At 55.5% G+C, this 57,671-nt stretch carries 52 protein-coding genes and 1 other annotated feature (2 of these 53 cut by a window edge); of the genes, 29 read left to right on the top strand and 23 right to left on the bottom strand.

Annotated features, from left to right (window positions below):
• Positions 1-418, bottom strand: partial view of a GNAT family N-acetyltransferase gene (locus IAE27_RS01070; protein ID WP_004099639.1) — the 5' portion only. The gene continues 281 nt to the left of window position 1, outside the view; only the first 418 of its 699 coding nucleotides appear in the window; its start codon is at positions 416-418; its stop codon lies off the left edge, out of view.
• A 102-nt stretch (positions 419-520) separates the two neighbouring features.
• On the opposite strand from IAE27_RS01070, the gene IAE27_RS01075 reads away from it, so the two are divergent.
• Positions 521-1,975, top strand: a complete 1,455-nt coding sequence (locus IAE27_RS01075) for a PLP-dependent aminotransferase family protein (protein WP_070557208.1) — start codon at positions 521-523, stop codon at positions 1,973-1,975.
• On the opposite strand, the gene IAE27_RS01080 is transcribed toward IAE27_RS01075, so the two are convergent.
• Positions 1,950-2,420, bottom strand: a complete 471-nt coding sequence (locus IAE27_RS01080; RefSeq protein WP_004111038.1) for a YlaC family protein — start codon at positions 2,418-2,420, stop codon at positions 1,950-1,952. The two genes, IAE27_RS01075 and IAE27_RS01080, sit on opposite strands and share 26 nt — an antisense overlap.
• Positions 2,421-2,450: 30 nt before the next feature.
• On the opposite strand from IAE27_RS01080, the gene IAE27_RS29505 reads away from it, so the two are divergent.
• Complete coding sequence (locus tag IAE27_RS29505; protein ID WP_224226720.1) at positions 2,451-2,588, top strand: hypothetical protein; 138 nt, start codon at positions 2,451-2,453, stop codon at positions 2,586-2,588.
• On the opposite strand, the gene maa is transcribed toward IAE27_RS29505, so the two are convergent.
• The 5 genes from maa to acrA form a co-directional block, all read right to left on the bottom strand.
• Positions 2,557-3,123, bottom strand: coding sequence for a maltose O-acetyltransferase (gene maa / locus IAE27_RS01085; RefSeq protein ID WP_004099644.1), 567 nt, complete (start codon positions 3,121-3,123; stop codon positions 2,557-2,559). The genes IAE27_RS29505 and maa overlap by 32 nt on opposite strands.
• Before the next feature lie 160 nt (positions 3,124-3,283).
• Positions 3,284-3,502 (bottom strand): HHA domain-containing protein, encoded by a 219-nt coding sequence (locus IAE27_RS01090; protein WP_004099646.1) that lies wholly within the window; start codon positions 3,500-3,502, stop codon positions 3,284-3,286.
• Between the two features lie 26 nt (positions 3,503-3,528).
• The gene (gene tomB / locus IAE27_RS01095; RefSeq protein ID WP_004099648.1) at positions 3,529-3,903 is read right to left on the bottom strand and encodes an Hha toxicity modulator TomB; all 375 of its coding nucleotides are present in this window, start codon (positions 3,901-3,903) and stop codon (positions 3,529-3,531) included.
• Between the two features lie 481 nt (positions 3,904-4,384).
• Positions 4,385-7,531, bottom strand: a complete 3,147-nt coding sequence (gene acrB / locus IAE27_RS01100) for a multidrug efflux RND transporter permease subunit AcrB (protein WP_004099650.1) — start codon at positions 7,529-7,531, stop codon at positions 4,385-4,387.
• A gap of 22 nt (positions 7,532-7,553) precedes the next feature.
• Entirely contained in the window at positions 7,554-8,747 is a 1,194-nt protein-coding gene (acrA, locus tag IAE27_RS01105) for a multidrug efflux RND transporter periplasmic adaptor subunit AcrA (protein ID WP_004111040.1), read from the bottom strand.
• A 142-nt stretch (positions 8,748-8,889) separates the two neighbouring features.
• Here acrA and acrR point away from each other — a divergent pair, with 142 nt between their 5' ends.
• Together acrR and mscK are read left to right on the top strand one after the other, a co-directional pair.
• Entirely contained in the window at positions 8,890-9,540 is a 651-nt protein-coding gene (gene acrR, locus IAE27_RS01110; protein ID WP_004099655.1) for a multidrug efflux transporter transcriptional repressor AcrR, read from the top strand.
• A gap of 130 nt (positions 9,541-9,670) precedes the next feature.
• Entirely contained in the window at positions 9,671-13,012 is a 3,342-nt protein-coding gene (gene mscK / locus IAE27_RS01115; RefSeq protein ID WP_200091527.1) for a mechanosensitive channel MscK, read from the top strand.
• A 35-nt stretch (positions 13,013-13,047) separates the two neighbouring features.
• Here the strand turns inward: mscK and IAE27_RS01120 are convergent, their stop codons facing one another.
• The 3 genes from IAE27_RS01120 to priC form a co-directional block, all read right to left on the bottom strand.
• Positions 13,048-13,971: an Rpn family recombination-promoting nuclease/putative transposase gene (locus IAE27_RS01120; RefSeq protein ID WP_070557209.1), complete on the bottom strand. Its 924-nt coding sequence runs from the start codon at positions 13,969-13,971 to the stop codon at positions 13,048-13,050.
• Positions 13,972-14,036: 65 nt separating this feature from the next.
• The gene (rsmS, locus tag IAE27_RS01125) at positions 14,037-14,210 is read right to left on the bottom strand and encodes a pleiotropic regulatory protein RsmS (RefSeq protein WP_004099661.1); all 174 of its coding nucleotides are present in this window, start codon (positions 14,208-14,210) and stop codon (positions 14,037-14,039) included.
• Positions 14,211-14,224: 14 nt separating this feature from the next.
• Entirely contained in the window at positions 14,225-14,752 is a 528-nt protein-coding gene (gene priC / locus IAE27_RS01130; protein ID WP_004099666.1) for a primosomal replication protein N'', read from the bottom strand.
• A 69-nt stretch (positions 14,753-14,821) separates the two neighbouring features.
• On the opposite strand from priC, the gene IAE27_RS01135 reads away from it, so the two are divergent.
• The 9 genes from IAE27_RS01135 (at position 14,822) to IAE27_RS01175 (ending at position 24,290) form a co-directional block, all read left to right on the top strand.
• Complete coding sequence (locus IAE27_RS01135) at positions 14,822-15,199, top strand: DUF454 family protein (RefSeq protein WP_004099668.1); 378 nt, start codon at positions 14,822-14,824, stop codon at positions 15,197-15,199.
• A gap of 150 nt (positions 15,200-15,349) precedes the next feature.
• Positions 15,350-15,901 (top strand): adenine phosphoribosyltransferase, encoded by a 552-nt coding sequence (gene apt, locus IAE27_RS01140; protein WP_004099669.1) that lies wholly within the window; start codon positions 15,350-15,352, stop codon positions 15,899-15,901.
• 92 nt (positions 15,902-15,993) lie between these two features.
• Positions 15,994-17,904: a DNA polymerase III subunit gamma/tau gene (gene dnaX, locus IAE27_RS01145; protein ID WP_004099671.1), complete on the top strand. Its 1,911-nt coding sequence runs from the start codon at positions 15,994-15,996 to the stop codon at positions 17,902-17,904.
• Positions 17,237-17,301, top strand: a sequence feature (DnaX frameshifting element). (Overlaps the previous gene by 65 nt.)
• Positions 17,905-17,961: 57 nt before the next feature.
• Positions 17,962-18,294, top strand: coding sequence for a YbaB/EbfC family nucleoid-associated protein (locus IAE27_RS01150; RefSeq protein WP_004099673.1), 333 nt, complete (start codon positions 17,962-17,964; stop codon positions 18,292-18,294).
• A complete protein-coding gene (gene recR, locus IAE27_RS01155) occupies positions 18,294-18,899 on the top strand; it encodes a recombination mediator RecR (RefSeq protein WP_004099675.1) in 606 nt (201 codons plus the stop codon). The genes IAE27_RS01150 and recR overlap by 1 nt, the downstream gene beginning before the upstream one ends.
• Before the next feature lie 111 nt (positions 18,900-19,010).
• Positions 19,011-20,885 (top strand): molecular chaperone HtpG, encoded by a 1,875-nt coding sequence (gene htpG / locus IAE27_RS01160; protein WP_070557211.1) that lies wholly within the window; start codon positions 19,011-19,013, stop codon positions 20,883-20,885.
• Between the two features lie 302 nt (positions 20,886-21,187).
• Positions 21,188-21,832, top strand: coding sequence for an adenylate kinase (gene adk / locus IAE27_RS01165; protein ID WP_004099679.1), 645 nt, complete (start codon positions 21,188-21,190; stop codon positions 21,830-21,832).
• Positions 21,833-21,959: 127 nt separating this feature from the next.
• Positions 21,960-22,922 (top strand): ferrochelatase, encoded by a 963-nt coding sequence (gene hemH, locus IAE27_RS01170; protein ID WP_004099681.1) that lies wholly within the window; start codon positions 21,960-21,962, stop codon positions 22,920-22,922.
• 63 nt (positions 22,923-22,985) lie between these two features.
• A complete protein-coding gene (locus IAE27_RS01175; RefSeq protein WP_004099683.1) occupies positions 22,986-24,290 on the top strand; it encodes an inosine/guanosine kinase in 1,305 nt (434 codons plus the stop codon).
• Between the two features lie 43 nt (positions 24,291-24,333).
• Here the strand turns inward: IAE27_RS01175 and ybaL are convergent, their stop codons facing one another.
• Positions 24,334-26,010 carry a YbaL family putative K(+) efflux transporter gene (ybaL, locus tag IAE27_RS01180; RefSeq protein ID WP_004099684.1) on the bottom strand — a complete coding sequence of 559 codons (1,677 nt, stop codon included), beginning with the start codon at positions 26,008-26,010 and terminating at the stop codon, positions 24,334-24,336.
• 368 nt (positions 26,011-26,378) lie between these two features.
• Positions 26,379-27,599: an MFS transporter gene (locus IAE27_RS01185; RefSeq protein WP_004111050.1), complete on the bottom strand. Its 1,221-nt coding sequence runs from the start codon at positions 27,597-27,599 to the stop codon at positions 26,379-26,381.
• Positions 27,600-27,762: 163 nt separating this feature from the next.
• Here IAE27_RS01185 and ushA point away from each other — a divergent pair, with 163 nt between their 5' ends.
• Positions 27,763-29,415 carry a bifunctional UDP-sugar hydrolase/5'-nucleotidase UshA gene (gene ushA / locus IAE27_RS01190; RefSeq protein ID WP_004099686.1) on the top strand — a complete coding sequence of 551 codons (1,653 nt, stop codon included), beginning with the start codon at positions 27,763-27,765 and terminating at the stop codon, positions 29,413-29,415.
• Positions 29,416-29,540: 125 nt separating this feature from the next.
• Here the strand turns inward: ushA and ybaK are convergent, their stop codons facing one another.
• The 3 genes from ybaK to copA form a co-directional block, all read right to left on the bottom strand.
• Complete coding sequence (gene ybaK / locus IAE27_RS01195; RefSeq protein ID WP_004099690.1) at positions 29,541-30,020, bottom strand: Cys-tRNA(Pro)/Cys-tRNA(Cys) deacylase YbaK; 480 nt, start codon at positions 30,018-30,020, stop codon at positions 29,541-29,543.
• 201 nt (positions 30,021-30,221) lie between these two features.
• Entirely contained in the window at positions 30,222-31,016 is a 795-nt protein-coding gene (locus IAE27_RS01200; RefSeq protein WP_070557214.1) for a TraB/GumN family protein, read from the bottom strand.
• Positions 31,017-31,282: 266 nt separating this feature from the next.
• Positions 31,283-33,784 (bottom strand): copper-exporting P-type ATPase CopA, encoded by a 2,502-nt coding sequence (gene copA, locus IAE27_RS01205; protein ID WP_154022496.1) that lies wholly within the window; start codon positions 33,782-33,784, stop codon positions 31,283-31,285.
• 106 nt (positions 33,785-33,890) lie between these two features.
• On the opposite strand from copA, the gene cueR reads away from it, so the two are divergent.
• Positions 33,891-34,301, top strand: a complete 411-nt coding sequence (gene cueR / locus IAE27_RS01210; protein ID WP_004099697.1) for a Cu(I)-responsive transcriptional regulator — start codon at positions 33,891-33,893, stop codon at positions 34,299-34,301.
• Here cueR and IAE27_RS01215 read toward each other — a convergent pair.
• Both IAE27_RS01215 and IAE27_RS01220 read right to left on the bottom strand, forming a co-directional pair.
• A complete protein-coding gene (locus IAE27_RS01215; RefSeq protein ID WP_108704126.1) occupies positions 34,298-34,762 on the bottom strand; it encodes an NfeD family protein in 465 nt (154 codons plus the stop codon). The two genes, cueR and IAE27_RS01215, sit on opposite strands and share 4 nt — an antisense overlap.
• On the bottom strand, positions 34,759-35,676 hold the full coding sequence (locus IAE27_RS01220; protein WP_004099702.1) for an SPFH domain-containing protein: 918 nt from the start codon (positions 35,674-35,676) through the stop codon (positions 34,759-34,761). The genes IAE27_RS01215 and IAE27_RS01220 overlap by 4 nt, the downstream gene beginning before the upstream one ends.
• 136 nt (positions 35,677-35,812) lie before the next feature.
• Here IAE27_RS01220 and fetA point away from each other — a divergent pair, with 136 nt between their 5' ends.
• Together fetA and fetB are read left to right on the top strand one after the other, a co-directional pair.
• Complete coding sequence (fetA, locus tag IAE27_RS01225; RefSeq protein ID WP_004099706.1) at positions 35,813-36,493, top strand: iron efflux ABC transporter ATP-binding subunit FetA; 681 nt, start codon at positions 35,813-35,815, stop codon at positions 36,491-36,493.
• Positions 36,480-37,262, top strand: coding sequence for an iron efflux ABC transporter permease subunit FetB (gene fetB, locus IAE27_RS01230; RefSeq protein ID WP_004111055.1), 783 nt, complete (start codon positions 36,480-36,482; stop codon positions 37,260-37,262). Before fetA ends, fetB begins: the two co-directional genes overlap by 14 nt.
• Positions 37,263-37,360: 98 nt before the next feature.
• On the opposite strand, the gene IAE27_RS01235 is transcribed toward fetB, so the two are convergent.
• The 3 genes from IAE27_RS01235 to tesA all read right to left on the bottom strand — a co-directional run bounded on the left by IAE27_RS01235 (position 37,361) and on the right by tesA (position 39,699).
• Positions 37,361-38,215: a co-chaperone YbbN gene (locus tag IAE27_RS01235; RefSeq protein WP_135800039.1), complete on the bottom strand. Its 855-nt coding sequence runs from the start codon at positions 38,213-38,215 to the stop codon at positions 37,361-37,363.
• A gap of 61 nt (positions 38,216-38,276) precedes the next feature.
• Positions 38,277-39,086, bottom strand: a complete 810-nt coding sequence (locus IAE27_RS01240; RefSeq protein ID WP_187326126.1) for an SDR family oxidoreductase — start codon at positions 39,084-39,086, stop codon at positions 38,277-38,279.
• A complete protein-coding gene (gene tesA, locus IAE27_RS01245) occupies positions 39,076-39,699 on the bottom strand; it encodes a multifunctional acyl-CoA thioesterase I/protease I/lysophospholipase L1 (protein WP_032692296.1) in 624 nt (207 codons plus the stop codon). The genes IAE27_RS01240 and tesA overlap by 11 nt, the downstream gene beginning before the upstream one ends.
• On the opposite strand from tesA, the gene ybbA reads away from it, so the two are divergent.
• Positions 39,670-40,356: a putative ABC transporter ATP-binding protein YbbA gene (gene ybbA / locus IAE27_RS01250; RefSeq protein ID WP_004099723.1), complete on the top strand. Its 687-nt coding sequence runs from the start codon at positions 39,670-39,672 to the stop codon at positions 40,354-40,356. The two genes, tesA and ybbA, sit on opposite strands and share 30 nt — an antisense overlap.
• A complete protein-coding gene (gene ybbP, locus IAE27_RS01255; RefSeq protein WP_154022498.1) occupies positions 40,353-42,770 on the top strand; it encodes a putative ABC transporter permease subunit YbbP in 2,418 nt (805 codons plus the stop codon). Before ybbA ends, ybbP begins: the two co-directional genes overlap by 4 nt.
• A 113-nt stretch (positions 42,771-42,883) precedes the next feature.
• Here the strand turns inward: ybbP and IAE27_RS01260 are convergent, their stop codons facing one another.
• Entirely contained in the window at positions 42,884-43,189 is a 306-nt protein-coding gene (locus IAE27_RS01260; protein WP_004099728.1) for a monooxygenase, read from the bottom strand.
• Between the two features lie 209 nt (positions 43,190-43,398).
• On the opposite strand from IAE27_RS01260, the gene IAE27_RS01265 reads away from it, so the two are divergent.
• Positions 43,399-44,544 (top strand): porin, encoded by a 1,146-nt coding sequence (locus IAE27_RS01265; RefSeq protein ID WP_004111059.1) that lies wholly within the window; start codon positions 43,399-43,401, stop codon positions 44,542-44,544.
• Positions 44,545-44,661: 117 nt separating this feature from the next.
• Here IAE27_RS01265 and mnmH read toward each other — a convergent pair whose 3' ends face one another.
• Both mnmH and allS read right to left on the bottom strand, forming a co-directional pair.
• Positions 44,662-45,741, bottom strand: a complete 1,080-nt coding sequence (gene mnmH / locus IAE27_RS01270) for a tRNA 2-selenouridine(34) synthase MnmH (protein WP_200091656.1) — start codon at positions 45,739-45,741, stop codon at positions 44,662-44,664.
• An 87-nt stretch (positions 45,742-45,828) separates the two neighbouring features.
• Positions 45,829-46,752 (bottom strand): HTH-type transcriptional activator AllS, encoded by a 924-nt coding sequence (gene allS / locus IAE27_RS01275; RefSeq protein ID WP_049128173.1) that lies wholly within the window; start codon positions 46,750-46,752, stop codon positions 45,829-45,831.
• A 211-nt stretch (positions 46,753-46,963) separates the two neighbouring features.
• Between allS and allA the strand changes: the two genes are divergently transcribed.
• From allA to IAE27_RS01320, 9 genes are all read left to right on the top strand, one after another.
• A complete protein-coding gene (gene allA, locus IAE27_RS01280) occupies positions 46,964-47,446 on the top strand; it encodes an ureidoglycolate lyase (protein ID WP_154022499.1) in 483 nt (160 codons plus the stop codon).
• Between the two features lie 91 nt (positions 47,447-47,537).
• A complete protein-coding gene (gene allR, locus IAE27_RS01285) occupies positions 47,538-48,356 on the top strand; it encodes an HTH-type transcriptional repressor AllR (protein ID WP_004099742.1) in 819 nt (272 codons plus the stop codon).
• Between the two features lie 88 nt (positions 48,357-48,444).
• Positions 48,445-50,226: a glyoxylate carboligase gene (gcl, locus tag IAE27_RS01290; RefSeq protein WP_053064666.1), complete on the top strand. Its 1,782-nt coding sequence runs from the start codon at positions 48,445-48,447 to the stop codon at positions 50,224-50,226.
• A 13-nt stretch (positions 50,227-50,239) separates the two neighbouring features.
• Entirely contained in the window at positions 50,240-51,016 is a 777-nt protein-coding gene (hyi, locus tag IAE27_RS01295) for a hydroxypyruvate isomerase (protein ID WP_108704121.1), read from the top strand.
• Between the two features lie 119 nt (positions 51,017-51,135).
• Positions 51,136-52,014: a 2-hydroxy-3-oxopropionate reductase gene (glxR, locus tag IAE27_RS01300; RefSeq protein WP_016808721.1), complete on the top strand. Its 879-nt coding sequence runs from the start codon at positions 51,136-51,138 to the stop codon at positions 52,012-52,014.
• A gap of 53 nt (positions 52,015-52,067) precedes the next feature.
• Positions 52,068-53,324: an MFS transporter gene (locus IAE27_RS01305; RefSeq protein WP_200091529.1), complete on the top strand. Its 1,257-nt coding sequence runs from the start codon at positions 52,068-52,070 to the stop codon at positions 53,322-53,324.
• 79 nt (positions 53,325-53,403) lie between these two features.
• Positions 53,404-54,858, top strand: a complete 1,455-nt coding sequence (locus tag IAE27_RS01310; RefSeq protein ID WP_004099750.1) for an allantoin transporter — start codon at positions 53,404-53,406, stop codon at positions 54,856-54,858.
• A gap of 131 nt (positions 54,859-54,989) precedes the next feature.
• The gene (allB, locus tag IAE27_RS01315; RefSeq protein WP_154022501.1) at positions 54,990-56,351 is read left to right on the top strand and encodes an allantoinase AllB; all 1,362 of its coding nucleotides are present in this window, start codon (positions 54,990-54,992) and stop codon (positions 56,349-56,351) included.
• A gap of 160 nt (positions 56,352-56,511) precedes the next feature.
• A protein-coding gene (locus tag IAE27_RS01320; protein ID WP_154022502.1) for a uracil/xanthine transporter crosses the window boundary here: on the top strand, positions 56,512-57,671 show its 5' portion. 148 nt of this gene lie beyond the right edge of the window; only the first 1,160 of its 1,308 coding nucleotides appear in the window; it begins with the start codon at positions 56,512-56,514; the stop codon falls past the right edge of the window.

The following is a 57,671-nucleotide window of genomic DNA, read 5'->3' on the forward strand; positions in this document are numbered from 1 at the left end:
GCAGCCAGTGGGCCTCGGTGGCCATTGCGGTCCGGCTCAGTAAAGGCGAGAAGTGAACGTGGCCGACTTCAACAACGCCGTTGTTAGCGTCAATTCTCATCAGCGCCAGTGAGCCCACGGGCTGGTCTGTTTGCTTATCGATCACCGCGAAGTGAATGGGGTCGTTCTGCCCGGAAACGCTCTCAATCCATGCGCGGTACTCCTCTACGCTGCTGTCCGGTTCACGCAGCAGCCATGTCCAGCTTCGGGTATCCGGGGCTAAGCGGTGGGCGTCAAACAGCGCGCCGGCATGCGTGGAGCGCAAAGGCTCTAGCCGACAAAAGCGGCCCTGCAGGTTCACCCTTTCAGGATGTGGACAGGGCTGCCAGTCGGGCAGGGCGGTGCCAACGGGCTGATCGTATTGATTAAGATGGCTCATCAGGATTTCCTTCTATGGACGAATGCTGTGAGATTAAGCGCTTATTGGTTCCATAAAAAAGGGCCATCAGAGTATATTTTCGTAGTACCACGAGGAGCCAAAATGAATATTCCTGATGATGCTTTTTTTACTCTGTTGGAGCAGGCGCTGTGCGACAGAGGGCGTGAAACCCTGCAGCGCACGCTCTATCTCCGTCTGCGAGCGGCCATTTTGCAAGGTACGCTGGCGGGCGGTAGCCGCCTGCCAGGTTCACGGGCTATAGCGCAGCGTCTGAAGCTATCGCGCAATACCGTCAACGGCGCGCTGGAGCAGCTGGCGATGGAGGGGTATCTGCTGCGTAGCCGCCAGGGGACATACGCCGCGCTTTTGAAGTCGCAGGGAGAAGAGGAGGTTGCGGCGCGCGTGATTGTGCTCCCTGAGTACCTTCAGGGATTACCCGCCGCCACGCGTCGTGATTCGCCCACGCTGCTCTTTACGCCGGGAATGCCTGCGGTTAACTACTTTCCTCTTGCTATCTGGCGTCGACTCCTTGACCGGGTATTGCGCGAGGAGGGAAGTGCATTGCTGGGCTACGGCGATGCGCAGGGGGAACTTGCATTGCGCAAAGCGATTGCCCGTCATCTGGCGCTCTCCCGGGGTATTCGTTGCGAAGCCGGGCAAATTGTGATTACGGAAGGAGCGCTGGAAGCCGTTGATTTATGTACGCATCTGCTGAGCGTTGCCGGGGAGACGGCATGGGTGGAAGAACCCGGCTATTTAGGGGCAAAAAGCATGTTTCTTAAAGCCGGGCTTCACATCAAGGGTATACCCGTCGATCGAGAGGGTATGCGGTTCGATACCGATGATGATAGCGCAGCACCGCGATTAATCTTTACTTCACCGTCCCATCAATACCCCTACGGTTCGGTGATGAGCGCCGGGCGGCGACTGGCTTTACTGGAATATGCCCGCCGTCATGACGCCTGGCTTATCGAGGATGATTACGATAGTGAATTTCGTTATAGCGGCGAACCGATTCCCGCCATGCTGGGAATGGTCAGGCAGGCGCCGGTAGTTTATCTGGGGACATTCAGCAAAACGCTTTTTCCCGCGCTGCGTATTGGCTTTATGGTGATGCCGGAGGGGCTGGCGGATGCCGCAAGAGGCGCGATTGGTTCACTGTTACGGGGCGGTCATCGTGCTGAACAGCGGGCGCTGGCGCTGTTTATCGAAGAGGGGCACTACGCGCGTCATCTTGCCGCTATGCGCCGCTTGTATCGCAAACGCCAGCAGCAGCTGCGGGAAACGCTGGCGGCAGAGCTTACTCACCCTTATGAAATATCAGGCGGCGAGGGGGGGTTACACCTGACTGTCGTCGTCGAAGACGTTGATGATGAAGCTATTGTGCAGCAGGCCCGGCGGTTTCAGCTCGCGCCCGGCGCATTAAGCCGTTTTTATCTGAATGAAAAAAAGGCGAGAAGCGGCTTTGTTCTGGGCTACGGTAATACGTCCGCATCACGCTTTCCTTCTGCGATACGGACGCTGGATCGCCTTATTGCGCAGCACCGATGCGGGTAAGGGAAAAGACATCGTAAAATGAGAGTTCGCCTTTGGTGGCGATCATTTTTTGCAACTGAGCTTTCTGCTCGCCATCGACGCGCGGCGACTGCAGGATTCGGTCGATGAGCTGACCGGGAACAAATCGAGTGTTGTACCACTCCCCGTTATAACAAACGCGGAAGTCCAGAACATCAATGTCTTCATAGCGATAGCGCGGGTAAACGTCAAAGAAAAAGAAGCCGTTCAGCAGAACAAATAGTACGATTAATAGCCAGACCGAATCTACCAGCGTTTCAGAACGCAGCATCACGATGAGTGTTGCCAGGAAAGCCGCATACATCGCGACAAAAAGCCATGGATGGTTGCGAATAAAGCTTATGCTAAAGCGCGGACGGTTATCGCGCTTCTCTTGCACATTAAGCTCATCAATGGTGCTTTTCAGCAGCCGCTGTATTTCTGTCATTTTATTCCCCAAATTCTGCCATGAGCCCCTATGCAGACGCGGCGAACAGATGCGCGTTGGGCTCAGCCTGAAGGCTATTTTATGTTGCGTAAATCCGTGGGAAAAGTAACAGATTGGTTGCGGAAAAGCATAACAGTTACCGTTTTTCGCTCTCCACCATTTTTATGATTTGAGCCGGGTTTCCGCCGACGACGGCGTTGGCTGGCACATTTTTCACCACTACGGAACCGGAAGCCACGATGGCATTGTCGCCGATAGTCACGCCAGGATTAATTACGGCCCGGCCGCCAATCCACACATTGTGGCCAATAGTGACGGGTTTTCCGTACTCTTTACCGCTATTTCGTTCAACAGGGTCAAGGGGATGCGTTGCGGTATAAATATGCACACCCGGCGCCAGCATGCAGTTTTCGCCAATATGTATCGGACACACATCCAGCATCACGCAATCAAAATTGGCGTAGAAATTTTTCCCGAGGAAGATATTGTAGCCGTAATCGCAGCGAAAAGTGGGTTCGATATAAGCGTCGCCTGCGTGGCCTAGCAGTTCCGTCAGTAATGCTTTTCTTAATTCACGCTCTTCAGGCGCTGAATGATTGTAACGATGCAACAGTTGTCTGGCCAGTAGACGGTCGGCCTTTAGCTCAGCGTCACCTGACACATACAGTTCACCGGCAATCATTTTTTGTTTTTCTTCACTCATGGAGGCTTCCCTTATTTCCTCATTGTAGGCCGCCACAGTATAAAAAAGAAACCGGTTTCATATAGGTACAGAAACAGCTTCTGTGACCGGTGTCGCATTTATTAGCAGCATGAGGGAAGGGCGTTTTCGGCACAAGAGTACGGGCTTTCATTTGAAATAATTAGCGGATGAATTTCCAGACCGATGGCGGGATCTTGTCATACAGTTTATTCATCGTCAGTTCAGCAAGACGATGATCGGCTGCTGAGTAAAATACCGCCAGTTCATTATCAGAAAGTTCATATTTATTTTTTTCAATTACGCGCTCCAGCGTATCAATTGTCTGACAACGTCGTAAGCGCATCAAATAGTCTATTTTGGTTAATGTTTTATCAGACATAAATTCACCTTTTGATTGTAATAATATTAACAAGAAAGACTGGCCGGGTTTTCCCGACTGGCGTTCACAAAGCAGCGGAATAACCTGTTGCCTGATTTACGCCATTTCTGCAGATCTGCAGTGTTAATGCCGTAGTTGCTGAACAACACGAAAGTGTCATCCAGATATTCGTCAAGCTGAGTCACCAGCTTATTATCCTCAGCATACTTAATTTTATAATTAAGTGCGAACGCGGCAATGTGCTCGATCAATTCATTAAGCTGAAGATTGACAGCAGAGGTTGGGTCATTAACCCAGCCATGGTTGCTCTCTTCCAGGTTTGCAAGACAGTCATGATACAGGGTTTCGCAGAGAAATTTAAGCTGCGCAATATCATGTCTTTTTGGCGAGTATTCGTCCATAACGCATCCCCCTTTTTAGTGGTTTAACGACGACTATCGACACCGTTGTGGGATGAACACGACTAACAGACCTGACACATACATTGTAATCTTGCTCTTTAACTATAATCCACTCTTAAAAAGATTTCATCGTGCTATTACGAAAAATTACAATTAACGCGGTCAATTTATCTTAAATGCCTCGGTCTTTATTATATCGTGCCTTTAACTACAACGGAAAAATCGAAGACTGACCTTATATATCATCGGGTTAGCCCGTGCGTTTAGCTGATACGTTGATACAACCATACATAATGTCAGTGATTGAGAATATTCTTAGTGTGGAGTTGAGGGAGTAAAGTCAGTGAAAAAAGGTCATAGATAAGCAGCGGTAATCATCATTAAATATTATATCTCAGGTTATAAAATAAACAATCACAATCCGTGCGTTTTAAAGTGAGACAAAGTGAAAGGGCCGCGAATGCGGCCCTTAATGGAGAGATTAATGATGCTCAACCGGATGGCTGTGCTCAATATCCTCATTTTTCCTACTGAAGCGGCGACGCACGACCACGAAGAATACCGGCACGAAGAAAATCGCCAGAACCGTCGCGGTAATCATCCCGCCCATTACGCCAGTACCTACGGCATTCTGCGCGCCGGAGCCTGCGCCGGAGCTGATAACCAGCGGCATTACGCCTAGGATAAACGCCAGGGAGGTCATCAGAATCGGACGCAGACGCATACGAACGGCTTCAAGCGTTGCCTCAATCAGGCCTTTGCCTTCTTTATCCATCAGGTCTTTGGCGAATTCAACGATCAGTATCGCGTTCTTCGCCGACAGGCCGATAGTGGTCAACAGACCAACCTGGAAGTAAACGTCGTTAGTCAATCCTCGGAAGGTGGCAGCCAGCAGCGCCCCCACAACACCGAGCGGAACGACCAGCATGACCGAGAATGGAATTGACCAGCTCTCGTACAGCGCCGCCAGACACAGGAAGACGACGATCAGCGAGATAGCGTACAGCGCTGGCGCCTGGTTACCTGACAAACGTTCCTGATATGACATACCCGTCCAGTCATAGCCGATACCGGCAGGCAGTTTACCCGCCAGCTCTTCCATCAGGTTCATCGCTTCACCGGTACTCTTACCCGGTGTCGCCTGGCCGAGGATTTCCATCGATGGCAGACCGTTGTAGCGCTCCAGACGCGGCGAGCCGTATTCCCAGCGCGAGGTTGAGAAGGCGGAGAACGGTACCATCTGTCCATCGCTACCGCGTACGTACCAGTTGCCAATGTCTTCCGGCAGCATGCGGTATTTCGCTTCGGACATGATATACACTTTCTTCACGCGGCCACGGTCAATGAAGTCGTTGACGTAGCTTCCGCCCCATGCCGCGCCAAGCGTCGTGTTGATATCGCTGATAGACACGCCAAGCGCCTGCGCTTTTTCCTGATCGATATCCACTTTGAACTGCGGAGTATCTTCCAGGCCGTTTGGACGAACGCCGCTCAATACGTCAGGGTGCTGCGCAACCATTCCAAAAAGCTGGTTACGTGCCTGGGTCAGTTTTTCATGGCCCAGGCCAGCCTGGTCGATCAGCTGGAAGTCAAAGCCCGTTGCGGTACCGAGTTCAACAATTGCCGGCAGGTTAAAGGCGAAGACCATTGCATCTTTAATCTGCGAGAAATAGCCCATCGCGCGGCCGGTAATCGCCTCAACTTTGTTCTCTTCGCCTGGACGCTGGCTCCAGTCCTTCAGAGAGACGAACGCGATACCGGTGTTTTGTCCACGACCCGCGAAACCAAAACCGTTTACGGCGAATACCGATTCAACGTTATCTTTCTCTTTGGTGAGATAGTAATTGGTCATCTCATCCAGTACTTTCTGGGTACGCTCCTGAGTTGCGCCTGCAGGCAGCTGCGCCATGCTCAGGAATACGCCCTGGTCTTCGTCTGGCAGGAACGAACTTGGCAGACGAACGAACAGCCAGGCCATTCCCACAACGATGATCAGGTACAGCACCAGATAGCGACCGGTACTACGCAGGATGTTGCCTACGCTGTCGGTATAGTGATGCGTGCTCTTATCAAACATGCGGTTAAACCAACCGAAGAAGCCAGTGGTTGCGCCATGGCTGCCTTTTTGGATTGGCTTCAGCATCGTGGCGCAAAGCGCCGGGGTGAGAATCAGAGCGACCAGCACCGACAGCGCCATCGCGGAGACGATGGTGATCGAGAACTGGCGGTAAATCGCACCGGTGGAACCACCAAAGAAGGCCATCGGGATAAACACCGCAGAAAGCACCATCGCGATACCTACCAGCGCGCCCTGAATCTGGCCCATCGATTTACGCGTGGCTTCCTTCGGCGGTAGCCCTTCCTCTGCCATTACACGTTCGACGTTTTCCACCACCACGATGGCGTCATCCACAAGCAAGCCTATGGCGAGCACCATACCAAACATGGTGAGCGTGTTTATCGAGAAACCGAACAGCGCGAGGATGGCGAACGTCCCCAGCAGTACGACCGGCACGGCAATCGTCGGAATCAAGGTGGCGCGGAAGTTCTGCAGGAACAGATACATTACCAGGAACACCAGGATGATGGCTTCAACCAGCGTTTTTACCACTTCGTGAATGGAGATCTGCACGAATGGAGTGGTGTCATACGGATAAACAATCTTCAGGCCAGAAGGGAAGAAAGGCTCCATTTTCTTCAGTTCGGCGCGAATGGCGTTTGCGGTATCCAGCGCGTTCGCGCCGGTCGCCAGTTTAATACCCAGACCAGAAGCTGGCTGACCGTTAAACTTCGCGATAACGTCATAGTTTTCACCACCCAGCTCAATGCGCGCGACATCGCGCAGACGAACCTGGGAGCCATCCTGGTTAACCTTCAGCAGAATGTTGCCAAACTCTTCAGTATTGGTCAGACGAGTCTGCGCCACGATGGAGGCATTCAGCTGCTGGCCTTTCACCGGGGGCGTACCGCCTAACTGTCCTGCTGCAACCTGGGCGTTCTGCGCTTTCAGGGCGCTGATAACGTCAACCGGCGTCAACTGGAAGTTATTAAGTTTGTTTGGGTCCATCCAGATACGCATAGCGTACTGGGAACCAAACAACTGCACGTCACCAACGCCGCTGGTACGGCTAATCGCATCTTTCATGTTGGCGGCAACATAGTCAGAAATGTCATCCTGATTCATGGTGCCGTTAGTATTAATAACGCCGACAACCATCAGGAAGCTGCTGGATGCCTTTTCAACGCTAATACCCTGCTGCTGTACTTCCTGCGGCAGCAGCGGTGTCGCCAGCGCCAGTTTGTTTTGAACCTGTACCTGAGCAATATCCGGATCGGTACCGGATTCAAAGGTCAGAGTGATGGTTGCTGTACCGGTGGAGTCGCCATTTGAAGACATGTACATCAGGTGATCGATACCGTTCATGTTCTGTTCGATAACCTGAGTCACGGTGTTCTGCACGGTTTCTGCGTCGGCACCGGGGTACATGGCCGTGATGGAAATTGCCGGCGGCGCAATCGTCGGATATTGCGCTATTGGCAACTTGAGGATCGAGAGCCCCCCAGCCAGCATAATGATGATGGCGATCACCCAGGCAAAGATGGGGCGATCGATAAAGAAATTAGGCATGTCTTAACGGCTCCTGTTTAAGTTAAGACTTGGTTTGTTCTGACTGAGCGTTGCCTGCGGCTTGCTGTTTTTCATCAGAAACGACTTCCTGCGCTTTTACCTGTACGCCTGGTTTGACTTTCTGCAGACCGCTAATAATGACGCGATCGCCAGTTTTCAGCCCTTCGGTGACCAGCCATTTATCGCCAATCGCCTGAGTGGCGGTAATCTGGCGAACTTCGACTTTATCGCCTTCGCCGACAACCATCGCGCTGGCATCGCCGCGCGGGGTACGGGTTACGCCCTGCTGCGGAACCAGAATCGCATCAGGATTTACGCCTTCTTCCAGGCGCGCGCGAACGAACATGCCGGGCAGCAGAGTGTGATCCGGGTTCGGGAAAATCGCGCGCAGCGTGATAGAACCGGTAGTCTGATCAACGGTAACGTCGGAGAACTCCAGCGTACCGTTCTGCGGGTATTTCAAACCGTCGTTAGTGACCAGTTCAACCTTCGCTTTACCGTTCTCCTGCTGCAGTTTGCCGTTAGCCAGCTCTTGTTTCAGACGCAGAAAATCGTTGCTCGATTGAGTCACATCCACGTAGATAGGATCAAGCTGTTGCACGGTCGCCAGGGCAGTAGTCTGGCCGTTCTGCACCAGCGCGCCTTCCGTGACCGCGGATTTACCAATGCGGCCGCTGATCGGGGAGGTCACCTTAGTGTAGGCCAGATTGATGCGCGCGGTTTCAACCGCGGCTTTAGCGGCGACGACGGCAGCGTTGCTCTGCTGGGCCGTGGCTACGGCAGTATCGTAATCCTGTTGGCTAATGTACTTAGTGCCTAACAGTTTCTGGTAACGTTTAACCGTCAGCTGATCCATATTGGCGGCAGCCTGCGCTTTGGCTAAATCGCCTTTCGCGCTTTCATAGGTGGCTTGATAGGTTGCCGGATCGATTTGATAAAGAGACACGCCAGCCTGGATATCGCTGCCTTCGGTGAAGTTACGTTTCAGAATAATGCCACTGACCTGAGGACGAACTTCCGCAACGCGATAGGCGCTGGTACGGCCCGGCAGTTCAGTAGTAATTTGTAGAGGAGCGGATTTGAGCGTCACAATACCGACTTCCGGCATTTGCTGGGCTCCTTGCTGAGCCGGTTTGTCGTCACATCCTGTTAGCGCTAAGCTGCCTGAGAGCATCAGAACGACCGCCAGAGGCGTTAACCCTCTGTTTTTGTTCATATGTAAACCTCGAGTGTCCAATTTCAAATTGTTCAGTGGCTCAATCGACCACAAACCCACTGCTGTGTTTCTATTATGGTCATGCTATGGTACATACATTCACAAATGTATGTAAACGTAACCTCTGTAAACTCATCGACCTATGGCACGAAAAACCAAACAACAGGCGCTTGAGACCCGGCAACATATTCTGGATGTTGCTCTGCGTTTGTTTTCGCAGCAAGGCGTATCATCCACCTCGCTGGCCGCAATTGCAAAAGCTGCCGGTGTGACGAGGGGGGCTATCTATTGGCATTTCAAAAATAAATCGGACTTATTTAATGAAATATGGGTACTGTCAGAAGCCAATATTAACGATCTCGAAGTTGAGTATCGGGCAAAATTCCCCAACGATCCACTGTCAGTTGTGCGAGAGATCTTAGTGTATATCCTTGAAGCCACTGTGACAGAAAAACGCAGACGGCTGATGATGGAAATCATCTTTCATAAATGTGAATTCGTCGGTGAAATGGTCACGCTGCAAGAAGCGCAGCGCATTCTTTGCCTTGAGAGCTACGACCGTATCGAACAAACATTAAAGGAGTGCATTGTCGCGAAGATGCTACCCGCCAATTTATTAACCCGCCGGGCGGCGATCCTCATGCGCAGCTATCTTTCCGGCCTGATGGAGAACTGGCTTTTGGCGCCGAACGCCTTTGATCTGCAAAAAGAAGCGCGGGATTATGTCGAAGTCCTGCTGGAAATGTATCAATTTTGCCCCTCTCTGCGCAGTTCTGAAGGACTGGACGCTTAACCCGGCTAGCGGACACCAGAGGAATGATTCCTGCTGTCCGCCGCTATTTTAGTGATAACAGAAGTGCTATTCTTCGCGCTGCGACGATCCCCGGTATTCTCCGGCTTTTGCAATCACTCATGTTAACACTATGCTGCATACTATCCGTTGGCGAAATGCCCTCTCTGCTGTAGTTCTTACCCTGATGCTTTTTATCGGCTGTATTAGCGTTAATTCGGCGCTGGCGGCTGATTTACCTGAACGCTCCGAGGTCCAGAGCCAGCTCACGACGCTGAACAAGCAAAAAGATTTGACTCCCCAGGATAAGCTGGTTCAGCAGGACCTGACTCAGACGCTGGAAACGCTCGATAAAATTGAGCGCATAAAGTCGGAAACGACGCAGCTGCGCCAGCAGGTCGCTCAGGCGCCTGCGAAAATGAATCAGGCTATCGATAGCCTGAACGCGCTAAGCGATGTCCCCAACGACGAGGCGACGCGTAAAACGCTGAGCACCTTGTCGCTGCGCCAGCTGGAATCGCGTGTCTCTCAGACTCTGGACGATTTGCAAAACGCGCAAAACGATCTGGCGACTTATAATAGTCAGCTTGTTTCGCTACAGACGCAGCCGGAACGCGTGCAGAATGCGATGTATTCCGCCTCTCAGCAGCTGCAGCAGATCCGTAATCGTCTGAATGGCACGACTACGGGCGAAGAGGCGCTACGTCCTACCCAGCAGAATTTGCTGCTGGCGCAGCAGGCCTTGCTGAATGCACAGATAGATCAACAGCGTAAAAGCCTGGAAGGCAATACGGTGCTGCAGGATACCCTGCAAAAGCAGCGTGACTACATCACCGCTTACAGCAATCGACTGGAGCACCAGCTTCAGCTGTTGCAGGAAGCGGTGAATAGCAAGCGCCTGACGCTGACGGAAAAGACGGCTCAGGAAGCAGTTTCTCCGGACGAAACGGCCCGTATTCAGGCAAACCCGCTGGTCAAGCAGGAGCTGGACATTAATCACCAGCTGAGCGAAAGGCTCATTTCGGCAACGGAAACGGGTAATCAGCTGGTTCAGCGCAACATCAAAGTGAAGACCTGGCTCGATCGTGCTCTGCAATCCGAGCGCGATATTAAAGAGCAGATTTCCGTGCTGAAAGGCAGCCTGCTGCTGTCGCGAATCCTTTATCAGCAACAGCAAACGCTGCCCTCTGCGGAGGAGCTGAGCGACATGACCAACCGCATCGCCGACCTGCGCCTTGAGCAGTTCGAGGTCAACCAGCAGCGCGATGCGCTATTCCAGAGCGATGCGTATGTCGCGAAGCTGGAGGAGGGGCATAGCAGCGAGGTGAATCCCGAAGTGCATGATGCGCTTCTTGAGATTGTTGATATGCGCCGGGAACTGCTCGATCAGTTTAATAAACAGCTCGGCAACCAGCTGATGATGGCGATTAACCTGCAAATCAATCAGCAGCAGCTAATGAGCGTGTCAACCAACCTGAAAGCCATCCTGACGCAGCAGATTTTCTGGGTAAATAGCAACCGCCCGATGGACTGGGAGTGGTTTAAAGCCTTCCCGGAGGCGCTGAAAGGACAGTTTAAGGCGATGAAAATCACTGTAAACTGGGAAAAGGCCTGGCCTGCGGTATTTATCGCTTTTCTGGCCGGCCTGCCGCTGCTGCTGATTGCCGGTCTGATTCGCTGGCGTCTGAACTGGCTGAAAGCGTATCAGGCTAAGTTGGCGTCGCAGGTGGGGCAACTGCGCAACGATACGCAGCTCCACACGCCGAAAGCGATTCTTATCGATCTGATTCGGGCGCTGCCTGTGGTGCTGGTCATACTGGCCGTCGGTCTGATTCTGCTGACGATGCAGCTGAATATTAGCGACCTTCTGTGGGCCTATAGCAAGAAGCTGGCGCTATTCTGGCTGGTGTTTGGCCTGTGCTGGAAAGTGCTGGAAAAAGACGGCGTGGCGGTGAGCCACTTTAATATGCCGTCACAACTGACCAGCCACTGGCGGCGGCAGATTGTTCGCGTGAGCCTTGCGCTGCTGCCGCTCAACTTCTGGTCGGTGATGTCGGAACTGTCGCCGCTGCACCTGATGGATGACGTTCTCGGGCAGTTCGTTATTTTCCTCAACCTGTTGCTGATCGCGGTGCTGGTCTTGCCGATGTGCCGCGAAAGCTGGCGTGATAAAGAATCTCACAGCCTGCGCCTTATCACCGTTACCGTGCTATCGATCGTTCCCATCGCCCTGATGGTGCTGACGGCAACCGGCTATTTCTATACGACGCTGCGTCTGGCCGGCCGCTGGATTGAAACCGTTTATCTGGTGATGCTGTGGAACCTGTTGTATCAGACCGTGCTGCGCGGCCTGAGCGTGGCCGCGCGGCGTATTGCCTGGCGCCGCGCGCTGGCGCGTCGTCAGCATCTGGTTAAAGAGGGGGCTGAAGGGGCCGAGCCGCAGGAAGAACCGACAATTGCTCTGGAGCAGGTTAACCAGCAAACGCTGCGTATTACGATGCTGGTGATGATCGCGCTGTTTGCGGTCCTGTTCTGGGCGATTTGGTCGGATCTCATCACCGTCTTCGCCTATCTCGATAGTATTACGCTGTGGCATTACAACGGTACCGAAGCCGGGGTCAGCGCCGTGAAAAGCGTTACCATGGGGAGTCTGCTGTTCGCGATTGTCGCTTCGATGGTTGCCTGGGCGTTAATTCGCAACCTGCCGGGACTGCTGGAAGTGCTGGTGCTGTCCCGACTAAATATGCGCCAGGGTGCGTCTTATGCCATTACGACAATCCTTAATTACGCCATTATCGTTATTGGCGCGATGACGGTATTTGGCGCTCTGGGCGTCTCGTGGGATAAACTACAGTGGCTGGCAGCGGCGCTGTCGGTTGGTTTAGGCTTCGGCTTACAGGAAATATTCGGTAACTTTGTTTCCGGTCTGATTATTCTCTTTGAGCGCCCGGTGCGCATTGGCGATACGGTGACCATTGGCACCTTCTCCGGCACCGTCAGCAAAATCCGCATTCGCGCCACGACCATCACCGATTTTGATCGTAAAGAGGTGATTATCCCCAATAAGGCCTTCGTGACTGAGCGTCTGATTAACTGGTCGCTCTCCGATACCGTCACCCGCGTTGTCATCCGCCTTGGCGTAGCGTACGGTTCTGACCTGGATAAGGTTAAAGAAGTGCTGCTTAAGGCCGCGCACGAGCATCCGAAAGTGATGCAAGAGCCCGCGCCGTCGGTTTTCTTTACCACTTTCGGCGCCAGTACGCTCGATCATGAACTACGACTATACGTGCGCGAACTTCGCGATCGCAGCTATGCGGTGGATGAGCTTAACCGGGCGATCGATCGTTTGTGTCGTGAGAACAATATTGATATCGCCTTTAACCAGCTGGAGATTCATCTTCGCAATGAGAAGGGCGATGAAGTCACCGAGGTGAAGCGGGATAAAGGCGACGATGCCACTCCGGCGATGAGCTAAGCATGGCGGGGCGGTAAATACCCGCCCCGCAGATTTTAATGGCTGAGCGAGGAGAGTTCTTCCTGGCTCAGACCCGTAAGCTCCATCACCATCTTAGGATCCTGCCCGCTGGCGAGCATTTTCAGCGCAATGCTGTGCGAGATTTCTTTACGGCCTTCCTGTCGACCCTCCAGTCTGCCTTCTCTTCTCCCTTTTTTACGACCTTTCTCTTCCAGCCATTTGGCAATCGTCATCGGTAGCTCCCTGTGCCTGGGCGACTGCTTCGCCAGTTCGCGAATAAGGGGCCCGGGCTTTTCCGTTATACCCGCCTGCAGCATATAGCTGATTAGGGTATTGATTTGGGTTTCCGTGAGATATCCTTGCGCCAGCAGCGCAATCAGCATCGGTTGCAATTCGGCCAGATCGCGCTGGCGGATATGCTTCTGCAACAGTTCCAGCATCGCCATACGCTGGTGGAGGATGAATTGATTAACTGGCATAACGGTCAGGTCCACCAGTGGAAAATCACCGCCGTACAGCGCGCTGGTAAGCTCAGGATGGTCAAAGAGATGATGCCAGTTGAGCGTATGCGGCCAGGGACTGACGGCGCCGTGATAAAACAGAATGGGGACCACAAGGGGCAACGTATCGTGGCCAGCATCAAGGTGACGCTGTATGGCTGCGAGCGTATAGCGCATCAGGCGCAAAGCCATGAGCTTGTCCGGAGAGCTTTGATGTTCAATCAGCGTATAGATATATCCGGCGCCGTGCCGCGTTTGCAGAGAGTAAAGTATATCCGAGTAGCTGGAGTGCAGGTCTTCTTCGATAAAACTGCCTGAAGCCAGCTGCAGCGTACTAAGATCGCAGATACTTAAAAACTGCGCCGGGAGGTAAAGCTGTAAAAAATCGCGGGCGACCTCTTTCTGAGTCAACATTTGACGAAAGATGGCATCGTGCGGCGTACGTGAGAATCTTTCCATGAGCATTTATCCGTTTTGGTAAGGGCAGGCGATGACTCTGCCACTCCCAACGATCCGGCAACAGGCTACTCCGGCGCGTTTTGCGAGGCCTCTTCCGCACTTTTTACTTTGTTTTCATAATCGCGACGGATAATCTCCAGCGCAGCTAGCACGGTTTGCGCAGGGACATTATTTTCCTCAAGCAGCATGATTAAATCGACGGCCAGCTTGACCTCGTCAGGCGCATTTTCCAGCGACATCTTTCTTCCTCCACTTAACGTGTTAATCGGGCCAGCCTGTTTTCAATTTTTTCCAGCGCGTCGCGACAGCGGGCAAGGCGTGCGGCGTAGGCGTCAACTTCTTTTGCCAGCCGCTGCTGTTCATCAAGAGATGTGGCTTGCGCCAGCTGTCTCTGGCGATCGTTGCGCATGGCCAGCAGACGCCGCTCATATTCCTGATGCTGGATACGCCGGCGCTGCCAGCGGCTAAGCGTCGGCGAAGCGCTATCCCAGGCGCGTAACGACCAGGTGGCCGTTTCCCGGCTAATGGCGGCGATTTGGGCCACAAGATGTTCCGCCAGCCAGGCAACCTGGGGGAGCTGCTGGCGTTCGACCGCCAGCTTTAACTCCGTTAAACGATCGCTGGCCTCATTGAGATAAGCCTGCATCTGCGTGCTGCGGGTCCGAAACAGCTGGCGATCGAAACGCGGGCTGAGGGTCGCGTGATTCGCCATTGGTGCTACCCGGACGGCCAGCTCCGCAAGCTGATTTTCCAACGAATGTAAAAGCCGGGTGGTTTTCAAATAACTCCTCCATCCCCTGATAAGCAACTGTGCTACATTAGCGTTATCTTCTTGATAACGATTCGCATTATGCCACGTATTATTTTGATCATCATTGGCTGGCTGGCGGTAGCGCTGGGAACGCTGGGCGTATTTTTACCGCTACTGCCGACGACGCCTTTTATCCTGCTTGCCGCCTGGTGCTTTGCGCGCTCGTCGCCGCGTTTTCACCACTGGCTTTTGTACCGCTCATGGTTTGGCGGTTACCTGCGTCACTGGCAGAAATACCGCGCCATGCCGCCGGGAGCGAAGCCGCGCGCGATAGCGATGATTTTGCTGACCTTTGCTATTTCCCTGTGGCTGGTTAATCTTACCTGGGTGCGCATCTTGCTGCTGATCATTCTGGCCTGTCTGCTGATATTTATGTGGCGCATTCCGGTGGTTGATGCAAAGCAACAAAAGCACTGATGCGCAATAATGATGGTTGCAATTGTCGCTGACAGCCAGTAAATTCTGGCGTTTTCGAGCGCGGGTAAGCCTGGTCAAAGGTTAAACAAATGTTTCTTTGGCCCATTTGGCATGCCCGTGAGTAATACCGTTTTAATCAGGCATACACTTATGACCGCAACAGCACAGCAGCTTGAATATCTGAAGAACAGCATCCAAAGCATCCAGGACTATCCGAAACCTGGCATCCTTTTCCGTGATGTCACCAGCTTGCTGGAAGACCCGAAGGCCTATGCGCTCAGCATTGAACTGCTGGCCGAGCGTTATAAAGACGCGGGTATTACCAAAGTGGTGGGCACCGAAGCGCGTGGCTTCTTGTTTGGCGCACCGGTTGCGCTGGCGCTGGGCGTAGGCTTTGTTCCGGTACGCAAGCCGCGTAAGCTGCCGCGTGAGACCATCGCAGAAAGCTACGAGCTTGAGTACGGCACCGATCAGCTGGAAATCCATGTCGATGCGATCAAAGAAGGCGATAAAGTCCTGGTGGTTGACGATCTGCTGGCAACCGGCGGCACCATCGACGCCACCGTGAAGCTTATCCGTCGCCTGGGCGGTGAAGTGCACGATGCGGCTTTTATTATCAATCTGTTCGATCTGGGCGGCGAGCAGCGCCTGGAAAAACTGGGAATTAACTGCTATAGCCTGGTCCCTTTCCCGGGTCACTAAGCAAATCCCTCCACATAGCCTCGCTGATTGAGCGGGGCTGTGATAGCATGACCCCCTCGTGATTTCACCTTCCAGCGTTTCAGAGCCAGCCCATGAGTTATCAGGTCTTAGCCCGTAAATGGCGCCCACAAACCTTTGCTGACGTCGTCGGCCAGGAACATGTGCTGACCGCACTGGCGAACGGCTTGTCGTTAGGGCGCATTCATCATGCCTATCTCTTTTCCGGCACCCGCGGCGTGGGTAAAACCTCTATCGCACGTCTGCTGGCAAAAGGATTAAACTGTGAAACCGGTATTACCGCCACGCCATGCGGCGTCTGCGATAACTGCCGTGAAATAGAACAGGGGCGCTTTGTCGATCTGATAGAGATCGATGCCGCTTCGCGTACCAAAGTCGAAGATACCCGCGATCTGCTGGATAACGTTCAGTACGCGCCGGCCCGTGGTCGCTTCAAGGTCTATCTGATCGATGAAGTCCATATGCTTTCGCGCCACAGCTTCAACGCGTTGTTAAAAACGCTGGAGGAGCCGCCGGCGCACGTAAAATTTCTGCTGGCGACCACCGATCCGCAGAAGCTGCCGGTGACCATTCTTTCCCGCTGCCTGCAGTTCCATCTTAAGGCGCTGGATGTCGAACAGATTCGCCATCAGCTTGAGCATATCCTCGGCGTCGAGCAGATCGCTTTCGAACCGCGCGCGCTGCAGCTGCTGTCGCGCGCGGCGGATGGCAGCCTGCGCGATGCATTAAGCCTGACCGATCAGGCTATCGCCAGCGGCGACGGCCGTCTGACGGCTGAATCCGTTAGCACCATGCTCGGTACGCTTGACGACGATCAGGCGCTCTCGCTGATTGAAGCGCTGGTGGCCGCCGATGGCGAACGCGTCATGGCCGGCGTCAATGAAGCTGCCGCTCGCGGCGTGGAGTGGGAGGCTTTGCTGGTGGAAATGCAGAGCCTGTTGCATCGCATTGCAATGGTTCAGCTGTCGCCGTCGGCGCTGGGGGCGGATATGGCCGCGATAGAGCTACGCATGCGCGAGCTGGCGCGGACGGTGCCGCCTACCGATGTTCAGCTGTACTATCAAACGTTATTAATTGGCCGTAAAGAGCTTCCATACGCGCCGGATCGCCGGATGGGCGTTGAGATGACGCTTCTGCGTGCGCTGGCGTTCCATCCGCGTATGCCGCTGCCGGAACCGGAGGCGCCGCCGGCACAGGCTATTCAGGCCGCCCCTGCACAGCAGTCCGCCCCGGCATCCGCTCCACCGCCGCCGCCGCCGCAGAATTTGCCGCAGACCACCAGCCAGGTGCTGGCGGCACGCAGCCAACTGCAGCGCAGCCAGGGAGCGCCCACCCCAAAAAAGAGTGAACCGGCAGCCGCTTCCCGCGCGCGGCCGGTGAATAACGCTGCGCTGGAACGACTGAGTTCGATTACTGAACGCGTACAGGCGCGTCCGGCTGCTGCTGCGCTGGAAAAAGCGCCGGCGAAAAAAGAAGCTTATCGCTGGAAATCGACGACGGTTGTTGAAACCGTGAAAGAAGAAGTGGCGACGCCGAAGGCGCTGAAAAAAGCGCTGGAGCATGAAAAAACGCCGGAACTGGCGGCAAAACTGGCTATTGAAGCGGTCGAGCGCGATAGCTGGGCGGCGGAAGTCAGCCGGCTTGCGGTGCCAAAGCTGGTGGAGCAGGTCGCCCTCAATGCCTGGAAAGAGCAGGAGGGTAACCGCGTCTGCCTGCATCTTCGCCCGAGCCAGCGGCACCTGAATTCGGCGGGCGCGCAGCAAAAGCTGGCGGAAGCGCTCGGTATTTTGTACGGTACGCCGGTTGAATTGACCATCGTGGAAGATGATAATCCCGCGATGCGCACGCCGCTTGAGTGGCGGCAGGCAATTTATGAAGAAAAGCTCGCGCAGGCGCGTGAAGCGATTATTGCGGATAATAACATTCAGACGCTGCGTCGCTTTTTCGATGCGGACCTGGATGAAGAGAGTATTCGCCCCATTTGATTGCAAGTCTGACTTGCGGTCAGCATCCTTAACGATGACCTACTGAGAGAGAAGCCTATGTTTGGTGGAAAAGGCGGTCTGGGTAACCTGATGAAGCAGGCCCAGCAGATGCAAGAAAAAATGCAGCAGATGCAGGAAGAAGTCGCTCGACTGGAAGTGACCGGTGAATCCGGCGCAGGCCTGGTCAAAGTCACCATCAACGGTGCGCATAACTGCCGCCGCGTTGAGATCGACCCGAGCCTGCTGGAAGACGACAAAGAGATGCTGGAAGATCTGGTGGCCGCTGCGTTTAACGATGCCGCCCGCCGCATCGAAGAGACGCAGAAAGAAAAAATGGCGTCTGTGTCCGCCGGTATGCAGCTGCCGCCAGGCTTTAAGATGCCGTTCTGATGCAAACCAGTCCGCTGTTAACGCAGCTTATGGAAGCACTGCGCTGCCTGCCGGGCGTCGGCCCGAAGTCGGCGCAGCGCATGGCGTTTACCCTGCTGCAGCGCGATCGCAGCGGCGGGATGCGCCTGGCGCAGGCGCTGACGCGCGCGATGTCGGAAATCGGCCACTGCGCCGATTGCCGCACATTCACCGAGCAGGAGGTATGCAATATTTGCAGCAACCCTCGGCGGAAGGAAAACGGCCAGATCTGCGTGGTAGAGAGCCCAGCGGATATCTACGCTATCGAGCAGACCGGGCAGTTTTCCGGTCGTTATTTTGTGCTGATGGGCCATCTGTCGCCGCTTGACGGCATCGGGCCGGATGACATTGGGCTCGATCGCCTGGAGCAGCGTCTGCGTGACGAATCGATGCAGGAAGTGATCCTCGCAACCAACCCAACGGTTGAAGGGGAGGCGACCGCGAACTATATCGCCGAGCTTTGCGCGCAGTATGGCGTAGAGGCGAGCCGTATCGCTCATGGCGTACCGGTCGGCGGCGAGCTGGAAATGGTTGACGGCACAACGCTGTCACACTCTCTTGCCGGACGGCATAAGATTCGTTTTTAATCAAACGGAGGCGCTTTTCGGGGCCTCCGCTTGAAAACGTCTTCCTCTGTCCCCATCTCACCCTCAACGGTTTTTTTACCATTAACAATGGCATTGTTGAGGTTGATTTAGATGAAAGGACAAGAAACTCGTGGTTTTCAGTCAGAGGTTAAGCAGCTTCTGCACCTGATGATCCATTCTCTTTATTCCAACAAAGAAATTTTCCTGCGTGAGCTGATTTCCAACGCCTCCGATGCGGCCGACAAGCTGCGCTTCCGCGCGCTGTCCCAGCCGGATCTATATGAAGGCGACGGCGAACTGCGCGTGCGTGTTTCATTTGATAAAGACAACCGCACCCTGACCATTGCCGATAACGGCATTGGTATGAACCGCGATGAAGTGATTGACCATCTCGGCACCATCGCCAAGTCCGGTACCAAAGCATTCCTTGAGTCCATGGGCTCTGACCAGGCGAAAGACAGCCAGCTGATTGGCCAGTTCGGCGTGGGCTTCTATTCAGCGTTTATTGTCGCCGATAAAGTCACCGTACGTACCCGCGCGGCGGGAGACAGCGCAGAAAATGGCGTATTCTGGGAGTCCGCCGGCGAAGGCGAATATACCGTTGCCGACATTAACAAAGCCGATCGCGGTACCGAGATCACGCTGCACCTGCGCGAAGGCGAGGATGATTTCCTCAACGACTGGCGCGTGCGTTCGATCATCAGCAAATACTCCGATCACATCGCGCTGCCGGTGGAAATTGAAAAACGCGAAGAAGTGGACGGTGAAACCGTCATTACCTGGGAGAAAATTAACAAAGCCCAGGCGCTGTGGACGCGCAATAAGTCGGAAATCAAAGACGACGAGTACAACGAGTTTTATAAGCATATTGCCCATGACTACAGCGATCCGCTGACCTGGAGCCACAACCGCGTTGAAGGCAAGCAGGAGTACACCAGCCTGCTGTATATCCCGTCGCAGGCGCCATGGGATATGTGGAATCGCGACCATAAACACGGCCTGAAGCTGTACGTACAGCGCGTTTTCATCATGGATGACGCTGAGCAGTTTATGCCGAACTACCTGCGCTTCGTCCGCGGCCTGGTCGACTCCAACGATCTGCCGCTGAACGTGTCGCGTGAAATCCTTCAGGACAGCAGCGTGACCCGCAATCTGCGCACTGCGCTGAGCAAGCGCGCCCTGCAGATGCTGGAAAAACTGGCGAAAGACGACGCGGAAAAATATCAGACCTTCTGGCAGCAGTTTGGCCTGGTGCTGAAAGAAGGCCCGGCGGAAGACCACGCTAACCAGCAGACCATTGCTAAACTGCTGCGTTTCGCCAGTACCCATACCGATTCCGCCGCGCAGACCGTGTCGCTGGAAGAGTACGTCTCCCGCATGAAAGAAGGGCAGGAGAAGATTTACTACATTACCGCCGACAGCTACGCCGCCGCGAAGAGCAGCCCGCATCTGGAACTGCTGCGTAAGAAAGGCATTGAAGTGCTGCTGCTTTCCGATCGCATCGACGAGTGGATGATGAGCTATCTGACCGAGTTCGACGGTAAGCCGTTCCAGTCGGTGGCGAAAGCCGATGAGTCGCTGGATAAGCTGACGGACGAAGTGGATGAAACCACAAAAGAAGCTGAGAAGGCGCTGGAGCCGTTCGTTGAGCGAGCCAAAACGCTGCTCGGCGACCGGGTGAAAGAGGTTCGCCTGACCCATCGTCTGACCGATACGCCGGCCATCGTTACCACCGACGCGGATGAAATGAGCACCCAAATGGCGAAACTGTTTGCCGCTGCGGGCCAGGCCGCGCCGGAAGTGAAGTACATCTTCGAACTGAACCCGCTGCATCCGCTGGTAAAACGCGCGGCGGACACTCAGGATGATGCGCAATTCGGCGAGTGGGTTGAGCTGCTTCTCGATCAGGCGCTGCTGGCCGAGCGCGGTACGCTGGAAGATCCGAACCAGTTTATTCGCCGCATGAACCAGCTGCTGGTGTCGTAATCTTTCCCCTCAGCCTCACCCTCTCCCTGTCAGGGAGAGGGGACTTGCCCGGCATTGACATGCTGGCGCGGAGGCTGTCATCGTTTAGCCTGCTTCTCCCTGTTCCCCTGCTGGCTCCGGCGCGTGTTTTCTTCCTTGCCCTGCGGGAGAGGAGCGGAATGAGGGCAACAAAACGCACTCTGCGTAAAATATCTCACCATTAACCGTTTCAGCCGCCCCGCCTTCCTTGAGCCATCCGCGTTCTGGTGGTATGGTTTAGCGTTTTTTGAAATATTGAATCAACTTTTGAGGGGATTTTCGTAATGCGTATTATTCTGCTTGGCGCTCCGGGCGCGGGTAAAGGAACTCAGGCTCAGTTCATCATGGAGAAATACGGTATTCCGCAAATCTCCACCGGCGACATGCTGCGTGCCGCGGTGAAGTCAGGCTCCGAGCTGGGCAAAAAGGCGAAGGATATTATGGACGCCGGTAAGCTGGTCACCGACGAACTGGTTATCGCCCTGGTGAAAGAGCGTATCACTCAGGAAGATTGCCGCAACGGATTCCTGCTGGACGGCTTCCCGCGCACCATTCCTCAGGCTGACGCCATGAAAGAAGCGGGCATTGCCGTAGATTACGTACTGGAATTCGATGTTCCTGATGAACTGATCGTTGACCGCATCATCGGCCGTCGCGTTCACGCTGCTTCCGGCCGCGTTTATCACATCAAATTTAATCCGCCGAAAGTCGAAGGCAAAGACGATGTGACCGGCGAAGAGCTGACCACCCGTAAAGACGACCAGGAAGAGACCGTGCGTAAGCGTCTGGTTGAGTATCATCAGATGACGGCTCCGCTGATCGGCTATTATCAGAAAGAAGCCGAAGCGGGCAATACCCAATACGCGAAAGTTGATGGCACCAAAGCGGTGGCGGACGTTCGCGCCGAACTGGAAAAAATCCTCGGTTAATTCCGTTAGTTCTCATCCCGCAGCGGCGGGGTGAGAACTCCTCTCATTTTACCTTTTTCTATGATTGGTTCCGTTTAGCGCCATTTCAGCTACAATTGTCAGCGATTCAAATGGTTAAGAGGCGGTAATGCATCAGACGAAAACAGGTATCTTATTAGCCAATTTAGGCACTCCCGATGCGCCCACGCCCGACGCGGTTAAGCGCTATCTACGACAGTTTCTTAGCGATCGGCGCGTGGTGGATACCTCCCGTCTACTGTGGTGGCCGTTGCTGCGCGGCGTGATACTGCCCCTGCGCGCCCCCAGGGTCGCTAAGCTCTATCAGTCCATCTGGATGGAAGACGGCTCGCCGCTGATGGTCTATAGCCAGCAGCAGCGGCAGGCGCTGGCCGCGCGGCTTCCGGATACGCCGGTGGCGCTGGGGATGAGCTACGGCTCGCCGTCGCTGGAGAGCGCGGTGGATGAACTGCTGGCGCAGGGTGTGGACCACATCGTGGTGCTACCGCTCTATCCGCAATACTCCTGCTCTACCGTGGCGGCGGTCTGGGATGAGCTGGGGCGTATCCTCGCCAGAAAGCGCGCGATTCCCGGCATCTCTTTTATTCGCGACTATGCCGATGATGTGGACTACATTCACGCGCTGGCCGCCAGCGTACGCGCTTCGTTTGCGGTGCACGGCGAGCCGGATTTACTGCTGCTCTCCTATCATGGGATTCCACAGCGTTACGCTCAGCAAGGGGATACCTATCCTCAGCGCTGTCGCGATACCACTCGTGAACTGGTTTCAGCCCTTGGCCTGTCGCCTGACCGGGTCATGATGACTTTTCAGTCGCGCTTTGGTCGTGAGCCGTGGCTGACGCCCTATACTGACGAAACGCTGAAAATGCTCGGTGAGAAAGGGGTGAAGCATATTCAGGTTATCTGCCCCGGCTTTGCTGCCGATTGCCTGGAGACGCTGGAAGAGATCGCGGTGCAAAACCGGGAAATCTTCCTTGAAGCCGGCGGCCAGCAATATGAGTACATACCGGCGCTTAATGCGGACACCGCGCATATTGAAATGATGGTCAACCTGACGGCGAAATATCGCTGATCGCGCGTGCGGCGGGGAGTATGCTACTATTCCCCGCTTGTTCACTGTCAATAAATCGCCACTATGAAATTTCCCGGTAAACGCAAATCCAAACACTATTTTCCCGTCAACGCTCGCGATCCGCTGCTGCAACAAATTCAGCCGGACAATGAGTCTAACGTCGCCTGGGTCGTCGGCATCGATCAAACCCTGGTCGATATCGAAGCGAAAGTGGATGAGGCGTTTATCGTACGCTACGGCCTGAGCGCCGGGCATTCGCTGGTGATTGAGGATGATGTCGCCGAAGCGTTGTACCAGGAACTGGTCCGCAACGATCTGATTACCCACCAGTTTGCCGGTGGTACCATCGGAAACACCATGCACAACTACTCGGTGCTGGCGGATGACCGCTCGGTTCTGCTTGGCGTCATGTGCAGCAATATTGAAATCGGCGGCTACGCCTATCGCTACCTGTGCAACACCTCCAGCCGTACCGATCTGAACTACCTGCAAGGCGTGGATGGCGCGATTGGTCGCTGCTTTACCCTTATTAGCGACTCCGGCGAGCGCACCTTTGCGATCAGCCCCGGTCATATGAATAAGCTCCGCCCGGAAAGCATTCCGGAAAGCGTGATCGCCGGCGCTTCCGCACTGGTGCTGACCTCCTACCTCGTCCGCTGCAAGCCGGGTGAGCCGATGCCGGACGCGACGATGCAGGCCATCAAATATGCGAAAAAGCACGATGTACCGGTGGTCCTGACCCTGGGGACTAAATACGTTATCGCTGATAATCCGGCGTGGTGGCAGGCGTTCCTCAAAGAACACGTTTCTATTCTGGCGATGAACGAAGAAGAGGCGGAAGCGCTGACCGGACTATCCGATCCGCTGCTGGCTTCCGACAAAGCGCTGGAGTGGGTTGACCTGGTACTGTGCACCGCCGGGCCCGCCGGGCTGTATATGGCCAGTTTTACCGAGGATGAGGCTAAGCGCAAAACGCAGCATCCGCTGCTGCCTGGCGCGATTGCCGAGTTTAACCAGTATGAATTCAGCCGCGCGATGCGCCACCAGGACTGCGAGAATCCGCTGCGTATTTATTCGCATATCGCACCCTATATGGGCGGGCCGGAGAAGATCATGAACACCAACGGCGCCGGCGACGGCGCGCTGGCGGCACTGCTGCACGACATCACCGCTAATAATTATCATCGCAATAACGTGCCGAACTCCAGCAAGCACAAATGCAAATGGCTGACCTATTCCTCGCTGGCGCAGGTGTGTAAATACGCTAACCGCGTGAGCTATCAGGTGCTGAACCAGCATTCACCGCGTCTGACCCGCGGCCTGCCGGAGCGTGAAGATAGTCTGGAAGAGGCCTACTGGGATCGTTAAGCCGGTAAATAAAGTCGGCCCCGGGGAGTCGGGGCCGGAAGCATTAACCGGTAATAAGCTCGCCGGCTGGCGGCGTTTCAAGCAGCTTAAGCATGGCGCGGGCGATTTCTCGTTCGCCCATCACTACCTGGTTGGCGCCGCGTTCAACAATATATTCCACCTCATCGTCGTAATGCGCCCGCGCGATGATCTCGATATTCGGGCACTTCTCGCGCGCTGAGGCCACGATCTCTCCGGCCTCGTAACCGTTAGGGATGGTGAGCAGTAGCCAGCGCGCGCAGTCCAGATGCGCCAGATTCATAATCTCTTCATTGGCGGCGTTACCTAATACCGCGCGAATACCCCGCGCGCGCAGTTCGTCAACGCGGGTGCGCGACGTTTCGATAACTACCAACGGTATCCCCTGAGCCATCAGTTTTTCACCAAGCAGGCTCCCGACGCGACCGAAACCGACCAGCAGCGCATGGTTACAGATATCAACGGGGATCTGTTTCTCATCTTCCAGCACTTCTTCCAGCGTCTGTTCGTCCAGCGTCTCCGTTTTATCGAGGTATTTTTCCAGCAGGGTAAACAGGACCGGGTTGAGCATGATGGAGATAATGGCGCCGGCAAGCACCAGGTTCTGCCCGGCCTGCGGCAGCAGATCCAGCGCCATTCCCAGACCGGCAAGAATAAAGGCGAATTCACCGATTTGCGCCAGACTGGCGGCAATGGTCAGGGCAGTGCGCGGCGAGTGGCCGAACATCCGCACCAGGAAGAAGGCGGCAGCCGATTTACCGAAAATGATGATAGCCAGCGTCGCCAGTACCGCCAGCGGCTGCTCAAGCAGAATCATCGGGTCGAACAGCATTCCGACGGAGACAAAGAACAGCACGGCGAAGGCGTCGCGCAGCGGCAGCGTATCGTGGGCCGCGCGATGGCTGAGCTCGGATTCATTGAGCACCATACCGGCGAAAAAGGCGCCGAGGGCGAAGGAGACGTCAAATAGCTCAACGGCGCCGAAAGCGATGCCGAGCGCTAACGCCAGTACCGACAGCGTAAACAGCTCGCGTGAACCGGTTGCCGCGCTGCGCGACATAATCCACGGCACCAGGCGGCGGCCGACGAGCATCATAATGGCGATGAAGGCGACGACTTTGCCGATGGTAATACTCATATCGAGGGCCAGAGAAGCCAGGCCCACGTCGCCTTTCTCGGTCATGCCGGCAACCGCCGGCAGCAGCACCAGCGTCAGAACCATCACCAGATCTTCAACAATCAGCCAGCCGATGGCGATTTGCCCCCGCTGGCTATCAATAAGCTGCCGTTCTTCCAGCGCGCGCAGCAGCACCACGGTACTGGCGGTAGAAAGACACAGACCAAAAACGATACCGGTCATTAACGACCAGCCCAGCATGGCAGAGAGCGCCATACCCAACAGGGTCGCTACGGCTATCTGGGCGATAGCGCCCGGGATGGCGATGGCCTTAACCGCCATCAGATCTTTTAAGGAGAAATGCAGACCCACGCCGAACATCAGCAGGATCACGCCGAGCTCGGCCAGTTCCGGCGCCAGCTTGGTATCAGCAACAAAACCTGGGGTAAAAGGTCCGGCCAGCACGCCCGCTAATAGATATCCCACCAGAGGAGAAATACGTAGCTTATTGGCAATCATGCCGAGAATAAAGGCGAGCACAAGGCCGCCGACAATGGTGGTGATTAGCGGTGTTGCGTGGTGCATTCCGTCTCCTTGCAGTGGTGAGCTGATCCATTTTCGGTACATACCCGTCATGCTTCAATTTGCATGGGCGTAGGCTTTATTACTTAGCTCATCCATGAGCCTCGCCCTTGGGGGCCAGCGCCAGCGCTGTTCAAGGCACAAGTGGCTTGTCCTGCAACTTGAATGAATTAGGGTATAAAACCAAAAAACCGAATAATAGTTTATGACACTTTCAGCGGTTTTGTTTATGAATAATCGTTGAATTTTGCAGAAAAATGCAATTGACGTGCAAAAAAGCACGGAGCGCAAAATGGCAGCAGCTTATGCGGGGTAATGCTGGTGGGGTAAGGGATTGTGGTAGCCAAAGTTACATTTTGGCTACCGAAGAATCATGACTTTTGATGGTTGTTAGGTAGAAATATCGTCAGGATGCCGATTAGAGGCAGGAAAGCGCAGATTTTATAGACCAGTTCGATGCTGGTATGGTCAGCTAAGAGCCCCAGTACCGCGGCGCCAAGGCCACCCATGCCAAAAGCAAAACCGAAGAACAAACCAGAAACCATGCCGATCCGCCCCGGTAATAGCTCCTGGGCATAGACCAGAATGGCGGAAAAGGCTGAGGCAAGGATAAAACCAATTATCACCGTTAAAATCCCGGTCCATTCCAGGGATGCATAGGGTAAAACAAGGGTGAACGGCGCTACGCCAAGGATAGAGCCCCAAATAACATATTTGCGCCCAATCTTATCGCCGACAGGCCCGCCAATCACCGTTCCTGCCGCGACGGCAAAAAGAAAGGCAAACAGATGAAACTGGGCATTTTGCACCGACAATCCGAATTTTTGCATCAGATAAAAGGTGTAATAGCTGCTGATGCTTGCCATATAGAAGTATTTCGAGAAAATCAGCAGTAACAGGATACTGACCGCCAGAATAACTTTGTTTTTTGGCAACGGATTTACAATCAGCGCCTTCGGTTTACCTTTATTCATCCGATGCTGAGCGGCATACCAGCGGCTGATTTGCGCCAGCACGACGATCGCCAACAGCGCTGCCAGGACAAACCAGCCAACGTTACCTTTACCGTAAGGAGCGATAATCAGGGCCGCAAGCAGCGGGCCTAACGAGCTGCCAAAGTTACCGCCGACCTGAAATATCGACTGCGCCAGGCCATGGCGACCGCCGGAAGCCATACGCGCCACGCGTGAAGATTCCGGATGAAAGACCGAAGACCCGGTGCCGACCAGCGCGGCTGCCAGCAGAACCATACCAAAGCTCCCCGAGATCGCCAGCAGCACCAGACCGCTCAGGGTAAAGCACATGCCTATCGGCAGCGACCACGGCATCGGATGTTTGTCGGTCAGATAGCCGACGACCGGCTGCAATAGCGATGAGGCCAGCTGGAAGGTGAGGGTAATCATACCTATCTGCACAAAGGTCAGCGAAAACTCGGCCTGCAGCAGCGGGTAGATAGCCAGAATAAGCGATTGGATCATATCGTTTAGCAAATGGGAGAGGCTGATGGCGCCGAGAATGCGAAACGAGGTGCGTGCTTTTTGCGGCGCAGCAGCAGGGCCGGATAAGGGTTGTGCGGTCTGATTCATTGCCATAGGTTCACTTAAGTGTTTTTTATAGAGGATGCAGGTGGAATTATTATCTGCCTAACATACCTGCCCCTAAGGTTTGAAGGAAGTCGCAATTCTGAAAACATATTTGTCTAATCGGCCAACTCGCTATACTTTCGGCAGTTGTTACTTCGTCAGGGAGAGAAATATGCACTTTATGAAGCAAGGCGTTGCGCTGGCGCTATTTACGGCGCTATCGCTGGGGAGCCTGTCAGCGCAGGCTTATGAGCAGGATAAAACTTACAAAATAACCATCCTGCATACTAACGATCATCATGGCCACTTCTGGCGTAGCGACTACGGCGAATATGGGCTATCCGCACAAAAAACGCTGGTTGACGGTATTCGCAAAGAGGTGGCGGCAGAAGGCGGCAGCGTGCTGCTGTTATCCGGCGGCGATATCAACACCGGCGTGCCGGAATCCGATTTACAGGACGCGGAACCTGATTTTCGCGGGATGAACCTGATTGGCTACGATGCAATGGCGGTGGGTAATCATGAATTTGATAATCCGCTTAGCGTACTGCGTCAGCAGGAAAAATGGGCGAAGTTCCCTTTCCTTTCGGCGAATATTTATCAGAAAAGCACCGGCGAGCGTCTGTTTAAGCCGTGGGCGCTGTTCAAACGCGGCGGGCTGAATATTGCGGTTATCGGTCTGACGACCGACGATACGGCTAAAATTGGTAATCCCGAGTTCTTTACCGATATCGAGTTCCGTAAACCGGCGGAAGAGGCCAAACTCGTTATCCAGGAGCTGCAGCAGAATGAAAAGCCGGACGTGATTCTGGCTACTACCCACATGGGCCATTATGACAATGGCGCTCACGGTTCGAACGCGCCGGGCGATGTTGAGATGGCACGCAGCCTGCCTGCGGGAGCGCTGGCGATGATCGTCGGCGGTCACTCGCAGGACCCGGTATGCATGGCGTCGGAGAACAAGAAGCAGGTGGATTACGTTCCGGGTAGCCCGTGCGCGCCGGACAAGCAGAACGGTATCTGGATTGTGCAGGCCCATGAGTGGGGTAAATATGTTGGCCGCGCCGATTTTGAATTCCGCAACGGCGACATGAAGCTGGTGCGCTATCAGCTGATCCCGGTCAACCTGAAGAAAAAGGTCACCTGGGACAACGGCGAGAGCGAGCGCGTGCTCTATACGCCGCAAATCCCCGAAAATCCGCAGATGCTCTCCCTGCTGACGCCTTTCCAGAATAAAGGCAAAGCGCAGCTACAGGTGAAAATCGGTAGCGTAAACGCGCATCTGGAGGGCGATCGCAGCAAAGTTCGTTTCGTGCAAACCAATATGGGACGTTTGCTGCTGGCGGCGCAGATGGCGCGCAGCAATGCTGATTTCGCGGTGATGAGCGGCGGCGGAGTGCGTGATTCGATTGAAGCGGGTGATATCACCTATAAAGATGTGATGAAGGTGCAACCCTTCGGCAACGTGCTGGTCTATGTCGATATGAGCGGTAAGGAAGTGACCGAGTATCTGACCGCCGTGGCGCAGATGAAGCCCGATTCCGGCGCCTATCCGCAGTTTGCCAACGTCGGTTTTGTGGCTAAAGACGGCAAGCTCAATAATTTGACTATCAAAGGCGAACCGGTCGATCCGGCAAAGACCTATCGTATGGCGACCCTGAGCTTTAACGCCACCGGCGGCGACGGCTATCCGCATATCGATACGAAGCCCGGCTATGTTAATACCGGCTTTATCGATGCCGAAGTGCTGAAAGAGTATATCCAGAAAAACTCACCGTTGGATGCGGCAGCTTATGAACCGAAAGGCGAGGTAAGCTGGCAGTAACGTTTGAGCCAAACCCCGGTTGCGTAGCTACCGGGGCTACAGGTCTCAGCGGTTTTGGATTTTGTAGCCCGGACAAGGCGCGTCAGCGCCGCCTCCGGGATTATCCTCTGACGCAAAACCGTCAATTAATCGCGCCGCGCTATATCGGCGAATTTTGCCTCAAGGATCTTCGCCAGATCGCTGGCCGCCAGCTCAATATCCAGCCCGCGTTTGCCGCCGGAAATATAGATGGTGGCAAACGCCTGGGCCGGTGCGTCAATCACCGTCGGCAGACGTTTTTTTTGCCCGAGCGGGCTGATACCCCCCACCAGATAGCCGGTAACCCGCTGCGCGACCATCGGGTCTGCCATATCCACTTTTTTTGCGCCTAAGGCCTTCGCCACTTTTTTCAGATCCAACTGACCCGCAACCGGGGTCACTGCAACGGCCAGATGCTTCATGTCGCCGTTAACGGCAACCAGCAGCGTTTTGTAGACCTGGTCGGCGTTCAGTCCCAGCTTACGCACCACTTCGTCACCAAAATTGGTTTCGTTCGGATCGTGATCGTAGCTGTGGATTTGAAAACTAATTTTGTTTTTTTCGAGTAATTTTACGGCGGGAGTCATCGTTATCCTTCTTACCAACCGATTAAATGTGACATAAGCATACGCCCGACGGCTGTCTAAAAAATAGTATCATCTTGCGCAATAGTATTGGCAGTGATGGTCACTTTGAGCGACAATCAGACGATCCGGGGCGCGAACCCCGGAATAATAATAATGATGAAATTCCTCTTTGACGGGCCAATAGCAATATTGGCCATTTTTTTACGTCAGCATGTCCGGCAGATTCCCTTCGCCGTATAAATGCAGCGCCCCGACGGCAACCACGTAGCGTCCCGGCGGCAGCGCCAGCAGCGTTTCCCGCCAGGCGAGGTTGCGCTGGTGCATCAGAACGTCATACAGCGACTGGCTAAAGGTTGTCGGCAGCGAAGTAGCCCCTCTTGATGGCGGCTGATCGAGCCACCAACCGATCATCACCTGCAGCAGACGCGCATTTGTGCGCCAGTGGGTGAGGGTATCCTCCAGCAGCGCCAGACCGCCGTCGGGCAGATCCCGCAGCAGCGCAATCTGGCTGTCGGCTCCCTCCAGCTCCATCACCCGGATATGGCTCTCGCGCGCCGCCATCAGCAGTTGATAATCAATGCCGTAATCCGCCCTGAGCCCCAGTTTTTGCGCCTGAGTTGCCTGCAGTACCATCGCTACCTGCCACAGCGGTTGACTGTCGAACAGCGCGACAGACAGACCCATTTCTGCCGCCCGCTCTTGCAGTGCAGCAAGCTGGGATGCCTTCAGGCGTTCCGCCAGCGGCGGACAGGAGGGGAGGTTGCTGAATGGCGTTTCGCTGCCGCTAATATCCGCTTCCACAATCAGCGCATCGGCCTGACGGATCTTTTTTAACAGCCGGGCGGGCGGCGGCGACATATCGCGGGTGCCCATATGAATACTGCCGACCAGGTGCAGATAGCGTTCCCCGGGAAGGGTGATATCCAGCGCGGGCCAGGAATAAGACGAGCCGAGGGCGGCTTGCCACAGCATTTTTATTCGGTTTAACAGGCCCATACGTGCTCCGTAGTGTGAAGCTTTCATGCTAGCGCCTGGGGAAGAACGGCGCAAGGAAAGTCCTGGGAAAGCGTCTGCGCGCAGGCACTGGTTTATCGGCTGGAGCACTCACCGGAACGAGCAGAATGACTGAACGTCGGCGTCTGGTTATTTTCTCGCACGGGTACACGGTCATCTGCGGTTGTGCTCCCGGCTAAGGCGTTGACGCCGCCAGCCGGGAATCCAACCGCACGGCGGCTGAAACGACAGGAGCTTAGGCTTCCGGCTTAGGATTTTGGCTTAAAGCGCAGCAGGCGGTTGGCGTTGCTCACGACGGTAATCGAAGAGAGCGCCATGGCTGCGCCCGCCACCACCGGATTGAGCAGCGTTCCGGTCAGCGGCCACAGGATCCCGGCGGCAATCGGAATGCCCAGCGAGTTATAAACAAATGCCCCCAGCAGGTTCTGCTTCATGTTGCGCAGCGTGGCTTTGGCGATCTCCAGCGCATCGGCGACGCCGTTCAGGCTATGGCGCATCAGGGTAATCGCCGCTGTCTCAATGGCGACATCGCTGCCGCCGCCCATGGCGATCCCCACATCGGCCTGCGCCAGCGCGGGCGCATCGTTGATACCGTCGCCGATCATCGCCACCTGATGTCCCTGGCCTTGCAGGTGCTTAATCGCATCGGCTTTACCGTCCGGCAGAACCCCGGCAATCACCTCATCAATGCCCGCCTCTTTAGCGATAGCGTTGGCGGTGGTTGGGTTATCGCCGGTCAGCATGACCAGACGATAACCCTGGCGGTGCAGCCTGGCTAATGCCGCCACGCTATCTTCACGCAGCGGATCGCGGATGGCGAACAGCGCCGCCGCCTGACCATCTACCGCCAGTAGCACCGGCGTCGCGCCCTGTGACGCCTGGGCGTTCATTTCGCCTTCTATTTCAGCCGTTGCTATCTTTTGCTCATTAAGCAGCGCCTGGTTGCCGAGCAGCAGACGGTGGCCTTCGGCTTCACCGCTGACCCCCAGTCCGCGTAGGGTGCGGAAATTATCTACCGCAGGCAGGCGTTGATCTGCGGCTTTGTCGAGGATGGCGCGCGCCAGCGGGTGGCTGGAGCCTTGCTCCAGTGACGCCGCCAGACGCAGAGCGGCGGTTTCATCGATGGCGGCAAAGGTTTTTATCGCCACCACCTGCGGTTTACCCTCGGTGAGGGTACCCGTTTTATCAAAGACCAGCGTATCCAGGGTGCTGGCGCGCTGCAGCGCATCGGCATCGCGCACCAGAACTCCGTACTCCGCCGCGCGGCCCACGCCGGAGATAATCGACATCGGCGTTGCCAGCCCCAGGGCGCACGGACAGGCGATAATCAGCACCGTGGTGGCGATCACCAGGGTATAGACAATTTGCGGCGCCGGACCGAAAAAGTACCAGATCGCGGCGCTGAACAGGGCTATCGCCACGACCGCCGGGACGAACACGGCGGAGATTTTGTCCGCCAGCTGGCCGATTTCAGGTTTACTGCTCTGCGCCTGACGCACCATGCGGATAATACGCGCCAGGGTGGTCTGGCTGCCGACGGCGCTGGCGGTAAACAGTACGCTGCCGTCCTGCACTACGGTCCCGGCATGCACGGCGTCACCGTCGCCTTTTTGCTGCGGCACCGGCTCACCGGTGAGCATCGCTTCATCGAACCAGGCCTCGCCCTTGCTAATGATGCCATCGACCGGAACGCGATCGCCTGTGGTCAAACGCAGGGTCATTCCCGCCTGAACTTCCGCCAGCGGCAGATCTTTTTCGCCTTCGTCGGTGACCACCCGAGCTGACGGTGGGGTTAAATCGAGTAGTTTTTCCAGCGCTTTCGAAGAGCGCTGACGTGCACGGGCTTCCAGCATATGGCCGAGGTTAATCAGACCGATAATCATCGCGCTGGCTTCATAATAAAGGTGGCGGGCTTCCATCGGAAACCACTGCGGCCACAGATTGACGCTCATCGAATAGAGCCAGGCGACGCCGGTACCCAGCGCCACCAGCGTATCCATCGTCGCGGTGCCGTTTTTCAGGCTTTTCCACGCGCTGCGGTAAAAATGGCCGCCGGCAAATACCATCACCGCCAGCGTGACAAGGCCGATAACCAGCCACAGGGTACGGTTATCATCGCTGACCATCATGTTGTCGCCGATCATCCCCCAACCCATCACCGGGATCCCAACCAGCAGGGCGACGATAGCCTGCCAGCGGAAGCGCTTCATCGTGGCGATGGCGGTTTCCTGCTGACGCTCGCGGCGCTCGAGGTCGTCTTCGATAGCCTCCGCGCCGTAGCCCGCTTTCTCTACGGCCTGGACTAATTCTGCGGCGGACGCGCTGCCCAATACCAGCGCAGTGCGTTCCGCCAGGTTGACCCGCGCCTGCGAGACGCCCGGCACCGCGGCGAGCGCGTTTTGTACCCGGGATACGCAGCTGGCACAGCTCATGCCGTTGATTAACAGCTGCTGGCTGTCATCTTCGTCACGAGCTGCCGGAAGCTCAGTGGTGGCCGCTGTCAGTGCTTCCGGCGGGATTGATGACTCTGCCAGCGGTTTAGCCTTTGGGTGGCTGAGCTCCGCGCCGTATCCGGCTTGTTTAATGGTCTCAATCAGCGCTTCCGCGCTGGCGCTGCCCGTGACATGGGCTTCGGTAACGGTAACTTCCGCCTGCTCAACGTCAGGACGCTGCTCCAGGCTCTCTTTCACCCGTTTAACGCAGTGGCCGCAGGAGAGGCCATCAAGCGCGAGGTCGATAGTGTTAGACATAAATAACTCCTGAATAAATTTCCGGTTAATGATTGACCGAACACACTCTTTCATCGAGTATTAGCAAGGTTAAACCTTCCAGCAAGGGGAAGGTCAAGGGGGAAACATGAATATTAGCGATGTGGCGAAAAAAACCGGCTTAACCAGTAAAGCGATCCGTTTTTACGAAGAGAAGGGACTGGTAACGCCGCCGCTGCGTAGCGAAAACGGCTACCGCAGCTACAGCCAACAGCATCTGGATGAACTGACCCTGCTGCGCCAGGCGCGTCAGGTGGGGTTCAATCTGGAAGAGTGTCGCGAGCTGATATTCCTGTTCAACGATCCGTCGCGGCACAGCGCCGACGTGAAGCGCCGGACGCTGGAGAAAGTCGCGGAAATTGAGCGCCACATCAGCGAACTGCAGGGGATGCGTACGCAGCTGCTGGCGCTGGCAGACTCCTGTCCCGGCGATGACAGCGCGGACTGCCCGATCATCGATAATCTCTCGGGCTGCTGTCACCGCAAAGTCCAGGCCTAGCGGCCGTTAGGGAGCTCCCTGACCCGCAGCGTAATCCCCTCGACGGCGACGACTTCAACCTTACTGCCCGCCATGAGGTCGTCATCGGCTATTACCGGCCATGAACTGTCGCCCACGCGGACGTGTCCTCGGCCGTTAACCAGCGTCGTTTCCAGCGTAAAGCGGCGGCCAAGCAGCTGCTGTCCCCGCTGATTAAGCTGAGCGTCCGCCGGCTTCTGGCGTTTTACGCGGTTACGCAGCCAGCGCGACCACAGCCAGGCCGCCAGCAGGGTCAGCACGGCGAACAGCGTGCCCTGCCACTCCCAGCTAAACGGTAGCATCCAGACCAGCAGCCCGGTTACGACGCCGGCAATGCCGCTCCACAGCAGATAGCCGTTGCCGCCGAGCATTTCCGCCGCCAGCAGCAGCCCGCCAAGGCTGAGCCAGAAAATATGCGGGTGGGTGAGAATCAGCGCGATCATGATTTTTTCTGGGCGCCAGCCCCTTCTTTAATCAGTTCGCTGATCCCGGCGATGGAGCCCATCAGGCTGCTGGCATCCAGCGGCATCAGCACCACTTTACTGTTGTTCGCCGCGCCAATTTGCTGCAGCGCATCGGTATATTTCTGCGCGACAAAGTAGTTGATGGCCTGAATGTCGCCGGAGGCGATAGCGGACGACACCATCTGGGTAGCGCGCGCTTCCGCTTCCGCAGAACGTTCGCGCGCCTCTGCCTGTAAAAATGCCGACTGGCGTTCGCCCTCGGCTTTGAGGATCTGCGACTGTTTCTCGCCTTCGGCTTTGAGAATTTCCGCCTGACGTATCCCTTCGGCTTCCAGAATATAGGCGCGCTTGGTTCGTTCGGCTTTCATCTGGGCGTTCATTGAGGCGATCAGCTCCGCCGGCGGGCGTACGTCGCGGATCTCGACGCGGGTAATTTTGATGCCCCACGGGTTGGTCGCTTCATCGACAATATGCAGCAGACGGGTGTTGATGCTGTCGCGCTGGGAGAGCATTTCATCCAGTTCCATGGAGCCCAACACGGTACGAATGTTGGTCATGGTCAGGTTGATGATCGCCAGCTCGAGGTTGCTGACTTCATAGGCGGCTTTCGGCGCATCGATAACCTGAATAAAGCACACCGCATCAATGGTGACGTTGGCGTTATCGCGCGAAATCACCTCCTGTGAAGGGATATCGAGCACCTGCTCCATCATATTAATTTTGCGCCCGATCCGATCCATAAAGGGAACCACAAGGCTCATACCCGGCTGCAGCGTTTGCGTATAGCGGCCAAAGCGCTCTACCGTCCACTGGTAGCCCTGAGGAACAATTTTTACCGACGCTCCGACGATAACCAGCGCGACGAAAATAAGAATGGGGATAAAAATCAGCATCAAAAACCTCCTGTCTTGTTGCCTGTTGATGCGCCGGGAGAGTGGCGCGCGTTTAACCAGAGTATATCTTTCCGCGCATCCGGGTGAAAGGAAAGTGGAGTAAACTAGAGGCGTTGTTGAAAAACTGGGAATAATAATGACCGAAAGTAACGCTATTTTGCGCCTGGAGAACGTGGGGTTTCAGGCCGATGATGTCACCATCCTTAATGAGATAAGTTTTCAGCTCAGGGCAGGGGAATTTAAGCTAATTACCGGCCCTTCCGGGTGCGGGAAAAGCACCTTATTAAAAATAATCGCTTCGCTGCTGAGCCCGACGTCGGGAAAAATTCTCTTCGCGGGTAAAGATATCAACACGTTGACGCCGGAAACCTATCGCCAGCAGGTTTCCTACTGCGCGCAAACCCCGGCGCTGTTTGGCGATTCGGTGTATGACAATCTGATCTTCCCGTGGCAGATCCGTAATAAACAGCCTGAACCCAAAGCGCTGGTCGCCGATCTGCTGCGCTTTGGGCTGGCGGAAAATACGCTGGAAAAGTCAATCAATGAACTTTCGGGCGGGGAAAAGCAGCGCGTTTCGTTGATACGCAATCTGCAGTTTTTGCCGCAGGTGCTGCTGCTGGATGAAATTACCAGCGCGCTGGATGAAAGCAATAAAACCAATGTGAATGAGATTATTCATCGCTACACCAGCGAAAAAAACATCGCCGTTCTGTGGGTCACTCACGATAGCAATGAAATTGCCCATGCGGATGAAGTGATTACGCTAAAGCCTGCTGGCGGAAGAGCGCAGGAGGAGAAAAAAAATGAACGGGCATAATATTACCAATGAGTCGCTGGCGTTATCTATGGTTCTGGTACTGGTAGCGATCGTGGTTAGCTACCGGGAAAAGCTGGCGCTGGAAAAAGAGATTATCTGGAGCATTTGTCGGGCAATAGTGCAGCTGATTATTGTCGGCTATGTGCTGAAATATATCTTTAACGTTAATCACGCCGTGCTGACGCTGCTGATGGTGCTGTTTATCTGCTTTAACGCCGCGTGGAATGCGAAAAAGCGTAGCAAATATATCGACAAAGCCTTTGTCTCCTCGTTTATCGCGATAACGACCGGCGCTGGGTTAACCCTGGCGGTGCTGGTTGTTTCCGGATCGATTGCTTTTGTGCCGATGCAGGTGATTCCGATTGCCGGGATGGTAGCCGGCAACGCGATGGTGGCGGTTGGACTTTGCTACAACAATATGGGGCAGCGTTTTAGCAGCGAGCAGCAGCAGATTCAGGAAAAGCTGAGCCTGGGCGCAACGCCGAAGATGGCGTCTGCAAGGCTTATACGCGATAGCATTCGCGCCGCACTGATCCCAACGGTAGATTCGGCGAAAACGGTGGGGCTGGTGAGCCTGCCGGGGATGATGTCGGGGCTGATTTTCGCCGGGATTGATCCGGTAAAAGCGATTAAGTATCAGATTATGGTGACGTTTATGCTGCTGTCGACCGCCAGCCTGTCAACGATTATCGCCGGGTATCTGACCTACCTGAAGTTCTTCAATGCGCGCCATCAGCTGGTGGTGACGCAGCTGAAAAAACGCGCGTAAGATTTTTTCCCGGATACGGCGCTGAACGCGCCTGTCCGGGCCACGAGAACATCCATCCTGTAGCCCGGCTACGCGCAGCGCGAGCCGGGTGATTATCATTAATAAAGCAGAGAATAGAGCTGGCGGCGGTACTTCGCGGCCAGCGCGTCGCCGGTGCCGAGTGCGGAAAGGATCTCTTGCAGCAGTTTGCGAACCTCGCCGTTTCCGGCGCCTAAATCTTTTTGCAGATGGCTGAACAGCAGCGCCAGGGCTTCTTCGTTACGCCCCACCTGATGCAGCTGTAATGCCAGTTGGGAGGCCAGCACCGCATCTTCCGGGTTCTGCTCAACCTGCTGCTGCAGCTGCTGAATTTCCGGCGTGTCGGCGGCTTTTTTCAGCAGCTCGATCTGCGCCACCAGCCCCTGATAGCGGGTATCCTGATCCTGCAGCGGCACGGTTTTCAGTACCGTTTCCGCTTCATCGGAACGATGGAGGGCAATCAGCGTTTCCGCCAGCAGCAGGCCGATCTGGCTCTTCTGATTCGACATCTGCCAGGCGTCTTTCAGCAGCGGCAGCGCTTCGGCGTAGTTCTCTTCCTCCATCAGCGCCAGCGCCTGCTGCGCTTTGAGCTCCTCTTCACGCGGCAGGAACTTATCCAGCAGCGCGCGAACCGCTTCTTCCGGCTGCGGGCCTTCGAAGCCGTCGACCGGCTGACCGTTCTGGAACAGGTAAACCGTAGGGATAGCGCGCAGGCCAAACTGCGAAGCCAGCATTTGTTCGGCATCGCAGTCAACTTTAGCGAGGGTAAACAGGCCGTTGTACTGGGCGGCGAGGCTCTCCAGTACCGGCGTCAGCTGCTCGCAATGCTGGCTGCGCGCGGACCAGAAATAAAACAGCACCGGCGTTGTCGCGGATTGCTGCAGCGTCTGGTGTAGATTAGCTTCGGTAATATTGACGATATTCTGTGCGGACATGAGCAAGTCTCTTTAATCGATATTTGTATAGATATATGGGGACGGCGGCAGGTGCTTCAACTCAGCCCTGGATAATTTTGTCCATCGCGCGGGTCGGCAGCAGCCGCTTAAGCAAGGCGACCGCGTGCGTCACCAGGGTTACCGGATAGCGTAGTTTCGGTTTATCGCTGACAAAAGCGTGACGCACTTTTTCCACCACCGCTTCCGGTCCGAGCGTGAAGCGGGCGGCGATACCGGGATTTTCCACCGGCTTATCGGCCTGAGTCTGGTTGACATTGTTGGTGAAGCGGGTGCGGATGGGGCCCGGCTCAATCAGGCTGACCTTAATGCCGCTGTGGCGCAGCTCCATACGCAGCGCATCGGACCAGGCTTCCAGCGCATATTTGCTGGCGGCATAGGCGCCGCGGCCCGGGCTGGAGATAATCCCCATAACCGATGAGGTCATCACGATACGCCCTTCTCCGTGCGGCTCCATGGCCGGAAGCAGTAGCATCGTTAGCTGATGAGCGCCAAAAAAGTTGGCGGAAAACTGCTGCTCCATCTGCCGGCGGCTGACGGTCGGCAGCGGGCCGTAGACGCCGTAGCCCGCGTTGTTAAACAGGCCGTACAGGCGGTTGTCGGTCAGGACAATCACCTCGGCGGCGGCACGTTCAACGCTCTGCGGATCGTCAAGATCCAGCAACACACCGGTCAGCCCCAGCGCCTGCATCCGTGCGACATCTTCCGCTTTGCGGCAGGCGGCCAGCACGTTAAAGCCCTGGCGCTTTAAATCCAGGGCGCTTTCAAGACCAATTCCGCTGGAACATCCTGTAACTAAAACCGATTTTTGCATAACTTTACCTGCAAATGACTCGCTGTTATCAGGAGTCATGATTAACTAAGGGAGCCAGGCGCGTCGCCATCCAGTCGGCAATAAACGGCTGAGCGTCGCGATTCGGGTGAATTCCATCATCCTGCATCCACTGCGGTTTCAGATAAACCTCTTCCATAAAAAAGGGCAGCAGAGGAATATCAAACTCTTTGGCCAGTGCCGGATAAATAGCGCTAAAGGCTTCATTATAACGGCGGCCATAGTTGGCGGGCAGGCGAATTTGCATCAGTAGCGGCTGGGCGTCCGCCGCTTTGATATGCTCAATAATGGTACGCAGCGTCTGTTCCGTCTGCTGAGGCGGGAAACCGCGCAGCCCGTCATTACCGCCGAGCTCAACCAGCACCCAGCGCGGCTGATGCTGCTTAAGCAGGGCCGGCAGCCTTGCCAGCCCCTGCTGCGAGGTATCGCCGCTGATACTGGCGTTAACTACCGGCGTTTTTGTCTGCCACTTATCGTTTAGCAGCGCAGGCCAGGCGGTATTGCCCGCCATACGATAACCGGCGCTCAGACTGTCGCCGAGAACCAACAGCGTGTCGGCCGCCATGGCGCGGCAGGTAAACAGGACCAGAAACAGGAAAGGCAAATGCCAGCGGAAAACATACTTGAAGTTCATCATCTTAAGAAATCCGTCGGTCAGGGTGAGCATCAGCTTTCCATCCTTACCGGAGTTGAGCTGGTTGTCAAACAGGGGCAGACCATCGCCCTGATTGGCGAGTCGGGGTCCGGTAAATCGACGCTGCTGGCGATCCTCGCCGGGCTGGACGATGGCAGCAGCGGGGAGGTTTCGCTGCTCGGACAACCGCTGCACCAGATGGACGAAGAGGCGCGGGCGAAGCTGCGCGCTAAGCACGTCGGCTTTGTGTTTCAATCTTTTATGCTGATACCCACCCTCAATGCGCTGGAAAATGTCGAGCTTCCGGCGCTGCTGCGCGGCGAAAGCGATAGCCAGAGCCGCGGCAGCGCCCGGGCACTGCTGGAGCAACTGGGGCTGGGTAAGCGCCTGCACCATCTGCCGGTACAGCTTTCCGGCGGCGAGCAGCAGCGGGTCGCGCTGGCGCGCGCGTTCAACGGCCGCCCGGAGCTGCTGTTTGCCGATGAACCCACCGGCAATCTCGACCGTCACACCGGGGATAAAATCGCTGACCTGCTGTTTTCGCTGAACCGCGAGCACGGCACCACGCTGATCCTCGTCACCCACGATCCGCTGCTGGCGGCGCGCTGCGACCGACGGCTGCGGCTGGTTGATGGCCAGCTGCGGGAGGAAGCATGATTGCCCGCTGGTTCTGGCGCGAATGGCGCTCACCGTCGCTGCTGATCGTCTGGCTGGCGCTGAGCCTGGCGGTGGCCTGCGTGTTGGCGCTGGGCTCGATAAGCGACCGCATGGAGAAAGGACTTAGCCAGCAAAGCCGGGAATTTATGGCCGGCGACCGCACGCTGCGCAGTTCGCGCGAAGTCCCTGGCGCATGGATTGATGAAGCGCGCCGCCTTGGTTTAACCGTCGGCGAGCAGCTGAGCTTTGCCACCATGACGTTTTCCGGCGATACGCCGCAGCTGGCGGATGTCAAAGCGGTTGACGACACCTATCCGCTATATGGCCAGCTGCAAACTCAGCCGCCGGGGCTGAAGCCGCACGCCGGCACCGTGCTGCTGGCGCCGCGATTAATGGCGCTGCTGAATCTGAAAACCGGCGACACCATCGACGTGGGCGACGCCACGCTGCGCATTGCCGGAGAGGTAATACAGGAGCCGGATGCCGGTTTTAATCCTTTCCAGATGGCGCCGCGGCTGATGATGAACACCGCCGATGTGGCGAAAACCGGCGCGGTGCAGCCCGGGAGCCGCGTCTCCTGGCGCTATAAGTATGCCGGAACCCCGCAGCAGCTGGCGGACTACGAAAAGTGGCTGCTGCCGAAGCTGGGGCCTGAGCACCGCTGGATTGGCATGGAGCAGGACGACAGCGCGCTGGGTAAATCGCTGCAACGTTCGCAGCAGTTTTTGCTGCTGTCGGCGCTGTTAACGCTGCTGTTAGCGGTCGCCGCGGTGGCGGTGGCGATGAGCCATTACTGCCGCAGTCGTTACGATCTGGTGGCGATCCTCAAAACCCTCGGCGCCGGACGGGCGCAGCTGCGCAAACTGATTGTCGGCCAGTGGTTGATGCTGCTGGCGCTGGCGGTGATTGCCGGCGGGGCGATGGGCGTCGGGCTGGAACATATTCTGCTGGCGATGCTTAAGCCGGTGCTCCCGGCGGCGCTGCCGGCGGCGAGCGGCTGGCCGTGGCTGTGGGCGATCGGCGCGATGGTGGTGATTTCCCTGCTGGTCGGGCTGCGTCCCTATCGGCTACTGCTGGCGACGCTGCCGCTGCGGGTGCTGCGCCAGGACGTCGTCGCCAACGTCTGGCCGCTGAAGCTCTACATCCCGATCGTGTGCGCGGTGGTGGTGACGCTGCTGGCGCTGCTGATGGGCGGCAGCCCCCTGCTGTGGGCGGTTCTGGCGGGTGCCGTAGTGCTGGCGCTGCTGTGCGGCCTGGCGGGATGGGGCGTCCTGTGGTTACTGAAGCGTTTGACGTTAAAAGCGCTGCCGCTGCGCCTGGCGGTGAACCGTCTGCTGCGCCAGCCGTGGTCGACCCTGAGCCAGCTGGCGGCCTTTTCGCTGTCGTTTATGCTGCTGGCTCTGCTGCTGGTGCTGCGCGGCGATCTGCTTGACCGCTGGCAGCAGCAGCTGCCGCCGGAAAGTCCTAACTATTTCCTGATTAACATCGCACCGGAGCAGGTGGCGCCGGTAAAAACCTTCCTCGCCGAGCATCAGACCCGCGCCACCGAGTTCTATCCCATCGTGCGCGCGCGCCTGACGCAAATTAACGGCCAGGCAACGGAGGGCAATAAAGATGAAGCCCTGAACCGGGAGCTTAACCTCACCTGGAGCCGCGAGCGTCCGGATCATAATCCGCTGGTTGCCGGTAGCTGGCCGCCAAAAGCGGGTGAGGTGTCGATTGAAGAGGGGCTGGCGCAGCGTCTGGGCGTCAAGCTCGGCGATAGCGTGACCTTTACCGGGGATACTCAGGACTTTAGCGCGAAGGTGTCCAGCGTGCGTAAAGTCGACTGGGAAAGTCTGCGGCCGAACTTCTTCTTTATCTTCCCGCAGGGGGCGCTCGACGGCCAGCCGCAAAGCTGGCTGACCAGCTTCCGCTGGGATAATGGCAACGGGATGCTCACGCAGCTCAACCGCGAATTCCCCACCGTCAGCCTGCTGGATATCGGCGCGATTTTGCAACAGATTGGCCAGGTGCTGACCCAGGTAAGCCGCGCGCTTGAGGTGATGGTGATTCTGGTCACCGCCTGCGGCGTTTTGCTGCTGCTGGCGCAGGTACAGGTCGGGATGCGTCAGCGCTACCAGGAGCTGGTGGTCTGGCGCACGCTGGGTGCCGGTAAGTCTCTGCTGCGCACCACGCTGTGGGCGGAGTTCGCGCTACTGGGCGTGGTATCCGGCGTCGTGGCGGCGATTGGCGCAGAGGTTGCGCTGGCGCTACTGCAAAGCAAAATCTTTGACTTCCCGTGGTCTCCGGACTGGCGGCTGTGGGTGATGCTGCCGCTGTGCGGGGCGATACTGCTGTCGCTGTGCGGCGGCTGGCTGGGGCTGCGTCTGCTGAAAGGTAAAGCGCTGTTCCGCCAGTTTAGCCAGGGATAGAGTGAGTTATATAGCCCGGGTAAGGCGTCAGCCGCAACCCGGGGTTTTCACCCGGCTCGCGCTGCGCTTAGCCGCAACCCGGGAGGGCTTTGGGCCACGGATGCGAGTTGCTATTACAAATGGCCGTGGTTCAGCGCGGTGAGCGGCTCATTAACGTCGAAAACTTTACAGATAACCTCGTTTACGCCAAGCGATTTGAGGCGCGCGGTGTGCTTGTTGAGGTAAGCGAGCGCGGTTTCTTCATTCTCAAAAAGGTAGATCCCGCCCGCTTCCTGATTTTTTTCGTTTTCTGTCCAGACCTTCCAGATAAACCCTGGTTCCTGATTGATGGACTCGGCCAGCTCCACGAGCTGACGGGACATCTCGCTGCCGAAGGGACCGTTAAAAGCAAAGTGCAGCTGCAGTAGTTTTTTCGACATATTTCCTCCATGGATGATGTTTGCGCGGTAATAGACCATTTTAATGACATGGCGATGAAAAGATAACCACAGATTTTCTAAGGGCACAAAATGATAAGTTGCTGATTTTTAACCGCACAAAACATTAAAAACTCAGCAACACGCCATACTCAATCGCAGTTAATATTCAACTGGAAAATATAAGGTTGCTTATTAATCAAGGAAAAAGTATGGCACATAAAATAAAAGCGCTGGCGATAACGATCGGCGCAGCCCTGGCGTTAACCTCTTTTGCATCCCAGGCGGAAATTACGCTTTTAAAACAAGATCCGCAGGCGGGCGATCCGTTAAGCCGGCTTAATTTTACCGTCGGCGGGAGTATCCGTCCCCAGTTCAACATGATGTCCGGCGATGGCGACAAAGGCTCATATAAACGTAATGGTTTCGATGGCGGAACCCGTTTCCGCTTCGCGGCCGACTACTATCTGTTTGATGATATTAGCTGGATCAGCTATTACGAGCTGGGCGTCAATATTCCGGCACTTTTCGACTGGGATAACCACTATGCCGAAGGCGCGAATAACACCAGCCGCCGTATGCTCTATACCGGCCTGAAAAGCGATACCTGGGGGACGTTAACCTACGGTCAGCAGAACAGCGTTTATTACGACGTGGTCGGGGTAAAAACCGATATCTGGGATTACGACATGATTGGCCAGGCGCCGGGTAACGGCATTAACGGCGACTACGATGGCTCCTATCGCTCACGTAATATGCTGAAATATAAGAAAACCGTTGGCGATGTCGATCTTTACGCCTCTTATCTGTTTGAGGACAGCGAATATCTGCCGGGCAACGGTCTGCGCTATAAACGTAAAGGCGGCGGTTCCATCGGCGCGGATTATCACATTATGAAAGATCTGACCTGGGGCGCCGCGTGGAACTATACCCGCGCCGATATGCGTAACCCGTCCAGTTCTGACAGCAAATCATACGATCAGAATATCGTCGGTACCGCGCTAAGCTGGACGCCGGATAACTGGACCTTCTCCTTGGGCGGCGGCTGGTATCAGAACTTCCTGACCACCAAAAAAACCGATGTCCATAACTACTTCGCGGGCGATGCCTGGGGGATTGAGTACTTTGCCGGTTATAAATTCCCGATTGGCCAGTATGCGGTGAAATCTATTCAGCCATACTTTATGGGCGACCGCCTGCAGTACGTGAACGGCCGCAACTATCAGCGTATCGATAACGGCGTCGGCGTGAGTTTCCAGCTGGATTATGGTTTCCGCGTTGACTATGAACACGTCTTCACGTCGAGCACCGACAACCTGGGCGATATGAACCTGGTGCGTCTGCGCTACGACTTCTAAGCGGTAACCATTCCCCGGTGACGCTGCGCTTACCGGGGCTACAGGTTCACCGCCGTCTGCGGACCCGTAGCCCCGCTAAGGCGTTTAGGCCGCAAGCCGGGACAAGAGAGGATGTGATTACGCCGCCAGCCAGGCGGCAACTTCCTGCCAGCTGCCGCGGAAAATAATTTTCTCCGCTTTTTTGCCGAGCTGGTAGCGGTACATCGGATCGTAATACTCATTCAGCAGGGGAACCAGCCAGCTGAAGTGCGCTTCGGTGTCGGCGGTTCGCTGCTGTTCAAGCAGCGCTTTATCAAGCCTGGCGGTGAGCTGGGCAAAACGCTGTAGCCCGAGGCGGCGGCGGATTGCGAACAGGCCATGATGCAGATATTCGCTATACGCCTGCCAGCCTTGTTCTTCGCCGTAGGCCGCCAGGAAATCGCGATGCATACGCGCAAAATACTCTTCCCGCAGTCGTTCAAGACGGATAGCAAACGGATCTTCCACTACCGCCAGCGGCGACTGCGCCATGCGAAGACGCATACACTCCGGCAGGTGATTGGCGCCGATCATATGCCCCTCATCCTCCAGCACCCAGCGCGTCTGCTGCCCGGACTTTTTAAGCATCGCCACGGCCAGATGGTTTTCAAAGGTAGCCTGCTGATACTGCTCCTGGAGGGTGCGACCGAATGAAGAGCCGCGGTGATGGGCAAGCCCTTCGAGATCGATACCGTCAGGTTGAGCGCAGACCAGCTGAGTTTTGCCATTGCCGGTACAGCCGCCGATCAGCACGATAGGGCGCTGTACCAGCTCTTCGGTAAGCTGTATGGCGGCCTGGCGCAGCGCTTTATAGCCCCCGACGATCAGAGGGTAATCCACGCCAGCTTCTTTCAGCCACTGCTGGACGATATGCGAACGCTGGCCGCCGCGAGCGCAGCACAGGTAGCCTTCTGGATAACGCGCGCAGGCCTCTTTCCAGGCGGCGAGGCGGCTGGCGCGAATCTTACCATTCACCAGCTGATGGCCCAGTGCGAGAGCGGCTTCCGGCCCTTGACGCTTATAGCAGGTACCGACGGCAGCGCGCTCGTCATCGTTCATCAGCGGCAGGTTGATCGCTGCGGGCATGGCGCTTTGCCTGAATTCAACCGGGGCACGGACGTCAATCAGCGGCGTATCGCTGGCAAGAATCTGCCGAATATTTTGTGGGACTAATTCCATCATTTAAACCGTTAAGCCATTCAGACGCGTCGCTCGACGCGATAATCCTCCTATTGTACGCGGTGAGCGGCAGGCTGGATTGATTTTTCACGGTGTATCGCTGAATAGCGTCAGGAATCCCTGGATTTCCGGGGCGGAGTGACCGAATAGCGAGGTGATATCCTGCACCGCTTTACCATGATGATCTTTACGCCAGGCGAGGCTCAGAGGAGAGGGAGGACGCATGGTCGGTATCTGCCGGGAAACCAGCTCGCCGCGCGCGATAAGCGGCTGACACAGCGGCTCGGGTAAAAAGCCGATGCCGACGCCGGCGATATGGGCGGCGACTTTGGTTTCGATATCGGGAACCACGATCTCTTTTTGACCCGGCAGGCGCCAGGCAACACGTTTGGTTAATCTCCGCGCGCTGTCTTCAATGTTGACCGCAGGATAGCGGCGCAGCTGGGCCTCCGACAGGGGGGCGGTTTGCTGGCTTAGCGGATGATTCGGCGACATCACGAACAGCCAGGTGACTTCACCCAGCGGGGCGACGGCAATATTCTCCGCTAACGGTTCGGTGCCGGTGACGCCGATGGCCAGCGAAAAGTCATCGTGCAGGAGCGTATCCCAGACGCCCATGTAAATTTGTCGTGAAAAATGAAATTGCGTAAAAGGGTAACGCTGGGTGAGCCAGGCCAGCAGCCGCGCAATAGCCTGAGGGTCATACATCAGGTTATTCACCACAATATTCACCTGGCGCTCCACGCCGTCGTTAATCTGCTGCAGCTCGCCGGGCATACTGTCAATCCAGCCCAGCCACTCTCTGGCCTGCGCCAGGAGATGCATTCCGGCAGGAGTCAGCAGGACGCTGCGCGTAGTGCGCGAAAAGAGAGCGACGCCGGTGTTGTCTTCCAGCAGTTTGATGCGATAGCTAATCGTGGCGGTCGTTTTATAGAGTTTTTCCGCTGCTCTGGAGAAGCTGCCGGTCTCCGCGACGCTGACAAAGGTACGTAGTGTTTCGGGGTCTAGCATCGCCTTATTCCTCGTAATTTAATAATTCGCCCATGATTTTTAAGTATTTTTTCATAATAACCTTCTCAATTATGTGGCTTAAATCAGGTTTTGGAAAATTATTCCAACTTATAGTTGATACCACTTTGAGATGGCCATGAATTGACCGGGACATCGATCACCCTCAAGGTATGAGGAGGGCGACGGTTTTTAATGACTAAGGAATATTGCAATGAAGCTAGAGGTATTGCCGCTGACGCGCGAAGCATTCCGCCCCTATGGGGACGTTATCGAAACGGAAGGGCAGGATTTTTTTCATATTAATGATGGCAAAGTGCAGCGTTTTCACGATCTGGCCATGGTGGAGACCCTGCAGCAGGCTCGCACGCTAATCAGCATTAATCGGGCCCAGCCGGCGGTATTGCCGATTGTCGTCACCGAGCTGGAACGTCATCCGCTGGGCACCCAGGCGTTTGTGCCGATGAACGGCGAAGCCTTTGTGGTGGTGGTTGCGTCAGGAGGCGATGAGCCGGACATGACCACGCTGCGCGCGTTTATCTCCAATGGCCGCCAGGGGGTAAATTATCATCGCAATGTCTGGCATCACCCGCTGTTTGCCTGGCAGAGCGAAACCGATTTTTTAACCGTCGATCGCGGTGGAAAAGATAACTGCGATGTCGTGGAGATCCCGACCGTGGAGCTGAGCTTTGCGTGAGGTTGCACGTGACGCTGTCGATTATCTTGCATAACATGTGGGCGCTTACACACTATTTATGCTCAGGTTTTGAGCCGGAGATAATCGAGGTATGACAGAAGTGAGAAGGCGGGGAAGGCCGGGCCAGCAGGAGCCTTCCGCGCAAAAAGGCGCACAGGCGCTGGAGAGAGGGATCGCGATACTGCAATACCTTGAAAAGAGCGGCGGCAGCTCGTCGGTCAGCGATATTTCCCTGAATCTGGACTTACCGTTATCGACCACTTTTCGCCTGCTTAAAGTGCTGGAGGGCGCGGATTTTGTCTATCAGGACGCGCAGCTAGGCTGGTGGCACATCGGGCTTGGCGCATTCAATGTCGGCTCGGCGTACATCCATAACCGGGATGTTTTATCCGTCGGCGGACCTTTTATGCGGCGGCTGATGCTGATGTCAGGGGAAACGGTAAACGTGGCGATTCGTAACGGCAACGAAGCGGTGTTGATTGGCCAGCAGGAGTGCAAATCGATGGTAAGGATGTGCGCGCCGCTCGGCAGCCGGCTGCCGCTGCATGCTTCTGGGGCCGGAAAGGCGCTGCTGTACCCGCTGTCCCCGGATGAGTTGGTGGATGTGATTGTGAAGACCGGGCTGCAGCGCTTTACGCCGTCGACGATCGTCGATTTACCGGTCCTGCAGCGAAACCTGGATGAGGCGCGCGACCGCGGCTACAGCATTGACCAGGAGGAGCACGTGACAGGATTAAACTGTATTGCTTCAGCGGTTTACGATGATGTCGGATCCGTAGTGGCGGCAATTTCGATTTCCGGGCCAGCGTCCCGCTTAACCCCGGACCGTTTTGTCAGCCAGGGAGAGCTGGTGAGGGAGACGGCAAGGAATATCAGCACCGCGCTGGGACTGAAGCCCCAGGCAGAGTGATCGCCGAACCGACCCGCTCTGAGGAGCGGGAATTTTTAGGCTTTGTTCAAGTTTGGAAAAATTTTCCAATATAGTGAGGTAGTAAAAAATGGCAAAAATGAGAGCCGTCGACGCGGCAATGTATGTACTCGAAAAAGAAGGGATTACCACCGCATTCGGCGTGCCTGGCGCGGCGATTAACCCCTTTTATTCCGCCATGCGTAAGCACGGCGGGATCCGCCATATTCTGGCTCGCCACGTGGAAGGCGCGTCCCATATGGCCGAAGGCTATACGCGTGCCGCAGCCGGTAATATCGGCGTATGCCTGGGGACATCGGGCCCGGCGGGAACGGATATGATCACCGCGCTCTATTCTGCCTCCGCGGACTCGATACCGATTTTGTGCATCACCGGCCAGGCGCCGCGCGCGCGTCTGCATAAAGAAGATTTCCAGGCGGTCGATATTGAATCCATTGCTAAGCCCGTGACCAAGATGGCGGTTACCGTGCGCGAAGCGGCGCTGGTACCGGGCGTGCTGCAGCAGGCTTTCCATCTGATGCGTTCCGGCAGACCGGGACCGGTATTGATCGACCTGCCTTATGATGTTCAGGTGGCGGAAATCGAATTTGACCCCGAGCTGTACGCGCCGCTCCCGGCTTATAAACCCGTGGCGACTCGTCCGCAGATCGAACGCGCGCTGGCGATGCTGCTGATGGCGGAGCGTCCGGTGATTGTCGCCGGCGGCGGGGTGATTAATGCCGATGCCGCAGCGCTGCTGCAGCAATTTGCTGAGATTACGCAAGTTCCGGTCATCCCAACGCTGATGGGCTGGGGCTGTATCCCGGATGACCACGAATTGATGGCCGGGATGGTCGGCTTACAAACCGCGCATCGCTACGGTAACGCCACGCTGCTGGCCTCCGACCTGGTATTCGGCATCGGTAACCGCTTTGCTAACCGTCATACCGGTTCCGTTGAGAAGTACACCGCAGGTCGCAAAATCATCCATATCGATATCGAACCGACGCAGATTGGCCGCGTGCTGTGCCCGGATTTAGGCATTGTGTCCGATGCGAAAGCGGCGCTGGCTCAGCTGGTGGATATCGCGCAGCAGATGCAAAAAGAGGGCCGCCTGCCGCGTCGCGAGCGCTGGGTTGCCGAGTGTCAGGAGCGCAAGCGTACGCTGCTGCGTAAAACCCACTTCGATAACGTGCCGGTCAAACCGCAGCGCGTTTATGAAGAGATGAATAAAGCCTTTGGTCGCGACGTGTGCTACGTCACCACCATCGGCCTGTCGCAAATCGCCGCCGCGCAGATGCTGCACGTATTTAAAGATCGCCACTGGATCAACTGCGGCCAGGCCGGGCCGCTGGGCTGGACGCTTCCTGCCGCGCTGGGCGTTTGCACCGCCGATCCGGAGCGTAACGTGGTGGCCATCTCCGGCGACTTTGACTTCCAGTTCCTGATTGAAGAGCTGGCGGTGGGCGCGCAGTTCAATATTCCTTACATCCACGTGCTGGTAAACAACGCCTATCTGGGCCTGATTCGTCAGTCGCAGCGCGCGTTCGATATGGATTACTGCGTCCAGCTGGCGTTCGAAAACATCAACTCCAGCGAAGTGAACGGTTACGGCGTCGATCACGTCAAGGTTGCCGAGGGTCTCGGCTGTAAAGCGATTCGCGTCTTCAAGCCGGAGGATATCGCGCCCGCCCTGGCGCAGGCGAAAGTCTGGATGAAAGAGTATCGCGTACCGGTTGTTGTGGAAGTGATCCTTGAGCGGGTCACCAATATCTCCATGGGTAGCGAGCTGGATAACGTGATGGAGTTTGAAGATGTTGCCGATAGCGCCATCGATGCGCCAACCGAAACCTGCTTTATGAAATATGAATAAATGAGGTGAACCTATGTTGCGCTTTTCAGCCAACCTTTCGATGTTATTTCTGGAATATGATTTTCTGGATCGTTTTGAGAAAGCGGCGGCCTGCGGTTTTCGCGCCGTTGAGTTTATGTTCCCGTATGATTATGCGCCCGAGGTATTAAAGCAAAAGCTGAGCGACAACCGGCTGGAGCATACCTTACATAACTTACCCGCCGGCGACTGGGCGGCGGGAGAGCGCGGCATAGCCTGTATTCCCGGTCGCGAAGCGGAGTTCCGCGAAGGCGTGGATGCTGCAATCCGCTATGCCAAAGCGCTGAGCAATCGCAAAATCAACTGCCTGGTGGGTAAAACCCCGCCTGGCTACCGCGAGGATCATATTCGTTCCACGCTGGTGGCGAATTTACGTTTTGCCGCTGCCGCACTGGCGCAGGAAGGTATTCTGCTGCTGATCGAACCGATTAATTACTTCGATATGCCGGGCTTTTATCTGAATACCACTCATCAGGCGCTGGCGCTTATTGATGAGGTCGGCAGCGATAATCTGAAAATTCAGTACGATATTTATCATATGCAGCGGATGGAGGGGGAGTTAACCCATACGATGCAAACTTATGCTAACCGTATTGGTCATTTACAGATTGCTGATAATCCGAATCGCGGTGAGCCGGGGACCGGTGAAATTAATTACGATTATCTTTTTAAATTTATTGATAGATCAAGCTATGACGGCTGGGTGGGCTGCGAATATAAACCGCTGACCACCACCGAAGCGGGTTTGACATGGTTTAATCACTACCGCTAATTTTTAATTTATCTTTGGGCAGTATTTATTATTCCAGACGCAGGGGTTTTATTTCCTGACAACAGGAAGGGATAACTATTGCCCGGGTAAATTGAAACAGAAATTCTGAGAGGAAACTTATGAAACTGGGATTTATTGGTCTGGGTATTATGGGCACCCCGATGGCGCTCCGACTTGCCAGGGCAGGCCACGCTCTGCACGTTACTACCATCGGCCCGGTTGCTGACGACCTGCTTAAGCAAGGCGCGCAGCATCTGGCTACCGCCGAGCAGGTTGCGGCGCAGTCGGAGATTATTTTCATCATGGTTCCGGATACCCCACAGGTTGCCGACGTTCTGTTTGGCGAGCGCGGCTGCGCCAAAGCGGCGCTGAAGGGGAAAACCATCGTGGATATGAGCTCTATCTCGCCGATTGAAACCAAGCGGTTTGCGCAGCAGGTGCGCGACCTGGGCGCGGATTATCTGGATGCTCCTGTATCCGGCGGCGAAATCGGCGCGCGTGAAGGCACGCTCTCAATTATGGTCGGCGGCGATGAAAACGTCTTTGCCCGCGTGAAACCGCTGTTTGATATTCTGGGTAAAAACATCACCCTCGTAGGCGGTAATGGCGACGGTCAGACCTGTAAAGTCGCCAATCAGATTATCGTCGCGCTGAATATTGAAGCAGTGTCCGAGGCGCTGGTTTTCGCGTCTAAAGCCGGAGCCGATCCCGCTCGCGTGCGTCAGGCGCTGATGGGCGGCTTTGCCTCCTCGCGTATTCTGGAAGTGCATGGCGAAAGAATGTTGAACCGGACGTTTAATCCCGGCTTTAAAATTTCCCTGCACCAGAAGGATCTTAATCTGGCATTGCAGAGCGCGAAAGCACTGGCACTTAATTTACCGAATACGGCAACCTGTCAGGAGTTATTTAACACTTGCGCCGCCAACGGTGGTAGTGAATTAGACCACTCGTCTTTAGTTCAGGCGCTGGAATTAATGGCCAATCATAAAATATCGTAATAAGAAAATGCTGCCGGTTCCGGCAGCGTTTTTTAAACCTCACGGGTGAATTTATGGATACTATCAATAAAACGGGTATCGACTATTGGAAGAAAATAGTCGTGGTCATGAGTCTGGGCTGGGTGGCAATATGGATTTATCGTACCGTATTAACACCTATTTATCCGGAAATTCAGGCGTCCTTAGGTAACGTCAGTAATGCTGAAATCGGCGCGATTGCCAGCTTCTATTTTCTGGCCTATTGCGGAATGCAGATCCCCTGCGGCATTCTGGTCGATAAGCTGGGACAAAAAATTATGCTGATGTGCGGTTTCTCGCTGTTTATTATTGGTACGTTGAGTATTGCTAATGCGGGAAACCTGACGCTGATTTATATCGGCTCGCTGCTGGCCGGCGCTGGCTGCGCGTCGTTTTTTAGCTCCGCCTATTCGCTCTCCTCGGCCAATGTGCCGCAGGAACGCCGGGCGCTGGCGAACGCCATCATCAACAGCGGCTCCGCCATCGGCATGGGGATTGGCCTGATTGGCTCAAGCATTCTGGTCAAAAGCATGCATATGGCGTGGCAAAATGTCTTGTTTATCGTCGCCGCGATCCTGGTGGTGATGCTCTGCGTGTTTACCCTGGTGATTCGCCGCAAGCTAAAAGAGCCCGCCGTAGCGGAGAATAAGCCTTGCGCAGCGGCTGCCGCTCCGGTCGCTGAAGAGAAATCGGCGCCGCTGTTTTCGCCGCTGCTGTGCAGCGTCTACTTTCTCTATTTCTGCACCTGCTACGGCTACTACCTGATCGTCACCTGGCTGCCTTCTTATCTTCAGACCGAACGCGGCTTTGACGGCGGCGCTATTGGTTTTGCTTCCGCGCTGGTGGCGGTGGTCGGGGTGCCGGGCGCGCTGTTCTTCAGCCATCTCTCGGATAAGTTCCGCGACAGTAAAGTCAAAGTGATTCTCGGGCTGGAGATTGTCGCTGCGGCCATGCTGATGTTTACCGTTCTCTCGCCGAATACCACCATGCTGATGATTAGCCTGGTGCTGTACGGACTACTGGGCAAAATGGCCGTTGACCCGATACTTATCTCGTTCGTTTCCGAGCAGGCGTCAGCGAAAACATTAGGCCGCGCCTTTAGCTTGTTTAATTTCTTTGGCATGAGTTCGGCGGTGGTCGCACCGACGCTCACCGGTTTTATTTCCGACCTGACCGGTTCAAAAGAAATTAGTTTTGTGATGTCTGCCGGGTTGGTTATTACCGGAACGATACTGTTTGCGCTAATTACCTTGCGTAAGAACAAAATACAGTCAAAGACAATCCCAGTATAATAAAAAATAAATAATTAAAATTTGTTGTTCCACATAGCTAAACCTACAAACGTAATCCGATGCGTATTAAGAGGGAATTATGGAACAAACTCAAGACCTGTACAAAGCCAGGGGTTACAGCGACGATCTGCTGCCCAAAGTAGCCTCGCAGCGTAACTGGAAAACATTTAACTATTTTACCTTATGGATGGGCTCCGTACACAACGTGCCTAATTATGTAATGGTTGGTGGTTTTTTTATTCTCGGGCTATCAACGTTTAGTATAATGATGGCGATAATATTGAGTGCTTTTATTATTGCCCTGGTTATGGTGTTTAATGGTGCTGCCGGAAGTAAATACGGTGTCCCCTTCGCAATGATATTAAGAGCTTCTTATGGTGTGCGTGGGGCATTATTACCCGGCCTGCTCAGAGGCGGCATTGCGGCAATTATGTGGTTTGGTTTGCAATGCTATGCCGGCTCGCTGGCATTCCTGATCTTATTAGGCAAACTGTGGCCCGAGTTTCTGACGCTCGGCGGTGATTTTAAGCTGCTGGGACTGTCGTTGCCGGGGATGATCGCTTTTCTGGTTTTCTGGCTGATTAATGTGGCGATTGGTTTCGGCGGCGGAAAAGTTCTCAATAAATTTACCGCAATCCTCAATCCCTGCATCTATATTGTCTTCGGCGGCATGGCTATCTGGGCTATCTCGCTGGTCGGGATCGGTCCGATCCTTGACTATCTGCCGACCGGGGTGGCGAAAGCGGAGCATACCGGCTTCCTGTTCCTGGTCGTTATCAATGCGGTCGTTGCTGTCTGGGCCGCGCCGGCGGTGAGCGCCTCGGACTTTACCCAGAACGCGCGTTCGTTTCGCGAGCAGGCCGTTGGGCAAACCCTTGGCTTAGTGGTGGCCTATATTCTGTTCGCGGTGGCCGGAGTGTGCATTATCGCCGGCGCCAGTATCCATTACGGTATGGATACCTGGAACGTACTGGATATTGTGCAGAAATGGGACAGCTTGTTTGCCTCGTTCTTTGCGGTGCTGGTGATATTAATGACCACGATCTCCACCAACGCCACCGGTAATATTATTCCTGCGGGCTATCAAATTGCGGCGATTGCTCCCACGAAACTGACCTATAAAAACGGCGTGCTGATTGCCAGTATTATTAGCCTGCTGATCTGCCCCTGGAAGTTAATGGAAAATCAGGACAGTATTTATCTTTTTCTCGATATTATCGGCGGCATGCTGGGTCCGGTTATTGGCGTAATGATGGCGCACTATTTTATCGTCATGCGTGGGCAAATTAATCTTGATGAACTTTACACCGCGCCTGGAGATTATAAATATTTCGATAATGGATTTAACGTTACCGCATTCCTGGTAACGATTGTGGCGGTTATTTTATCGCTCGGCGGAAAATTTATCCCGCTGCTCGAACCGTTCTCCCGCGTGTCGTGGTTTGTTGGTGTTATTGTCGCTTTTGCCGCCTACGCCTTGCTGAAAAAACGGGCCCAGCCGAATAACCTGGCGCGCCCCAATGCTGTGAATTGATTTTATTACAACCAGGAAAGTTTATTTCATGGATGAAGCTTCAAGAGCCAAAGCCATTGGTATTGCGGTGTACGTGGCTGCAAACAGAAGTATGGCGGCTTAATCGTCTGTACACATACAAGGAGTTTTATATGTCTTTTGATTTAATCATTAAAAACGGCACCGTCATTCTGGAAAACGAATCCCGGGAAGTCGATATCGCGGTTGCTGACGGCAAAATTGCCGCTATCGGTGAAAACCTGGGGGACGCGAAGCAGATCATGGATGCCACGGGGCTGATCGTTTCGCCGGGGATGGTCGATGCGCATACGCACATCTCTGAGCCGGGTCGTACCCACTGGGAAGGATACGAAACGGGTACCCGCGCGGCGGCAAAAGGGGGCATCACTACGATGATCGAAATGCCGCTGAACCAGCTGCCGGCCACCGTCGATCGAGAGACCATTGAGCTGAAATTCGACGCCGCGAAAGGCAAGTTGACCATCGATGCCGCGCAGCTTGGCGGCCTGGTCTCCTATAACCTTGACCGGCTGCACGAGCTGGATGAAGTGGGCGTGGTGGGGTTCAAATGCTTCGTCGCGACCTGCGGCGATCGCGGGATTGACAATGACTTCCGCGACGTTAACGACTGGCAGTTCTTCAAAGGCGTACAAAAGCTGGCCGAGATGAAGCAGACGGTACTGGTGCACTGCGAAAACGCGCTGATCTGCGATGAGCTGGGCGAAGAGGCGAAAAGAGAAGGGCGCGTGACCGCCCATGATTACGTCGCCTCCCGTCCGGTATTCACCGAAGTTGAGGCGATCCGCCGCGTTCTGTATCTGGCGAAGGTCGCCGGTTGCCGCCTGCACGTGTGCCACGTCAGCAGCCCGGAAGGGGTCGCCGAAGTGACGCGCGCCCGTCAGGAAGGTCAGGATGTCACCTGCGAATCCTGCCCGCACTACTTTGTACTGGATACCGAACAGTTTGAAAAGATTGGCACCCTGGCGAAATGCTCTCCGCCGATCCGCGACGCGGAAAATCAGAAAGGGCTGTGGGAAAAGCTATTCAACGGTGAGATCGACTGCCTGGTGTCCGACCACTCTCCGTGCCCGCCGGAAATGAAGGCGGGCAATATCATGCAGGCCTGGGGCGGGATTGCCGGTTTGCAAAACTGTATGGATGTCATGTTCGATGAAGCGGTGCAGAAGCGCGGTATGCCTTTGCCGCAGTTTGCTCGCCTGATGGCGACCAACGCCGCGGATATTTTCGGCCTGAAGCATAAGGGTCGCATCGCGCCGGGCAAAGACGCCGACCTGGTGCTTATTCAGCCGAACAGCAGCTACGTTCTGCAGGCGGAAGACCTTGAATATCGCCATAAAGTCAGCCCTTACGTCGGCCGTACGATTGGCGCGCGGATCGCCAGAACCCTCCTGCGCGGCGATGTGATCTATGACATCGAGCAGGGCTTCCCGCACGCGCCGAAGGGGAAATTTATCCTTAAGCATCAGCAGTAACGGGGATCCGGTGAATTCCCGGCTTGCGGCGTAAACGCCTTCTCCGGGCTACGAGCCGATTTGTCGCCCGGATAAGGCGCAAGCCGCGACCCGGGGAATCACTTGCCCCATTCCATGCTCAGCGCCTGTTTAACGGCAGGCGCTTTTTCAGGATTCAATCATGGTGGTATTTCCGCTCAATAAACGAAACACCCTGGCGGGATTTCAATGGTTCTTCTTTATTTTCTGCAACACCGTCGTGGTACCGCCGACATTACAGTCTGCTTTTCAGCTGCCCGCCAGCGCGCTGATTACGCTGACTCAGTACGGTTTTATCACCACCGGGCTGGCCTGCCTGGCGCAGGCGCTGCTGGGCCATCGTCGGGCGATTATGGAAGGGCCTACGGGACTATGGTGGAGCACTATCCTGACCGTCACCGTCGGTGAAGCCGCGCGCGGCACTCCATTTGCCAGCATTGCGTCAAGCCTGGCGGTTGGCATCTCTCTGTCGGCGATATTCACCATCATCATCGGCGTGAGCGGCATCGGTCACCGCCTGGCGAAGCTCTTCAGCCCGACGGTCATGGTCTTTTTTATGCTGCTGCTCGGCGCGCAGCTCACCACGATCTTTTTTAAAGGCATGCTCGGGCTGCCTTTCAGTTCGACCCAGGCTAACGTGGGCGTTCAGCTGGCGCCGTTTAGCCTGGCGCTGGCGGTGATGCTGTTGGTGCTGGGGATGATCATTTTTCTTCCGGATGGCATTGCTCGCTATGCCCTGCTGTTTGGCACCCTCGTAGGCTGGGCTGGCTGGTACCTGCTGTTTCGCACTCCGCCCGCCACGATGGCATCCGGGCCGATTCACTGGCAGTGGTTTCCACTTGGCTACGGCGGGGAGTTACGCCCCGGCATTATTTTGACGGCACTGCTGGCGGGGCTGGTGAATATTACGAATACCTACGGCGCAATTCGCGGTAGCGACGTTTTTTATCCCCTGCTGGGCGCCAGCAATACCCGCTACCGACGAAGCTTTATTATCTCCGGCCTGATGACCTTAATAACGGTTCCGCTCAGCGTGGTGCCGTTTTCGCCTTTTGTTTCATCGATAGGTTTATTAACCCAAACTGGAGAGACTTCGCGCCAGCCGTTTATTATCGGCTGCCTGTGCTGTCTGCTGGTGGGACTATTTACGCCGCTGACCCACTTTTTTACCACGCTGCCTTTGCCGATTAGCAGCGCGGTCATGCTGGTCTCCTATCTTCCGTTGTTATATTCCAGCTTATCTTTCAGTAAACAAATCACCTTCACCGCACGAAATATCTACCGGCTGGCGCTGCCGTTATT

This window comes from Klebsiella sp. S69 (assembly GCF_016516145.1).
GTDB lineage: Bacteria > Pseudomonadota > Gammaproteobacteria > Enterobacterales > Enterobacteriaceae > Klebsiella > Klebsiella oxytoca.

Excerpts from the sequence above, each read along its gene's own strand:
- IAE27_RS01075 (WP_070557208.1), top strand. The coding sequence starts at position 521 with ATGAATATTCCTGATGATGCTTTTTTTACTCTGTTGGAGCAGGCGCTG.
- IAE27_RS01080 (WP_004111038.1), bottom strand. The coding sequence starts at position 2,420 with ATGACAGAAATACAGCGGCTGCTGAAAAGCACCATTGATGAGCTTAAT.
- IAE27_RS29505 (WP_224226720.1), top strand. The coding sequence starts at position 2,451 with ATGCAGACGCGGCGAACAGATGCGCGTTGGGCTCAGCCTGAAGGCTAT.
- maa (WP_004099644.1), bottom strand. The coding sequence starts at position 3,123 with ATGAGTGAAGAAAAACAAAAAATGATTGCCGGTGAACTGTATGTGTCA.
- IAE27_RS01090 (WP_004099646.1), bottom strand. The coding sequence starts at position 3,502 with ATGTCTGATAAAACATTAACCAAAATAGACTATTTGATGCGCTTACGA.
- tomB (WP_004099648.1), bottom strand. The coding sequence starts at position 3,903 with ATGGACGAATACTCGCCAAAAAGACATGATATTGCGCAGCTTAAATTT.
- acrB (WP_004099650.1), bottom strand. The coding sequence starts at position 7,531 with ATGCCTAATTTCTTTATCGATCGCCCCATCTTTGCCTGGGTGATCGCC.
- acrA (WP_004111040.1), bottom strand. The coding sequence starts at position 8,747 with ATGAACAAAAACAGAGGGTTAACGCCTCTGGCGGTCGTTCTGATGCTC.
- acrR (WP_004099655.1), top strand. The coding sequence starts at position 8,890 with ATGGCACGAAAAACCAAACAACAGGCGCTTGAGACCCGGCAACATATT.
- mscK (WP_200091527.1), top strand. The coding sequence starts at position 9,671 with ATGCTGCATACTATCCGTTGGCGAAATGCCCTCTCTGCTGTAGTTCTT.
- IAE27_RS01120 (WP_070557209.1), bottom strand. The coding sequence starts at position 13,971 with ATGGAAAGATTCTCACGTACGCCGCACGATGCCATCTTTCGTCAAATG.
- rsmS (WP_004099661.1), bottom strand. The coding sequence starts at position 14,210 with ATGTCGCTGGAAAATGCGCCTGACGAGGTCAAGCTGGCCGTCGATTTA.
- IAE27_RS01135 (WP_004099668.1), top strand. The coding sequence starts at position 14,822 with ATGCCACGTATTATTTTGATCATCATTGGCTGGCTGGCGGTAGCGCTG.
- apt (WP_004099669.1), top strand. The coding sequence starts at position 15,350 with ATGACCGCAACAGCACAGCAGCTTGAATATCTGAAGAACAGCATCCAA.
- dnaX (WP_004099671.1), top strand. The coding sequence starts at position 15,994 with ATGAGTTATCAGGTCTTAGCCCGTAAATGGCGCCCACAAACCTTTGCT.
- IAE27_RS01150 (WP_004099673.1), top strand. The coding sequence starts at position 17,962 with ATGTTTGGTGGAAAAGGCGGTCTGGGTAACCTGATGAAGCAGGCCCAG.
- recR (WP_004099675.1), top strand. The coding sequence starts at position 18,294 with ATGCAAACCAGTCCGCTGTTAACGCAGCTTATGGAAGCACTGCGCTGC.
- htpG (WP_070557211.1), top strand. The coding sequence starts at position 19,011 with ATGAAAGGACAAGAAACTCGTGGTTTTCAGTCAGAGGTTAAGCAGCTT.
- adk (WP_004099679.1), top strand. The coding sequence starts at position 21,188 with ATGCGTATTATTCTGCTTGGCGCTCCGGGCGCGGGTAAAGGAACTCAG.
- hemH (WP_004099681.1), top strand. The coding sequence starts at position 21,960 with ATGCATCAGACGAAAACAGGTATCTTATTAGCCAATTTAGGCACTCCC.
- IAE27_RS01175 (WP_004099683.1), top strand. The coding sequence starts at position 22,986 with ATGAAATTTCCCGGTAAACGCAAATCCAAACACTATTTTCCCGTCAAC.
- ybaL (WP_004099684.1), bottom strand. The coding sequence starts at position 26,010 with ATGCACCACGCAACACCGCTAATCACCACCATTGTCGGCGGCCTTGTG.
- IAE27_RS01185 (WP_004111050.1), bottom strand. The coding sequence starts at position 27,599 with ATGGCAATGAATCAGACCGCACAACCCTTATCCGGCCCTGCTGCTGCG.
- ushA (WP_004099686.1), top strand. The coding sequence starts at position 27,763 with ATGCACTTTATGAAGCAAGGCGTTGCGCTGGCGCTATTTACGGCGCTA.
- ybaK (WP_004099690.1), bottom strand. The coding sequence starts at position 30,020 with ATGACTCCCGCCGTAAAATTACTCGAAAAAAACAAAATTAGTTTTCAA.
- IAE27_RS01200 (WP_070557214.1), bottom strand. The coding sequence starts at position 31,016 with ATGGGCCTGTTAAACCGAATAAAAATGCTGTGGCAAGCCGCCCTCGGC.
- copA (WP_154022496.1), bottom strand. The coding sequence starts at position 33,784 with ATGTCTAACACTATCGACCTCGCGCTTGATGGCCTCTCCTGCGGCCAC.
- cueR (WP_004099697.1), top strand. The coding sequence starts at position 33,891 with ATGAATATTAGCGATGTGGCGAAAAAAACCGGCTTAACCAGTAAAGCG.
- IAE27_RS01215 (WP_108704126.1), bottom strand. The coding sequence starts at position 34,762 with ATGATCGCGCTGATTCTCACCCACCCGCATATTTTCTGGCTCAGCCTT.
- IAE27_RS01220 (WP_004099702.1), bottom strand. The coding sequence starts at position 35,676 with ATGCTGATTTTTATCCCCATTCTTATTTTCGTCGCGCTGGTTATCGTC.
- fetA (WP_004099706.1), top strand. The coding sequence starts at position 35,813 with ATGACCGAAAGTAACGCTATTTTGCGCCTGGAGAACGTGGGGTTTCAG.
- fetB (WP_004111055.1), top strand. The coding sequence starts at position 36,480 with ATGAACGGGCATAATATTACCAATGAGTCGCTGGCGTTATCTATGGTT.
- IAE27_RS01235 (WP_135800039.1), bottom strand. The coding sequence starts at position 38,215 with ATGTCCGCACAGAATATCGTCAATATTACCGAAGCTAATCTACACCAG.
- IAE27_RS01240 (WP_187326126.1), bottom strand. The coding sequence starts at position 39,086 with ATGACTCCTGATAACAGCGAGTCATTTGCAGGTAAAGTTATGCAAAAA.
- ybbA (WP_004099723.1), top strand. The coding sequence starts at position 39,670 with ATGCCAGCGGAAAACATACTTGAAGTTCATCATCTTAAGAAATCCGTC.
- tesA (WP_032692296.1), bottom strand. The coding sequence starts at position 39,699 with ATGAACTTCAAGTATGTTTTCCGCTGGCATTTGCCTTTCCTGTTTCTG.
- ybbP (WP_154022498.1), top strand. The coding sequence starts at position 40,353 with ATGATTGCCCGCTGGTTCTGGCGCGAATGGCGCTCACCGTCGCTGCTG.
- IAE27_RS01260 (WP_004099728.1), bottom strand. The coding sequence starts at position 43,189 with ATGTCGAAAAAACTACTGCAGCTGCACTTTGCTTTTAACGGTCCCTTC.
- IAE27_RS01265 (WP_004111059.1), top strand. The coding sequence starts at position 43,399 with ATGGCACATAAAATAAAAGCGCTGGCGATAACGATCGGCGCAGCCCTG.
- mnmH (WP_200091656.1), bottom strand. The coding sequence starts at position 45,741 with ATGGAATTAGTCCCACAAAATATTCGGCAGATTCTTGCCAGCGATACG.
- allS (WP_049128173.1), bottom strand. The coding sequence starts at position 46,752 with ATGCTAGACCCCGAAACACTACGTACCTTTGTCAGCGTCGCGGAGACC.
- allA (WP_154022499.1), top strand. The coding sequence starts at position 46,964 with ATGAAGCTAGAGGTATTGCCGCTGACGCGCGAAGCATTCCGCCCCTAT.
- allR (WP_004099742.1), top strand. The coding sequence starts at position 47,538 with ATGACAGAAGTGAGAAGGCGGGGAAGGCCGGGCCAGCAGGAGCCTTCC.
- gcl (WP_053064666.1), top strand. The coding sequence starts at position 48,445 with ATGGCAAAAATGAGAGCCGTCGACGCGGCAATGTATGTACTCGAAAAA.
- hyi (WP_108704121.1), top strand. The coding sequence starts at position 50,240 with ATGTTGCGCTTTTCAGCCAACCTTTCGATGTTATTTCTGGAATATGAT.
- glxR (WP_016808721.1), top strand. The coding sequence starts at position 51,136 with ATGAAACTGGGATTTATTGGTCTGGGTATTATGGGCACCCCGATGGCG.
- IAE27_RS01305 (WP_200091529.1), top strand. The coding sequence starts at position 52,068 with ATGGATACTATCAATAAAACGGGTATCGACTATTGGAAGAAAATAGTC.
- IAE27_RS01310 (WP_004099750.1), top strand. The coding sequence starts at position 53,404 with ATGGAACAAACTCAAGACCTGTACAAAGCCAGGGGTTACAGCGACGAT.
- allB (WP_154022501.1), top strand. The coding sequence starts at position 54,990 with ATGTCTTTTGATTTAATCATTAAAAACGGCACCGTCATTCTGGAAAAC.